This is a genomic window from Lysinibacillus sp. NPDC058147 (assembly GCF_042884205.1).
GTDB lineage: Bacteria > Bacillota > Bacilli > Bacillales_A > Planococcaceae > Lysinibacillus.
The window spans coordinates 1-57,671 of sequence record NZ_JBHVUJ010000014.1 but is presented as its reverse complement, the minus strand read 5'-3'; the positions used below and the strand labels follow the sequence as shown (position 1 = coordinate 57,671).

Genomic DNA, 57,671 nt, shown 5'->3' with positions numbered 1-57,671 from the left:
ATTCATTCATCATTTAAATACTCTACTTAATTCTTTCTAATTTATTTCATCGCAGAAGAAGCAAAACAGGAGTCTCAGTGCTTCTTCTGCACCTCGACTCCTGCTTATTCAAGATAACCTTTTAAAACTACTATTTAGTAGTATGGCGCATTGTTGGGAATAATAATACGTCGCGAATTGATGGTGAATTTGTAAGAAGCATGATTAAACGGTCGATACCAATACCTAATCCACCTGTTGGAGGCATACCGTATTCTAATGCTTCAATGAAATCGTTGTCCATTTCGTGTGCTTCATCATTACCAGCTGCTTTTTCAGCTAACTGAGCTTCAAAGCGCTCACGTTGGTCAATTGGATCATTTAGTTCTGTAAAGGCATTTGCATGCTCACGTCGAACGATAAATAGTTCGAAACGGTCAGTGAAACGCTCGTCCTCTGGGTTTTTCTTCGCTAGAGGTGAGATTTCTACTGGATGACCATAAACAAATGTAGGTTGAACAAGAGTCTCCTCAATCTTTTGCTCGAAGAACTCATTAATAATATGTCCTACTTCATGAGTTTCTTTAACTTCTACCCCATGTTCTTTAGCAAGTGCTTGAGCTTGCTCCTTAGTCATTGGTTGCCAGAAGTCTACACCTGTAGCTTCTTTTACTGCATCTACCATATGAACTCGTTTCCAGCCTACAGCAAGATTAATTTCATCTTCACCGTATTGAACTGTAGTAGTACCTAAAACTTCTTGAGCTACATGAGCAATAAGGTTTTCAGTTAGAGACATAATATCTTTGTAGTCTGCATAAGCTTCATACAGCTCTATCATTGTGAATTCAGGATTGTGGCGTGTTGAAATCCCTTCATTTCGGAAAACACGACCAATTTCATATACTTTCTCTAGTCCACCAACAATTAGACGTTTCAAATGAAGTTCGATTGCAATACGCATATATAATTCCATATCAAGTGCATTATGGTGTGTAATAAACGGACGAGCCGCTGCACCACCAGCAATTGTATGAAGCATTGGTGTTTCTACTTCTAAATATCCTGCATTATCTAAATAATTGCGAATAGCACGGATAATTTTTGAACGTGTAATGAATGTTGTTTTACTATCCTCGTTCGTCATTAAATCTAAATAACGTTGACGGTAACGTTGTTCAACATCTTGTAAGCCATGGAATTTTTCTGGCATAGGGCGTAATGCTTTTGATAGGAATGTAAATCCTTCAGCTTTTACTGAAAGCTCTCCTACTTGTGTTCGGAATACATTACCACGAATACCTACGATATCGCCTAAGTCAGCTTGTTTAAATAATTCATATGCTTCTTCGCCAACATGATCTTGACGAACGTAAATTTGAATTTGGCCACCTAAATCTTGAATATGGGCAAAGCCAGCTTTTCCTTTACCGCGTTTCGTCATAATACGACCCGCAATAATTACTTCTTGAAGGTTTTCTTCTAGTTGCTCTTTTGTTTGATCTGCAAATTGATCACGTACTTCTGTTGATAAATGCGTACGTTCAAAACGACTACCAAATGGATCTTGACCATTTTCTCGAATAGCCGTCATTTTTTGGCGTCTCACCAAAAGCTGATCATTTAATTCTTCTATGTTTGACACTTGTTTCACTCCTTATTAAATTGTCCGCGTTGCGTTTACGTCCATAATATTTCTATTGTACACAATTTTATTGCTGTAATCATCTGTTTCGATTTAATTTCCATAAGAGAAAAAATGATTAATAATTCTAAAAATTAAAGTTGGTAAAAAAAGAGACGTCTCCGAACGAACGGTGAGACGTCTCTTTAATGTAATTAATTATGCCTCCAACGGATGTTTGGACACCCACTTAAATAATTAATTCTTTCGCTTCTGGTACTATTAATTTAGATTCAAGCTCTTCATAGTCTTGTACAATTCCATTTAATAGCGCACGAAGTTCTACCGCAGTTTCTGTTTGATTAATCGCTTTACGCGCTTTACCATTACCGCGAATACCTTTTAAATACCACGAAGCATGTTTACGCATTTCTCGTACCGCCACAGATTCGCCTTTTAATTGCATTAAGCGTTCAAAGTGAAGCAAACACACATCAATTTTTTCACGTACACTAGGCTCTTCTTTCAACTCACCAGTCTCAAGGTATTGAACTGTACGATAAATCATCCATGGGTTACCCAGAGCAGCGCGTCCAATCATTACTGCATCCACCCCAGTTGTATCAAGCATACGTTTTGCATCTTGAGGCGTTTCTACATCACCATTACCTAGAACAGGAATTTTTACATTTCCCTTCACTTGACGAATGATATCCCAATTTGCTTTTCCTTCGTACATTTGTACACGTGTACGGCCATGAACAGCTATTGCTGAAGCACCAGCACGTTCGGCAGCTTGTGCGTTCTCAACAGCAAAGATATGCTCGTCATCCCAACCAATACGCATTTTTACGCTGACAGGTTTTTTTACCGCATCTACAACAGCCGCTACCATTTCATATAATTTATTTGGATCTAAAAGTAAACGAGCGCCCGCTTCACATTTAATAATTTTATTAACTGGGCAGCCCATATTAATATCGATGATATCTGCAGTTGTGTTTTCATCTACATACTTGGCCGCTTCCACTAGTGTTGTCTTATCACCGCCAAAAATTTGCAATGAAAGTGGATTTTCACGCTCATCGATATAAAGCATGCCTAGTGTTTTTTCATTCTTTTGGACAATCCCTTTATCGCTAATCATTTCTGCATATACTAACCCTGCTCCGAACTCCTTAACAGTTAAACGGAAAGCAGAATTACAGATTCCTGCCATTGGCGCTAATACGACACGGTTGTCCATGACTATATCGCCAATTTGAAACGGATTCTTAGTTGTCTGACTCAACGATGTTTCCCCCTTCTATAGGCCTTCACCTATTTCTATATATATCTATCGTTAATGCAATACAATCAAATATGCCCCGGCATAATTACGTCCGGAGGCTTTAACTTATGGATTAAAACTTAATTAACGGACTGCATAATTTTCAGTTCAGCTGATGCTTGCCATAAAGTTACGCCTTCCGCTTCACAATCCATCTGTTGCATTATGCCATGTGCCCTTTGCAGCTGATTTCCTACTGGCGCAGGCGTAATTTCTATCAGTGGTACTAATACGAAAGCTCGCTCGTACATTCTTGGATGTGGAACAATTAAGCTCTCTGTTTCAATATTTTCGTGATTGTAGAGCAAAATGTCAAGGTCAATGATTCGCGGGCCCCATCGAAATTCACGAACCCTCCCTAGTTCATTTTCAACCCATTGGCAAATTTTTAGCATTTCGGAAGATGAATAACTCGTTTTAATATGCACAGCTATATTAAAAAAATCTGCTTGGTCAGTGTAGCCGACAGCAGCTGTTTCAAAAACTGAAGAAATTTGTACAACTTCAATTTCCTCTTTACCTTTTAGAAGCTTAATAGCATGCTGTAGGTTTTCTAACCGATCTCCCATATTTGTACCAATCGATAAATACACATCATTCATTAGTATTCACCTCTCGTTACCTCTACCGATACTTCTTTATAATAGCCATGGATTGGCGGGTCTGGTTTAATAAGCTCCACGCGAACACCCTTAACCTTTTCTGAGTATGTCTCTAAAATACTATTGGCTATTTTTGAGACAAGTGCTTCAATAAGCTTGAACGGCTCACCTTCTACGATATCACGGCATAACGCATAAACCTCTGCATAGTTCACCGTATAATTTAAGTCATCAGTCTCCCCAGCCTTTGTCATATCTACAGCAAGTGAAACATTTGCACGGAAGCGTTGGCCGAGTGTTGTTTCCGCTGCTAAAACACCGTGATAGCCGTAAAACTGCATATCTTTTAAATGAATAAAGTCCATTACGCTTCCTCCTTATACGAACGCTTACCAACTAAAATATCAGCCATATGTGTAGCTCGCGCCATTTCCTTTACATCATGTACACGAATCATATGGCAGCCTTTTTCAATACCGTAAACAACAGTTGCTCCTGTACCTTCTACACGCTCCTCGACAGGTAGCTTTAAGACGTTACCAATCATTGATTTACGCGAAGTCGCTAGCAAAACCGGATAACCCATTGCTACTAAATCTTCTAAATGCTGCATCATTTCTATATTTTGAGCGGTAGTTTTCGCAAAGCCTATGCCAGGATCTAAAATAATATGATTGTCTGGTATACCTGCATTCCGTGCAATAACAATACTCTTCTCTAAGTCAGCCTTTGCAGTCATCCAGAAATCAGTACCATAATCAGTGTTGTCTCGATTATGCATTAAAATAATCGGTACATTTAAGTCTGCAGCTACCTGAGCAATCTCAGGTTCAGCTTGCGCTCCCCAAATGTCATTAATAATATGAGCACCCGCTTCAATGGCTGCACGCGCTACGTTCGCTTTATACGTATCCACTGAAATAATTGCTGGTACTTCAGCTGCTAACGCTTGGATAACCGGTACAATTCGTGCAATTTCATCCTCATCAGAAATACGTTCGTAACCTGGCCGTGTTGATTCCCCACCAACATCAATAATTTTAGCGCCTTCAGCTACCATTTTTTTCGCTTGTGTAACAGCAGCTTCAACGTTATTGAACTTTCCTCCATCTGAAAATGAATCCGGAGTGACATTTAAAATACCCATCACAAAAGTTTCTGCTGTATAGTCTAACGTGATCCCATTAATAGTTAATGGTGTTGTATATTTTTCTAGCATATTAACTCTCCTTCTATTCTTGTCCCACTTCATTGACAAATGCTTCATGTAAACGCGAATAAACAGGCCCTTTATTGCCTAATAACTGCTTGCTCTCTAAGTTAAGAATTGGAACAAGCTCTTGTATAGAGTTCGTAATAAAGCACTCTGAACTTTGCTCTACATCCTCTTTAGTATAGAAACCTTCTTTTACCTTAAACCCTAGAGATTGCGCTCGCTTAACTACCCACGCTCGGATAATACCGGGTAAAATACCTGTCTCTAAGGAAGGCGTATATAGTATATCATCTTTCACCCAAAATATATTTGATGTTACACCTTCAGCAACAAAGCCATCTTCCGTTAAAAAGAAGCCCTCTTGTTGCGCCAGAGATGGCATCTCAAAACGTCCAAGAACGTTATTGCCATAATGGTGCGATTTCACTCGAAGCCCTTTTTCAGGAGTATTACGGGGCGTTACAAGCCATTGTGCGTTTTTTTCCATACCTCGAGGTGTATCATGTAATTCTTTGCGAAAAACAATAACATTCGGTTGTCTATATTCTGTAGGCTGTAAACCGATACTATGCTCTCCAGCTGAGACATTTACTCGGAAATACCCATCTTGTCTATCGGCCTGTTCATTTAATAGCTGAACAACCTTCAGTAAATCCCCGTCAGTATACGGCATATGAATACGATATTGAGAAAGTGCGGTTTGTAGCCTTTCCATATGCCCTTCCCAGCAAAACACCTTGCCCTTATACGTTCTGAACGTTTCAAAAAAGCCTAATCCATATAAAAATCCATGATCAAATGGTGAAATGCGCAAATCCTGCGCAGCTATGTAGTCTCCATTCATCCAGCACAGCATTTACTTCGCTCCCTCAACATACAAATCTATAAACTGGCGTAAAAGCTTTTTACCTTGCTCCGTCATAATCGATTCAGGATGGTATTGCACTCCCTCAATTGGAAAGTCCTTATGACGAATGCCCATAATTTCTCCTTCTTCTGTCCATGCCGTCACTTCAAAACATGCTGGTAATGTTTCCTTTTCTACAATTAGAGAATGGTAACGGGTAGCTGCAAATGGATTTGGCATCCCCTTATGCAAACCTATTTCAGCATGCAGCACGGGTGATGTTTTACCATGCATCAAACGCTCCGCTCGTATAACATTCCCTCCGAATACTTGGGCAATGGCTTGATGACCAAGGCAAACGCCTAAAATCGGAATATTTCCCGCGAAATACTTAATAATGTTCAGACTTTCACCCGCTTCATTTGGGCTACATGGCCCTGGAGAAATGACAATCATGTCTGGTGCAAGCTGCTCAATATCTTTCACCGTTAATATATCATTTCTTTTTACCACTAATTCATGACCAAATTCGCCAAAATACTGTACTAAGTTATACGTAAAAGAATCGTAGTTATCAATCATTAAAATCATTTTGCTCGCTCCTCTGCCATTGCCTTTGCCTGCCACATCGCCTTCGCTTTATTTAAAGATTCTTGGTATTCTCTTTCCGGAACAGAATCAATAACAATACCTGCTCCTGCCTGAATATGTGCTACTCCATCTTTAACAAATGCTGTACGAATAACAATATTAAATTCCATATCCCCCGTGAAACCTAACCAGCCAATTGAACCCGTGTATAACCCTCGTCTTACTGGTTCTAATTCTTCAATAATCTCCATCGTACGAATTTTCGGCGCACCTGTTATTGTTCCACCTGGGAACATGGCACGGATAACGTCTGCATTGGTTTTCCCTTCAGCTATTTCCCCTCGCACATTGGAAACAATGTGCATTACGTGTGAATAGCGTTCAATCACCATGAACTCATCTACTTCAACCGTCCCATATGTAGATACTCTTCCTAAATCATTACGCTCTAGATCAACAAGCATTACATGTTCAGCACGTTCCTTATCGTTATCAATCAATTCCTGCGCTAATGCTAAATCCTCTGTCTCCGATTTCCCTCTTGGTCGTGTACCAGCAATCGGTCGAGTAGATAACTCTTTACCATGACGCTTCACCAATAGCTCTGGTGAACCAGAAACGACTGCAAAATCGGGTGCTTCTATATATGCCATATAAGGCGAAGGATTAAATGCACGTAACGCTTCATATACATCCATTGCAGTTGCGTTTAACTTTTTGGATTGACGTACCGACAAATTCACTTGAAATACATCACCCTGCGCTATGTATGTTTGGATTTTACTTACTGCTTCCTCAAAAGCAGTCCCAGCAAACGATACTAACAATTCACTTTCGTCATTTACTATTTCTACAGCGTTTGTTTTTTCAAATTTACGTGTAAGCATTCCTTCTTGCGCTGCCCCTTGCCACACATTAGCCCATTCCTCCAAATCTACATGACAATCAGCTAACTTCATAAGCGTTACTTTATTTGTTTTCACATCGTGTACTGCCCAGCAATCAAATAGATAAAAATAGATATCTGGTATATGTAAATCATCTACAGCAGTATTAGGTAACGCTTCAATTTTACGAGCATAATCGTATGCAACAAACCCGATAGCTCCACCTTGAAAAACAGGAAGCTCCGCATTATATGAAATGTGATAGTTCTCCACTAACTTCTCTAACAAAGCAAGAGGTTCACCGATTAAATTTTCAGTCTCACCATTTCTCCAATTTACAAGCAAACCATTTTCGACCGATTGTGCTGTAGCTAGTGGATTCCAAGCAGCTATTGTAAAATGTCCTCCGCGTCCACTTTCTAAAAATACATGTGCTTGTTCTGCTTCTGTTTGCTTCTTATAACTATAAAAAAACGAGTCTGTATCCATCGATATTGTTTTCGTCAGTATTGTCTTCAAGTTGCTATTCCCCTTTATGTCATATGATGTGATTCCATCTTAACTTGAATATTGCTTTGAAGCGAATATTTTTCAATAGTCTCGCCCAATTTAATTGCTGAATATTTCTACATCAGAATCGTTAAGAACCAACGCGTTACATCCTACAAGCGAACTCGAGGATGTAGCACTTTAGCCCAGACACCTTCGTTTCTTTATCAAATAAAAAAAGACTCCTCGTTAAAGGAGCCTTGACCGTACAAATAATTAGATTAGTCTTCGAATTGATATAAAGGTGTTGATAAATAACGTTCCCCATTAGAAGGAACGATTGCAAGAACATTTGAGCCCTTACCTAAACGTTTTGCTGCTTCAATAGCAACGTGAATTGCTGCACCTGATGAAATACCGCATAAGATCCCTTCTTCGCGTGCTACTTTACGAGCTACCTCGAAAGCAATCTCATTCTCGACTGGGGATACAGAAGAATACACATCTGTATCTAACACTTCAGGTACGAAGCCAGCCCCGATACCTTGAATTTTATGTGGCCCTGGTTGACCGCCAGAAAGCACTGGTGAATCTTTTGGCTCAACAGCAATAATTTCAATATTTGGGTACTTCTCTTTTAGCACAGCACCTGCACCCGTAATTGTGCCGCCTGTACCAACACCAGCAACAAATGCATCTAATGTTAAACCTTCAAATGCTTCTACAATTTCTGGACCAGTTGTTAAACGGTGAACAACAGCATTAGCTGGGTTCGTGAATTGTTGAGGTAAAAAGTAGCCATGCTCAGCAGACAATTCTTCCGCCTTAGATATTGCACCTTTCATACCTGCTGGTCCAGGTGTTAATACAAGCTCTGCACCATACGCACGTAATAAGTTGCGACGCTCTAAACTCATTGTTTCTGGCATTACTAAAATAGCTTTATAGCCTTTAGCTGCAGCAATCATCGCAAGACCAATACCTGTATTGCCAGAAGTAGGCTCAATAATTGTACCGCCTGGCTTTAATGTACCGTCTTTCTCAGCTGCTTCAATCATCGCTAAAGCTAAACGGTCTTTCACTGAGCTACCCGGGTTAAAATATTCTAATTTTACATAAACAGTACCTTCATTTTCACCTGTTGCATGATTTAATTTAACAATTGGTGTTTTACCAACTAATTCAGCCACTGAGTTCGCTAATCTACTCATTTATATCCACTCCTAATCCCTACTAATTTTATAGGTTTTACTTATTTTTGATTTTATCAATTTTTCCATTCGATTGTCAATAAATATAACTTATATTTTCAGAATATTTATTGCAACTACTAGGCTAAACAAAAAATCTGCTCAATATCCTAGGGTAGCCTTTACTCTGTTGACGCTAAACGTCCGCAGGGGTTTCCCTGGCTCACTTTTCCCGCAGATATCTTGCAGATTCTTTAACTTATTTCAGCAAATTTTTTGTAGCGAAAGCGAAGTGAAAGATACAGAAGTCTCCCACCTCTATAGATGGTGAGCTGAAAGAAGTTAATGCCTCCGGCGGATGTCACAGAATCGGAAAGGAGTTCTTTGTGCAAGCACAAAGCCGATTCCGGACGCAATTATGCCGAGGCATAATTGATACTCATTTCAGAGCATCTATTATTTACTTTTTTTTGCTTCTCCGTAATACCAAGTTGCATTGAATTCAGACCAAAATGATTCCGGCGTAACATGTTGTGGCAATTGCTCTAACGCAAGCTCACGTTCAATATGTTCTTTCACATCGTCATATGTAAAGGATTGTCCTTCTGTTATCTCTTGAACTTGTACAATTCCGTAATGACCGTTAGCAAGCTTAAATGCTTTACTAACTTCACCTGCTTTTAAATCCTTTACTGCTTTTAAGATGGCAGGGTCGACATTTTCCTGTTTTTCAGTGAGGAAGCCAATATCTCCGCCTAAACTAGCTGACGCACTGTCCACTGATACTTCCCGTGCAAGCACCGAAAATTCAGAAGCATCTTTCATTTCACTTAATGCTTCCTCAGCAGCTTTTTTTGAATTCACTTCTATAAAATTCGTTCTATAGCTTGTTTTCGTATTGTACAGTGCCTGATTTTCCTCGTAATATTTTTCAATACTACCTTCTTTTATAACCACGTCTTTCGTCAGTACTTTATCCAAAATAAGCTGTGAGCGAATTTTTTGTCGCAGTTGCTCTGATGAAAGGTTTTGCATTGCAGTATCAAATTTATCTTGAGCAGAACGCATTAAGGCTAATTCTAAATCAATCTCCTTATCAGATACTTGTATTTTAAACTTTTTAGCTGCCTTTTCCATCACAGATTCATTCACTAAATTTTGTAGCGTCTCTTTACCATAGCGTTCTTCCATGGCAACCATCCACTCTTGACGTGTAATAATATCCCCATCAACGGCAGCGACTTGCTCGTCGCTACCAATTTCCTGGTCTTTATTCGGGATTAACCAAGTAATAAACCATAAAATATTTCCTAATAATAAAATTGCAATAACTGTTAAAGCAGGTTTTGTCTTAAGACGGCGTTGCAATAAGGGCGTTTGGTTGGGTGTTGCAGTGGATAAAGGTCGTCGATTACGCGTTGAGCTCATCGATAAATCCTTCTAACTCTTCTTTTGAGAAATGATATGTTTCTAAACAGAAATGACATTGTGCCTCTGCTTCGCCATCCTCTTCAATCATTTCTCGGATTTCCTGTGTTCCTAACCCTAAAATAGCTGCACCAAATCGCTCTTTTGAACATTGACATTTAAATTCTACAGGCATGGAATCTAAAATTTGTAGATGACCGTTTCCTAATACAGCTTCTAAAATTTTCTCCGGTGTAAAACCTTTTTCAATCATTTTTGAAACAGGCTCTATAGTAGCAAGATGCTGCTCAATTTCATTGATTGTTTCTTCCTCACAACCTGGCATTAATTGCAGGATAAAGCCACCGGCTGCAAGAATTGTATTATCAGGATTTACTAAAACCCCTAATCCAACCGATGAAGGCACTTGCTCTGATGTAGCGAAATAGTAAGTAAAGTCCTCAGCAATTTCACCTGATACAATTGGCGTTTGACCAGAGAACATGTCTCTTAAGCCAAGATCTTTTACGATTGTTAATGCACCCTCTGTTCCGACACCTGCTCGAACATCAAGTTTACCGTGCTCGTTTAAATCGAAATGAACGTGAGGATTTGTTACAAAGCCACGTACTTCACCATGCGCGTTACTGTCAATTACCATTGGACCGATTGGACCGTTCCCCTCAATTTTAACAGTGATTTTTTCCTCACCTTTTAACATAGCACCCATCATCACGGCAGCAGTCATAGAACGACCAAGGGCTGCCGACACAACAGGCCATGTATTATGACGACGTTGCGCTTCTCCTACAGTTGCTGTTGTACAAGCTGCAAAAACGCGAACCTGTCCGTTGAACCCTAATCCTCGTACTAAATAGTCTTTCATAAATGAAATGTCCCTCATTTCTTATTGATTACGTTTATATAGCTTATATAAACCTTTTAATGTTAAAAACGGGTCAACTACATCAATAGCTTGCGTCTCCCCAGCAATTAAATTTGCCAATCCTCCAGTAGCAATTACTAAAGGCTCTTCCTTACTTTGTGCTTTCATGCGATTAACAATTCCCTCAACTTGTCCAACGAAGCCGTAAAAAATTCCGGCCTGCATCGCAGATACGGTTGTCTTTCCAACAATATGTGTAGAGCGCATTATTTCAATACGTGGCAATCTAGCTGCCTGTGTATAGAGCGCCTCTGTTGAAATCGAAATACCCGGAGCGATAGCACCGCCCATATAATCGCCCTTTTCGTTTAAGTAACAATATGTTGTGGCAGTACCAAAATCAACAATAATCAAGGGTGCTTTATAAACGTCAAGAGCTGCAATAGCGTTTACTATGCGGTCTGAGCCAACTTCACGCGGGTTTTCATATTTAATATTCAATCCTGTTTTCACACCCGGTCCTACAACGAGCGGTTTTTTACGAAAATACTTTTGACACATCGCTTCTAACGAAAACATTATTGGTGGTACAACAGAGGATATAATAATACCTGTAATCTGTTCAAATGAAATGCCTGCATGATTAAAGAAAGACAATACTTGCATTGCGTATTCATCTTCTGTTTTATGAAGGTCTGTCACCATACGCCAATGGAAGGCCAATTGATCGTTGTCATCATAGACACCTAATACGATATTCGAATTTCCTGCATCTAAAACTAAAATCATGGTTGAAGCCTCCTATTTATTGCCCCTCATCGTAATTGTACCTGTCACTATGCGATTGATACAACTAAAACAATGCATACTCATGCACAAAAAATCGAATTAAACACTTTAGAAAATGATACCACACTTTTATTCCTACGAAATAGCATTCATTCTTACTCCCAAAAGGAGCCACCCTCATATTAGGCAGCTCCTTACATTTTATTTAAAATTAAATTTTCCTGGGTCTGGTCCGCAACGTAGTCCATCATTTAGTGCGTCTAACTGAGCCATTTCTTCCTCTGCTAATGCAAAGTCAAAGACCGTTAGATTTTCTGTCATACGTGCAGGTGTCATTGTTTTTGGAATAGTGACTACATCATGCTGAACATCATAGCGTAACACAATTTGTGCTGGTGTTTTGCCATATTTAGAAGCCAGCTTCTGAATCAATGATTCTTCCAATAAAGTACCATTCATTAGTGGTGACCACGCTTCTACTTGTATTCCTTTTTCCTTACAATATGCACGAATTTCCTCTTGAGTTAAGTGCGGATGAAATTCAATTTGATTAATAACAGGAACAACTGATGTTTCCTTTAATAAATTTTCTAGATGTTGAACATGGAAGTTACTAACGCCAATTGAGCGTACACGTCCATCCTGATAGATTTTTTCAAGCGCTTTATAAACATGAATATAATTTGTATCTATACCCGGCCAGTGAACTAAATATAAATCTAAATAATCTAGTCCTAATTTTTCTAAACTACTATCATAAGCTGCAAGTGTTTCTTCATAGGAGAGTCCATCATTCCAAACCTTTGATGTTACGAATAGTTCTTCACGTGTTACTAAGCCCTCGTCAATCGCTGCACGAATTCCTCGCCCAACACTTTCTTCATTGCGATATACTTGAGCTGTATCAATGCTACGGTAACCTTTTGCAATAGCTGTTTTTACTGCCTCAGCCAAGTCATCCCCTTCAGGTACTCGAAAAACGCCATAGCCGATTAACGGCATCTCTAAACCATTATTCAATGTTACATTTCCCACGTTACAACACTCCTATCTATTTTGGTCCTGAAAAATTTAAGAACCTATATACGCAGTTGCGTAATATAGATTCTATCGTAATACCTATTACCGAAAAAAGGCAAAGAAAAAGACTGCTTACTAAAATCGTAAACAGTCTTTCCGTATTAATCACGCTTTTCATCGATACCTTTTAGTGTATCATTCGGCTCTCTGCCCTCTTTAGGTAAATCAGCTGTTGTTGGATCCGGCTCATTGCTAAGTAATTCTTTTTTAACAGCCTGTTCACCAACTACATCTAATATTGGTTGAGCTTCAGCTTTAGTAGCTTTTTCTACAACCGTTTCTACCTCAGGTTCCGGTAAGACACCGTGATCTCGTAAATGCTCGATTTCTTGCGCATTCAATGTTTCTTTTTGCATTAATGTATTAGCAATTAAATCAAGTAAATGACGTTTTTCAGTTAGGATTCGTTTAGTACGCTCATATTGCGAATCGATAATTTTTTGCATTTCCTTATCAATTTCATAAGCGATTGAATCAGAGTAGTTTTGATCTGAATTAAAGTCACGACCAAGGAATACATTCCCACCCTGACTTGAACCAAACTGCATTGCACCAAGATTTTCACTCATACCATATTCAGTGACCATTGCACGTGCAATACTTGTTACCTTTTGGAAGTCATTATGTGCCCCAGTAGATACTTCGCCAAGTACGATTTCCTCTGCCACACGACCACCAAGAAGTCCTGCAATACGGTCTAATAATTCTTGTTTTGTTGTGAAGAAACGTTCTTCCTTCGGTAACATAATCGCGTAACCTCCAGCTTGGCCACGAGGGACGATCGTTACTTTGTGTACTGTATCTGCTTCATCTAGCTCTAAACCAACAACTACGTGGCCGGCTTCATGGAAGGATACAAGTTTCTTCTCTTTTGCTGAGTAAACACGGCTAGCTTTTGCTGGACCTGCAATTACTCGGTCAGATGCCTCATCGATATCTGCCATATTAATTGTACGTTTACTTTTACGAGCAGCTACAAGTGCAGCTTCATTTAACAAGTTCTCTAAGTCGGCACCTGAGAAACCTGGTGTACGTTGTGCAACAGCAGCTAAATCTACTGTATCTGATAAAGGCTTGTTGCGCGCATGTACTTTTAGAATCGCTTCACGACCTTTTACATCAGGGTGTCCTACTGTAATTTGACGGTCAAATCGACCAGGACGTAATAACGCTTTATCTAAAATATCTGGACGGTTTGTTGCAGCGATAATAATAATACCTTCGTTTGCTCCGAAACCATCCATTTCAACTAACAATTGGTTCAGTGTTTGTTCACGCTCGTCATGGCCACCACCAAGACCTGCGCCACGTTGACGACCTACTGCATCAATCTCATCAATAAAGATGATACAAGGTGCATTTTTCTTTGCATTTTCGAATAAGTCACGAACACGTGATGCACCGACACCGACAAACATTTCTACGAAGTCAGAACCTGAAATCGAGAAGAATGGTACGCCTGCCTCACCTGCTACTGCTCGTGCAAGTAATGTTTTACCTGTACCAGGAGGACCTACAAGCAAGATACCCTTTGGAATTCGGGCACCAATTTCAGTAAATTTACGGTGATCTTTTAAGAAGTCAACAACCTCTACAAGCTCTGCTTTCTCTTCATCAGCACCCGCTACATCTGTAAAACGAACTTTTTTCTTCTGATCGTCATAAAGTTTGGCTTTACTTTTACCAAAGCTCATCACTTTATTACCGCCACCTTGAGATTGACTCATTAGGAAGAAGAATAAGAAAATGATAATGATGAAAGGGATAATCCCTGTAAAGAACTGAATCCATCCACTTGTTTCTGGCGCTGTTAAATATTTAATATTACTATTCTTATCCTTAGCAGCCTCATCGATGCGGTCCATTAAAGATTGGTTATTGGTAGGGATGTTTACAGTAAAGCTTTCCCCTTTTTCATACCCCTTCATTGTACCTTCAACGATGTATACTGATTTATCAGGTTGAATTGTAGCACTTGTTATTTCTTTCTTATCTAGAGCTTCTTGAAACTCAGGATAAGTTAACTCTTTCGTTGGCGCATGTCCACCGTTGAAAGTACCAAAAATACCAATAATCACTAAGAAAATCAGTAAATAGAATATGGTATATCGAAATATTCGATTCATCTCCAGCCTCCTCATTACAAACAGAAAAATTATAAGTAAAATCTTAACATATCATGATTTCATCATACAACGAAAAGCCCTACATAAAAAAAGTTTCGTCCGAATTTTGTCGAAATCGAAAAATATTTATGCATTTTTTTTACTATGTTCCAACGTTGTTCTTCGCTGGAGACTCACTTTTCATAACTGGTGTTCTTTCATCAATTAGAAAGAATAAACTTCCGGCTTTAAAATACCGATATACGGTAAATTACGATATTTTTCTGCGTAGTCTAAACCATATCCTACAACAAAACCGTCCGGTACTTTAAAACCAACATAATCAGCACCTAAGTCCACTTTTCGACCTGATGGTTTATCTAACAATGTAACGATTTTGATGGATTTTGCTTTGCGGTATTTAAATAAGTCAACTAAATAGCTTAACGTTAAGCCGCTATCAATGATATCCTCGATGATTAATACGTCACGTCCCTCAACGCTTGTATTTAAATCCTTTAGAATTTTAACTTCTCCTGATGAAACTGTAGCATTGCCATAGCTAGAAACATCCATAAAATCTAGCTCAATGAAAGAATCGAAACGTTTCATCAAGTCTGTCATAAAAGGCATTGCCCCTTTTAAAACACCCACAGCTAACGGAAATGAATCTTTGTATTCCTCTGTCAATTGTGCCCCTAACTCAGCGATTCTTTCTTGTAATTGTTCTTCTGTAATCATTACTTTTTCGATGTCATTTTGTAACATTGCGATTCCTCCTCGTGTTTTTAAAAAAATGTTCAACCATTTGCGGTGAAATTTTACAAAGACCTTAGTCTACGATGAGCACTGTATCATCGTTTGGTTGCGGAGAGATTGAAAAAAACATTCCCATACGCACACCAATTACCGCTACGACCTCATCAGATTGAGAAATCAGTAACGGCCAGCTATTTCGCTCATTTAAAGGAATCTTTTCATCTATAAAAAGGCGAGATAAGCGTTTTGGCTGACCCATTCCTTTTAACAGTATTCTGTCCCCTTCCTTACGCGCCCTAACATAGAGTGGAAGCTTGAGTTTGCTAGCGTTAAAATAAAAAAGTTGTGCAGTATCCGTCAGCATTTCAGACGATAAATCCGGCAACTCGACTACGCATAAACGTTCACCATTCGTCAGTGTTGTCCACCCATTAGCAGTCGAAATAATCTTTTTCTCAGGAGAAGCTTGACCTTCTAACGGCTCTTTCTTCTGAATCATTAATTTTCCGTAACGTCGAACTGCTATAAAATCTTCAGGCAAGTGAACTTCAGCATACCCTGCTGTCGTATCACAAAGCTTTGAAATTGAAGTCAATAAAGCATAACTTTGTATCGTATTTGAATCTTTGTAAAGATAGTTTAATAGTATTAAAATGAGCCTCCTTTGTAAAGCAAGTGGTACCAATTGAAGAGCCTTAATTTCCATGCTATATGTATTTCCGTCTATTCTTTTTACTGTTTTAGAAAATACATCCTTCGCCAATGTCATTAAATAGGCATCGTCTTCTTGCAATTGTTTAGTAAAGTGGGTTACCTGCTCTGTTACTCGTGGGTTTTCTGCCTCCAACAATGGCACCACATGATGCCTAAAACGATTGCGTACATAGGTGTCCTTAGCATTGCTAGCGTCTTCCCGATAATCTAAACCTTGCTTAAGTAAATATTCCCTTATTTCGGACTTTGTAACCGTTAAAAACGGACGAATTAATGTTTTTCCTTCAAAAATACGTTGTGAACGTATACCTTGCATACCATTTATCGTTGCATTTTTTGTCAGGGCCATTAATACTGACTCCAGTTGGTCGTCCGCATGATGTGCAGTTACAAGCTTGCTAGCATTTGTTTTTCCCATGACCTCTTTAAAATATCGATACCGTTCTCTACGACAAATAAGCTGTGTATTCCCATTTTCTAAAGCCATAATCTCTGGTATTGGAATTGCCTTTGCATATAAGTATACACCATACTCATCACAATATTTTTGGACAAAAGCTCTATCCTCAGCAGATGCTTCACCTCTAAGCATATGATCCACATGTACGGCTTCTACCGTAATTCCCCATTGCTCTTTTGTTTTGACAAAATAATGGAGTAGAGCCATCGAATCCACTCCACCCGAAACGGCGATGAGAAGATGGTCGTCTTGCTGTAATAATTGCTCTTCTTCAATAAATTTTTTGACCTTTAATTCAAGTGACAAACGCTTCTCCTCCCCTTTTCGTTCTTTTTATGATGAATTACTCATAGAGTGTTGAACTGGCCTAAATACAGCCCATGTAGGTACAACGTGTGTAACCTCCAGCATCAGTACAGTGCAATCGTCTTCAATAGCATAGTAAGATTGGAAAGATTGCATAATCATCGTTAGTTTTTCCTGGATAGTTTTAGTAGTGCCTGCTACCTGCTGCGCATACGCTAAAAAAGCCTCTTCTTGCTCGTCCCAATCATCAATACTTGAAAATAATCCATCAGAGTGCATCAAAATCACATCGCCCGCTTTAAGCTTTCTTTTTTCAGCCTCGACTGCTGAAATGGATAAAAAGCCTACTGGCGCTGCATTACTTTCAACCTTCAGTACCTCTTTCCCACGTAAAATATACGTAGACATTCCCCCAGCCTTCCACGACCATAAATCACCGTGTTGTAAATCGACAAGTGCGAAATCAAGTGTTGCATACATATCATTTTGTTGCTTTAGGGACATGACGTAATGCAACGTATGCATTGCAGTCTCTGGGTTCATATTGTAATTTAAACATTCTCGCATTAAATGTATTAACTTTCTACTCTCATGCTGTGCTTCTTTACTCTGACCCATACCATCTGATAATAAAATCGCAAATAGTCCTGGATGTAATTGAAATAATGCATGAGAATCACCCGAATATAATGTCGCATCTTTAGACATGCTATATATATCATACTCTACTTCAAAGCTAATAGCTGATCTAAAGCTTACTTGAATGTGACGAAATGGCATATCACTTGCTACTACTTTTTCAATTTCAAATGGTTCTTCAAAAATGTCATATAAAATTGGCAATATCATCCGTTCAGCTAATGTTGTGTCTTCCTCCCAATTGACTCGTGCTGGTGCTAAAGCACAGACAATTTTTCGCGCTCCCGGCTTATTACTTAGCACATCTAGTTGAAAACATTCAATATGTGCATCCTTTAATCGTTGGGTTATGTCCTTTTCCACACTAACGAATGAAATAGTCTCTTCTTTCATCTCCGCTATTAATTGATTTAGATGATTACTCATATCACGTAGCTGAAGTGCAATCATTTTCTTGCCATGGAAATACTGGCCATTAATACGCTCTCTATACAGCTCCGTTTCCAATTCTTCGAAGATTTTCGTTGATTTCACGCATTTATAGCGGATTTGTTCTTCGACACGATGAATACCAGAATCCTTTCCAACGCCTTTCATATGAAACCAATCTGTCATAAGCTTGTCCATTCCGTTATTTTGCGCTCCCCAACAGCGATCATAGCGGAAACAGCTTAAGCATGTATTCATTGGTGACACTTCCTTCGCCTCTTCTATTGGGGCTGTCATAAAGCGCTCAAACACAAGCTCCTTCATAAATTGTACAAAATGCTGAAAATGCTCTAATTTAAACGTAACATGCTCTGTTAACCAATTTTGACGGGCAAGTAAGACCTCCTCACGCTGCGGAAACAGCTTGTCTCGCACCTTATCAGAATATTTTTTCGGGATGGTTAAAAAAACAATACTCCCAACAGCAATCGATGTAAAATGAACGCTATCTAACGGCAATGTTGCATCGTAAAATAAAAAAAACACACTTGGCAAAATACTACCAATTGCTACACCAAATCTTCCAACGCGAGCTCCCATCCCTGCACATAATCCTGTTAAGGTGGCTACAGACAACATACCCGTAAATGAAAGTTTTGCAACACCTATGAGAGTCCCGAGCACAGCTCCGATAACCGTCGCTAATGGTACACTTCCTACTGATGCACCGAAGCAAATTAATAGTTGTAATAAAAAAAGGGGCAGTGAAAAGTAGCTAATGACAACTGCTTGCATCCCTGTAAGCATAGCAGCAAATACAACTAATCCAGAGCCTAGCTTCTCATAAGTCCAATGACTCGTAAACCATTCATAGGAATTGATAAACAACACTTGCATAAACAGCGTCATAATAAGAGCTAAAGCCGCTTCACAACCTACATAAAATTGAACAAGCACAGGTGGTAAACCTTGATACATAACTCCCTGCCACATTATCTGCACAAGTAGTACCGATAAGGAGACTGCTATACTTTGTGGTAGCTGCCAATAACGGAAGCGCATGACACATTCATACATGACGATTTGCAATGCTAAAATGAAGACTTGTCCAAGACCAAGGAAAAAACACCCTATCAGACTACCGAACAAAACATATTTGGCATATTCCTTATACTTCGTTCGAATAATTGCCCAAAAAGGAACCGAGAAAGGTACTGCCGCTTCAAATACAACAGACTGAGCTAAAAAGAAGGATGTTAAAAAAAATAAAGAGCCGATTAGCAATTGCCTTTTTCTCACTCCTAATTTTTGTTCGTCTACATTTGCCGTGTTATACCATTCAATACTCGTCATTTCACTATCCCCTTTCAGCACTTTTGGAGCTATTATAAGAAATTATGTATGGAAAGATTGTCTGACGGTGACAGAAAAAAATATAAACATTTCGACGAATACATATGCATAAATACGAGAAATGGCAACAATTTCTACAAAAACTATTAGCTACCCAAGATTAGAAGCATCTCTTTCTATGTGATAGGTTTTAAAAATTAAGAAAATTCCAATAACCGAGTTCTACCTTCTTTACATGAGATACGTTACAATATCTATGCCCCAAAAGGTCTAGTGTGTATTCAGCATTACTTTTTCATCGGACGTGCTCCCTATTTCGTCAAAATACTGTAGTCAGCAATTACGCTGATACTTTTCTACTTAAGAACAAAAAGTTTGATAAATTTCCCATTTTAAGAAAGTCCCTCTCTTTTCGTTAGCAAATCTTTAAATAATTTATAAAATCATATATTTTTATTAATTTTTTTAAAAAAACTACTTGACGTTAGTAACAAAGGCTTGTATTATTTAACTTGTTGTTAAAAAGAACGCGGAAGTAGTTCAGTGGTAGAACACCACCTTGCCAAGGTGGGGGTCGCGAGTTCGAACCTCGTCTTCCGCTCCATAAACTCAATGGCGGCCTAGCTCAGCTGGCTAGAGCGTACGGTTCATACCCGTAAGGTCGGGGGTTCGATCCCCTCGGCCGCCACCATAGTAGGCCCCTTGGTCAAGTGGTTAAGACACCGCCCTTTCACGGCGGTAACACGGGTTCGAATCCCGTAGGGGTCATCTCAAATAGGCGTCTCAGAATAATTTCTGAGGCGCCTATTTTTTTGCAGGTTGGCAGTACCTTTTAAGCTTTAAAGTTGAATACTAGAAATATCACATTTATTTAGGAAATGCCCGATAACGGTTTCATGACCAACTTCCCGTTGTTGTTATTGTTGCTGTCGCTTCGCTTTCGCACAAACAAAAACCCTTTGTTGCTGTCGCTTCGCTTTCGCACATAAAATAACGGTTGCTCCTAGCGTCTCATCGGAAAGCGGCCTGCCGAAAAGAAAGTCACCCCCACATTATGGTGATGCACTAAAAAATATGGCATACTAATAATGAAAAGAGCGTGTTGACTAGGAGGTTTATTCCCTTTGAGTTCATTAACTAAAGCTGCTTTAATTTGCGGAAGTGGCTCTATGATTATACTCGTATCCATTCTTATTAATTTACCTTTTGCCGTACAAATATTTTTACTCCTCACCGGTTTAGCGGTTAGTGTATATGGTGTGTTTTTACTCGTCAAAATGGTTGTTAATCCAACCGAAAAGACTTCAGAAACACTCACTGAACAAGCACCCGCGCCAGCTTCTAAAAAGAAGAACAGACCGACATCCACGTTATAAGAAAATCCGTATAACCTTACTGGTTATGACTGATAGCTAGACAATATATAAGGGGTGCCAATTTTCTTTGAAGTTTTTGGGGATTATATTATCCAAGCATTAAAAAAGGGATTAGCTTTATTAAAAAGCTAATCCCAACTCTATTTAATACACTTTTTCTACGATTAAAACAGTCAGCAAACTACCCTCTTCTAGCTCCGCGACCACCGCGTTTTGACTCTGTAGCACGTTTAAGTGTCGCTAGACGTTCATCACTATCTTTTAAGAATCGTGCCATTTTTTGCTCAAAATTCTCTTTTGGCTGATGACGATCGTTGCGATCATTAGAACGATTATCACGACGTGGACGTGCTGGACGCTCTGGTCTCTCTGGTCTCTCTGCTTGAGGCTTTGCTTTACGGATTGAAAGACCGATCTTTCCGTCCGCTTCAACATTCATCACTTTTACTTCAACTTCATCTCCAACTTTTAGATGCTCATTGATATCTTTTACATAATTGTCAGCAACTTCACTGATGTGTACTAAGCCTGTTTTGCCATCTGGCAGCTCAACGAATGCTCCAAAATTTGTGATTCCTGTTACTTTACCTTGTACCTTGCTGCCTACTTCAATTGACATAAAAAAAATGCTCCTCCTTAAAAATTAAGCGACCCTTTTGAGTCATGTAATCAATTTAATCAAACTTTTTACTACAATAAGTTTCTCTTTTCATTATATATAACTAAAAAAGAGTGTCAACAATACATAGCTTTTCAGTCATCTTTTTTACCTTTCTTTTCTGATAGGTCGTCTTTTTTATCCTTTTTTTCTGGTACATCGCCTTTTTTATCTTTTTCGTCCGGTATGATGAAAATTATTTCACCTTTTTCGGATAGAAAATAATCTTTGCGTAATAGCTTTGCGATATACTCATCATCCTCTAACTGCTTAATTTTAAGATTTAACGAATCATGCACCTCTTTCAAATCAGAAAGATGCTCCTTCGCTTCAATCTTTTTCTGTTCTTTTGCAGCTAGCGTCTCACTTTGATTAAAAAGTATATTTACGAGAAAGGCAATAATAACTACTGGTATAATCGCAAAAAAGCCAATACGGCGCATTTTCCGTTTCCGCGCTTGAATTTTACGATTTATAGCTTTATCCGTGTTACGGACATAGTCATTATCAAGCTTAGTGTAGTTTTGTTGGCCATCATTTGATGAACGACGTTTAGTCATGCCCGCACCTCCGAAAATTATTGTTGTCTTTTATTATACTTGATAAAACGAAATTTTTTAAAAAAAGTGTTGGACAAATACGAATAAATTTTGACAAAAGGTCTTAAAACAAATGCTCCAATACTTATTAATATTTTAAAAATTTGTCGAATGATAGCAATTATTAATCGTATGATGAACCACAAAGGCCTCCATGTTATATTCACCAAAACCCTTGCGACGAAACGTAAAAAAGTTTGAAAAAATGTTTGATACAAAAAAATTCCGGCTATTTGCGCTAGCGGGTCATAAGCCCGCCAAGCGCCATCTTTCAGCCAAAATAATAAATAGTATGTCAGGCCCCCGAGTAGAATCCAGGTAAGTAGTTCAAATACCATCATCCACCTTCGAAGGCTTGACCTTTTTGGAGTTGAAAAAACAATGAGCCTTACACTATCAATAATGAACCCGACTGCTATACCGCTCAAAACCATGACTAATAGTTGAACAAATTGTTCACTAACAATCATCCAAATAACTTATGAAGGAAACCTTTCGAGAAGCCACTTTCCTCCTCGTCGTACTGTAAAGTTTTTACAGTTCCTTCAAGCGTCAATAACCCTTTGTCAACATCTAAATGAACGATATGCAGCTCTTCTCCACGGATTAACAAATGCCCTTGGGACGTCTTGATGAAAAACTCTTCCTGATCAAAGCGTTCAATTGATTTTACAGAAGTCATGTCCATTCTTTTACGATTACGAATCGTTAAAATATGTTCTCCAGATGGAATTGTGTAACGGTTACTTTCTTGATGTAGCGTCATTTTCTTCCTCCTTTAGTCGTCCTAGCTTCTGTTCACTTTATGCGGACAACCTTAAAAGCATGACAACTTTATTAAAGTTGCTACACTTTTATCCCCACTAAGCAAGCAAAGCGACTACTTCAGAATACTCCTACACTATTATTAATTAGTCCTCGTCATCAATAAATTCAGGTTCAATTTTCTCAAGACGCTCTTCCTTCAAAATAGTAAACATTTTTGCAGCATCTTCTTTTTTCACAGTATCACGTAATTCTTCTACACGTGCTGTCACAACTTTTTGTCCAAAACGAATAGCTAGCTCATCGCCTGCTTTAACAGCACTACTAGCTTTTGCGACCTTACCATTTATCGTAATACGACCTTGGTCTGCTACTTCTTTCGCCAATGTACGACGCTTAATTAAACGTGATACCTTTAAAAATTTATCTAATCGCATATTTTCACTCCTTTTCTAGCTGCTTAGCTTCATCCCAAAAAGCATCTAATTGTTCTAATGTATAATCAGAAAACGGCTTTCCGCTTTCCTTCACTTTTGCTTCCACATAGCCAAAGCGTCTCGCAAACTTCTCATTGGCATGTAACATAGCCTCTTCTGGAGATAGCTTGTAGAAACGTGCTAAATTCACAAGTGTGAACAAGACATCTCCAAATTCATCAAGACGTGACGCATTTGTACCTTTCGTCACCTCATTACGAAATTCCTGCCATTCCTCCGCAAATTTATCCCATGCACCATTTACATCAGGCCAATCGAACCCTACCTTTGCAGCTCTTTTTTGATAATTATATGCTGTTTGGAGAGCCGAGGACGCCCGGTATTCCTCTTTCAATAGCGGCTTATCACTTATACCCTTTTCTTCTGCTTTTATAACTTCCCAATTTGCTACCACACCCTCAGCATCTTCCACTGATACATCTCCAAATACATGAGGGTGTCGACGAATCATTTTTTCACTTATTGAAGCCAATACATCTTCCAATGTAAAGTAACCTTGATCTTCTCCGATTTGTGCGTGAAGGAATACTTGCAGTAATACATCTCCAAGCTCCTCGATCATCGCAAAGTCATCTTCTGCATCTACTGCTGCCAAATATTCGTGTGCTTCTTCTAGTAAATATTTTTTCAGCGATTCATGTGTTTGCTTTTGATCCCACGGACAGCCATTCGGACCTCGTAAAACCGCAATAATTTGACGGAAGGTTGTCCAATCTCGTAAAGCGTCCTCTTGTGACTTCACAGGTGGCACATATACCGTTGTTAAATTATCCACCTCAACGCTTTGGTCAAGCTCATAAAGTGGTACCGTCACTAATTTTTCCTGTGATGAGCCCGCTGCCGTAACTACTGTAACAGGGTATTCGTCATCGTATTTCTCCATTAACGTTAGCTTTACTTCCGATGCACTGAAAGTATCGTATACTTGGGCTATTAAAATATGTTGACGCATGTTAATGTCATGCATAGAAAAGCTAGTGCCATCCAGCAGTTGAAAACCCTCAATTGGGTCAATTTTTAACGCGCCAAATATCGGATCTAAGAAGCTTTGTCCACCTTCAATGACTAATTCCACTTTTCCCTCGTCCGCAGCGGCAATAAGCAATTGTACAGTCTGCTCGGCAACAAGTGGATGTCCTGGTACAGCGTACATTACATCTTCAATTTCTGCAGTAGCCACAAGCTTTTCTGCAATTTCCTCATACACAGGCTGAAACGAATTATGTTTTTCATAGACAGCGTCAAAGCTTTCAAATTGCAAGCCCTCAGCTGATAATTCTTCTAATACAGGATGATCCACTGTACGAACATATAATTTTTTAGCTGATTTTAGTTTTTTATAGACACCCATTTGCAGCTGATTAAAATCACCTGCACCTAGACCAATAACTGTTAAAGTATTCAATTAATCCACCTACTTCTTCCGATTTAACCATAATTGATAAACTGCCATTCTGCGCCCAAACGGTAGTAAGTACCATTCTTTTTCGACCAGCACTCGTAACTTAGCAATTATGGTGATCATTACAAACGCACCTAAACACACGGCTGTAAAACCTGCTACCACTGCGACAAATCGAGGTGATAAAAATTGGTTTAACAACGGTGGTATAAACTGTAGCCAAACTAGCACTACTGCTGACATGCCAAGCGATGCAATCCCAACTTTTTTGTAAAAATTGGCTGACGCTAATTGAATGGCAGTCATTTTTTTCAAATATAAAATAAGCATTAGGGCAGTAAACGAAAGACCCACATTGTTAGCAATAGCCGCACCTAATACACCAAATACACTAATTGTCAGCACATTCAATATTATTTTTAATATAAAACCTATTATCAAAAATAAAGCTGGCTTTTTTAATTTTCCATAGCCTTGCAGAATAGCTGTAAATGTCAAAATAATCGACAAAGGCACAATTTGTAATACATATACCATCAGTACTTCCGACAGTGCATCTGTTTTAAAGAGCATGGCATTAATATAAGGCATAACGAGGATTAAACCTAGAGATGCTGCCCACCCAAATAATACAGACGCTTTATACGTTAGTTGAATAAACGGAATCGCACTACGACCTTCCTGTTTTTTGGACATATGCGCGACAAGTGGCACAATAGCAAGCGAAAGTGAAGAAGCAATAACAACTCCGAGCTGTACTAACGGCTGCCCGCGATCATAAACGCCTTTCGTTGCCTTAGCTACAGTTTGATCCATTCCACCTTCAATTAATAGTGAATAAATCGTAAAAGAATCAACTAGCTGATAACCAAGTAACAATAGGCCACTCATACTTACACTTAAACTCAACAATGTAACCTCTTTAATAATCGGAAAACTTTCAATAAGTCGCTGTTGTTTTTTATCTTTAAATAGACCGAAACGTTTTTTAAAGATCAGCGCAAGTAATACAAACCCTACAATTTCACCAATAACTGTACCTATAATGGCCATTTGTCCAGCACTATAAAGTGATTTTGTCGTCCTCATAATGATAAATGTCCCTGCTATAATGACAAATACTCTCACAGCTTGTTCAAGGACTTGTGCATAAGCAATCGGCTCCATAATGCCCCTTGATTGGAATCCACCTTTTAAAATAGCATGAGCTGGCATGACAAGTACTATAAATGAACCCGTCCGTATTAAAGGTGCAAGCTGAGTATCGCCCATAAGTTGCGAAATTATTTCAGCACCACTAAACAAAACAACAAAAAACAACAAGGATAGTACCGTTAAATAACGAAAAACAATACGCATAATACTGCTTCGTTTCTGATTTCGCTCTAGCGGGTCTAAAATACAATCGTTATCTGCAAGCATTTTAGAAATAGCTACTGCAAATCCACTAGCTGTCCATACGACAAAAATAGATATGACTGGATACACTTGCTGATAAATATAAAATCCTTCATCACCAACAAGATTTTGAAAAGGCACACGATAAATTGCACTAAGAACCTTCACAATAAGAGCAGCAATTGTAAGTAAGGCCGCGCCCTTCATGTAGCTTTTCATGCCAAAACGTTCCGACATAAATTGCCCTCTTTCCTTCTTTAACAATGCCAATAGTATAGCATATCTCAAAAGTTTGACGCGCGCGGGTAGCACTACCATAAAACTATGTACGAAAAAAAAGTTATTGTTCAGCCTAAAAGGTCAGCGCAATAACTTTCAATTCTCATCAACTATTCATTTGTTTAGCTAAGAAGTTAGCAGCTGTTTCCACAACTTTCACTTCAACTTCACCGACAAAATGTACCTTCGACAACACGATGATACAACCGATTGGATCACCATTTACCGTAATAGGCGTTGCACAATAAGACTTCACTTGCTCATATTGTCCAGGAACAATCTCGATAGTTGTTTCCATTTTTTCTATTTTTGTTGAACGCTCGTCCATAAACGTTTCCGCAAAGGATGTAATACGACGATTGATATACTCTTTCTTACCGATTCCTGAGACAGCAATTACTTCATCTCGGTCAGTTACAAATGCTGGAGTACCTAACGTTTCATATAATGTTTCTACATATTCTCTTGCAAATTCTCCTAAATCATTAATTGGAGAATATTTCTTTAAAATGACTTCGCCTTCACGGTCAGTATAAATTTCTAGTGGGTCACCCTCACGAATACGCAGCGTTCTACGAATTTCTTTTGGGATAACCACACGCCCTAAATCATCAATACGACGAACAATTCCTGTTGCCTTCATTCTTAATCCTCGCTTTCGCTACAATGAAATTTTTTTCAATTTTAGTATGGTTTTTTATGAAGCAATCTATGCAAAAACTGAAGAAAAAGGATTTCACATCCAATAATATTTTTCAAAAAAGACTAAAAGCCTAAACAATTGTGCTTCAAATACTTTTACATGTAGAATTTTTAACTTCAATCAACTTATCTTAGATTAACCACAAAAATAAATTTTTATAAATAATTTATAAAATATTTTTAACAAGAAATAATAATAATTCAATCTTTACCATTACGTCAATAAGACAAAAGGATGTTTTACTACAAAGGAACTATCATAAAAAGTGATACTTTTACCCTTATTTTCCCTACTATATAGCTCCTGAGTCTCAATTGGTGATGTTGGTCTCTAAAGAGTCACACAGTCTACAGTCCAATCAAACACGAAGATAAAGCCCACAACATTCACAAAGATTTCCTTGTAATTATTTGTTTTTCAACAATAAAAAGCTGATCTTTACCCGTGAGAGATAAGATCAGCTTTTCTTCTATAATCATTTTTTTGCGTTAGCAATAATATGCATCATTTCTTCTAAAATATCAAAGGGTTGATATTTCCCACATTTTCGTTCATCAATCGTTAATTTTAACTGCATACCATCCATACCAAAACCGACAGCACGCTCAAATTTCATGGATTCCCCCACAATTTTACTACCATCAACTTGTCCTGTACCTTCTTCAGACAACAATATTGTGATAATTTTTTGCTTTTCTTTTACAGACAATACACCTGTACTTAAGCCCCATGCCTTCATACGTGCAATTCGCAGTAAGCGCTCAGTTTCAATTGGAAGATCACCGAAACGATCCTCTAATTCCTCCATGATTTCGCTGTACTCCTCCACTTGATCCATTGCTTTAATACGTTTATACATTTGAATTTTTTGATAGCCGTCAGGAATGTATACATCTGGGATATACGCATCAACACTCAATAAAATTTCAATTTCAGGCTTCTCTTCTTTTTTCACACCTGTTTGGCGCTCAGCAATCGCCTCTTCGAGCATTTGTGAATACAAGTCAAAACCAACAGAATCAATAAAGCCATGCTGCTGCGCTCCAAGAAGGTTACCAGCACCACGAATAGATAAGTCACGCATAGCAATTTTAAATCCTGAACCTAACTCTGTAAATTCTTTAATCGCCTGTAATCTTTGCTCAGCTACATCCGTAAGAACTTTATCACGTTGATACATAAAGTAAGCATACGCCACCCTATTAGAACGCCCAACGCGCCCACGCAATTGATAAAGCTGCGCTAAGCCCATTCGATCAGCATCGTGAACGATCAATGTGTTAACGTTTGGTATATCAACGCCTGTCTCAATAATCGTTGTCGTTACAAGCACATCGTAGTCACCCTCTAAAAAGGCTAATATGACAGATTCTAATTCTGATTCTGTCATTTTGCCATGTGCATGCCCAATACGCGCTTCTGGGACAAGCATTTGAATTTCATCAACTTTACGAGCCATATCTTCTACACGATTGTATAGGTAGAATACTTGCCCACCACGCGCCATTTCTCTCTCAATAGCTTCCCGCACTAATGCACCGCTATGCTCCATTACGTAGGTTTGTACAGGGAAACGGTTTGCTGGCGGTGTTTCAATTACAGATAAATCGCGAACACCTACCATCGACATATGAAGTGTTCTTGGAATCGGAGTTGCCGTTAGCGTTAATACATCAACATTCGTCTTTAGTTGTTTAATTTTTTCCTTATGTGTTACACCAAAACGTTGTTCCTCGTCAACAATCAGCAGTCCAAGGTCTTGGAATAATAAATCTTTAGATAAAATTCGATGCGTTCCAACGACAATATCAACTTGCCCTTCTTTTAGGCCCTTTAACGTCGCTGTTTGCTCCTTTTTTGTGCGGAAACGAGACAGGAGGCCTACATTAATAGCAAAGTCTTGGAATCTCTCACGAATCGTTTCATAATGCTGCTGCGCTAAAATCGTTGTCGGCACAAGGAAAGCTACTTGCTTGCCATCTTGAATTGCTTTAAAGGCCGCACGAATCGCTACCTCTGTTTTACCATACCCTACGTCTCCACACACTAGACGATCCATTGGACGCTCACGCTCCATATCACGTTTTACTTCGATAATTGAACGTAGCTGATCCTCTGTTTCTTCATAAGGGAAAGAAGCTTCAAAATTGCGCTGATCGTCATTGTCAATGGCAAATGCATGGCCTTTCTCAGCTTCACGTTTCGCATACAGCTTAATTAAATCATCAGCAATATCTTGCACGGCAGAGGATACTTTTGCTTTAGCTTTTTTCCACTCTGCTCCGCCTAATTTATGTAGCTTTGGTTCTCGGTCTTCAGATGCTACATATTTTTGGATTAAGTCTATTTGCTCTACTGGAACATATAACTTATCATCTGCGCGGTATCGAATGTGTAAGTAATCCTTATGTGTACCATTTACCTCTAATGTTTCTAAACCTATATATTTACCAATACCATGATGGACATGTACAACATAGTCGCCAGGTTTAATTTCCGTATAGCTTTTAATACGTTCTGCGTTCGTCATCTTTTGAGGACGTGCTTTTTTCTTCACCTGTTGTTTAAAGAGCTCATCCTCTGTGACAATCACCAAACGTTGTAGCGGTAATTCAAAGCCACTAGATAGTGATCCATCCACGATATAAATACCCGCTTCAGTCGGATTACCAATTGTCGTATGAATATCATATTCTTCAAGCATTTGCTGCACACGTTTAACACGATCTTTATCTCTCGCAACAATTAGTACTGTAAATTTACCAAGCAGCCAGCGTTCAATCTCACTTTGTAATAATGACATTTGGCCATGAAATTGTTGCATCGGCTTGCAAGAAAAGTTCGTCGTCTTATTAAAGGATACACCTGCAAATGTTCGTGAAAATAATGAGAAATATAGTTTTTGCTGAGACAGCATTGCTAGAATTTCTTTCAAAGAGAAAGCTGGCTTTACATCATGCACCATCTTCCCTTCTTCAATTAGTGATAAGAACCATTCGTCCTCCTCACGCTCCCAGGCATCCATAACCTCCTGAATTCGTCCAAGCTCATCAAACAGCACAATGCCATCATGTGCAAAATAATCTCCTAAATATGCTGTTTTCTCATACAATAATGAACCATACTTATTTACGTAGTCTGGTAAATTCCCTTGCTGTAACAATTCAATATCATATTGAATATGCTGATACAGTAATTCCTTTGTCTCCTGCTTTTTGACCTTCTTTAAGCTTGTTGCTAACGCAGCTTCTAAACGACCTGCTAGCGCCATTCTTTCTTCCTTTGTCAAAATAACTTCTGAAGCAGGTAGAATACGAACCTTCTGCAATTTATCAATAGAACGTTGATCGTCCGCAGAAAATGTCCTAATCGAGTCCACTTCCGTATCAAATAATTCTATACGAATCGGTGACTCTAAATATGGCGGATAAATATCTAATATGCCACCACGTAGCGCAAACTCTCCAGGAGTTGTCACCATCGAATTGCGTACGTACCCCATCTCTACTAATGTTTGTAGCCATTCATCAGTCTGAATATCTTCTCCTACTGCTATTTGTAAAAAATACTGGAGCCAATGCTCTTTTGGCTGCATTATTTTGCGTAAGCCCGCAACTGGTATCACATAAACAGCTTTTTCACCTCTAGCTAGGCAATCAAGTGTTGCAATACGCTCAGCACGTAACTCTGGAGAGGCAACAGATAAATCAGCAGCAATAAACTCATCGGCAGGATAATAATGAACATGCTCCTCACCTAAAAGTCCCGCCAGCTCGTCAACCATTTTTTGTGCCTGCAATAGATTAGGAGATATAATATAAATAGGTTTTTTTACATATTCAAATAACGCATCGACCATTACCGGGCGCGCGCTTCCAGTTAATCCTGTAATAAGCTGTGTTGCAGAATGACCGCTCTGAATCTCCTGTAAAAATGATGTGATATGTTTGTCCTGCATCACAAGCTGTCGTAAAACTTCCAATGTCAAAAGCTCCTTTCAACGCATAATTCTATTCGCCATTACTAGTAATCTAGTACTTAAATACGCATTTTTATTGTTATTTTATCAATTATGCCTCGGCATAATTGCGTCCGGAATCGGCTTTGTGCTTAGGTCTGCAGATGTTTTTTGTGCGAAAGCGTAGTGCTAACGCAGCGACAGATGTTTTTGTGCGAAAGCGTAGCATCAGCGGTACTGACGCAGGTCAGTTAGCCGTTATCGCATGGATGTGATGATTTTAGGCTAACATCCTCTGTGAACTCCTTTCCGATTCCGTGACATCGCGGAGGCTTAACTTCTTTCAGCAGATGTTTTTTGTAGCGAAAGTGAAACGTCAGCTAAAGATGACACCCGCTGAATAGTAGCTTAAATCTGCATTCATCTCACCACCTAGAGGTGGGAGGCTGAAAGAAGTTAAATGGAAAAAGCTTTGAACGCACGTGATGTGCGCCAAAGCATCCTTCCAATTATTGAATCCATTTATTGAGTGCATGATAATCTGGATATTGTTTTAGCGAATCCTCACATTGCTCACAAATGCAGTGCACAGTCGTTTGTCCGTGTTGATCTTGCTCAACATAATCATCCGCTTCACCCAATTCGAAAATATGTAGTTTTCGAATTGTATCATCTGCATCAAATGGTAGTGTTCCTATTTCTACTTCACAATGACGACATCGATAGCGAACTGACATCTCCAAATCATCCTCCTTTAAGCAACTTACTACTTAAAGTATAGACATTTCTAAAAAAGATTATGCACCTTCAATTCTGCCTTAGTTCCTTATAGAGAATAGTTTTTGCATTGTGTTTAAGACTATAGACTATACTATACATTTAGTTAGCAGTGTCGCAGGAAAAACATTTTAAATCGCTATCCTAAACAATCGTAATATCCACACTACACTTTAACTTATTGTTAGCCGTTAAAGTGATTCATTACATCAAGAAATGGCTTTGAAAGGGATCCTTCTACAGCATTTACACACTTTTCAATAGCTTCACCAACAATAGCTTGATCTTCTTTTGAAAATTTCGACAACACGTAATCTGCTACCTTCATGCCAGCTGGTGGGCGATTAACTCCAACGCGTATGCGATTAAATTCTTGTGTGCCTAGATGCTGAATTAATGATTTAATACCATTATGTCCACCTGCACTACCTTTTTGACGCAGACGTAACTTCCCTGTCTCTAAATCCAAATCGTCATAAATAACAACTAAATCTTCCACATCAATATCAAAATAGTTCATAAGGGGCCCAACACATTCCCCCGATAAATTCATATATGTTAAAGGCTTAACAAGTAGAACCTTTCCTTCAGGACGATGTACCGTTGCATACATACCATTAAACTTTGAATTAGTTAAAGGTGCACCCCATTTTTCAGCTAATGCATCGATAACATCAAAGCCGATATTATGTCTTGTATGCTCATAAGGTTTACCTGGATTTCCTAAACCAACGATAATTTTCATAAGTACCCCTCTTCTTTCAAATCTAGTAGTCATTATTTTACCATATCATGCGCTAAGATAGCAGTTTGTACAATTTTTGAAAGTAAAAGTTCAATAAGGGTTTGTTATTATTTAATATCCTCAATTCATTCGAAAGGAGCAAAAGCTTACGTACATCTCCTATAAATATCGATTTATTAAGATACAAAAGGCTACTAAAGAAGTTTTTAGCCTTCCTTAGTAGCCTTTCCTTAACATATATTTTTACGCTTGTTCCTGTTCACTATCTGTCGTTTCTTCAACAACTGCGACTGGAGCCATAATTGTTACAAGTGTATGATCATTTTCACTGATAATCTCAAAATCAACCATATGTCGAATATCTGCTACTGTAATTGTTTCACCAATTTTAAGTTCGGTAATATCAACTTCGATAGCTTCTGGTATATCTGCTGGCTTTACTTTAATTTTTACATCTAGGTTAGGCTGCATTAATATACCACCTACACTAATACCAACTGACTCTCCAACTAGTTTAATAGGAACTTCAGCCTCTATCGCTTCAGACATATTGATTGCTAAAAAGTCGATATGATTTACTTCATCTTTCATAGAGCATTGTTGGATTTCTGACACAACAACATTCACTTTTTTCCCATCTAACTCCATTGAAAACAAACCGTTTTGCCCATTCTTTTGAATGGATTTTCTGAATTCCTTCGCTGAGATAGAAATTGGGGTTGAATCTAAATTATAGCCGTAAATAACTGCCGGAATGGCTCCCCCTTTTCTAAGTTGGGTTAATGTCGAACGATGCCCAGCTTGGCGCTTTTTAACACTTAATACTGTACTCATACTATACTTCCCCTTCCAAGAAAAATTTATTTACGCCTTATTATAAATGTCACTATTTTCGATAAAGTTGACATTTGTTAAGGCTATAATAATATTTACCTCTATTTTTTATAAAGTAGTGTAAATATTATTAAGTCACAATTTCTATTATACCCTGTTATACGAAAGTTCAAACAAAAGAAACCTATAAAAAAGGACAAATCTACTTTCAAAGGTAGATTTGTCCTTAATAAGCCACATCTTACTGCATGTGGAGCTTATTTATTTATATTAATCAAATAGAGTACTTACAGATTTATTTTCATAGACACGAGAGATTGCATCTGCCATCAATTTAGCTACTGAAAGCTCTGTAATTTTTGGAGATTTTTTCTCTTCAGGAAGTTGGATTGTATTAGTTACAACTAATTCTTTAATCGAAGAGTTTTCGATACGCTCGATTGCTGGTCCAGATAATACTGGGTGAGAGCAACAAGCATAAACTTCTTTCGCACCAGCTGCACGTAATGCATCTGCGCCGATTGTAATCGTACCTGCAGTGTCAATAATATCATCAATCAAGATTGCCACTTTACCATCAACATTACCAACAATGTTCATTACTTCTGCAACATTTGGTTTTGGACGGCGCTTGTCAATAATTGCAATAGGTGCTTTTAAACGTTCTGCCATTTTACGAGCACGTGTTACACCACCATGGTCTGGGGAAACAACAACGATTTCTTCTTCAGGGATACCTTTTGATTTGAAGTAATCAGATAATAAAGGCACTGCCATCAAGTGATCGATTAAAATATCGAAGAAACCTTGGATTTGTGGTGCATGTAAATCTAATACGATAACACGTGTTGCACCAGCTGTTTCAAGTAAGTTTGCTACTAATTTAGCTGTAATCGGCTCGCGCGCTTTTGCTTTGCGGTCCTGACGAGCATAGCCATAATAAGGCATTACAACGTTTACTGTACGAGCAGATGCGCGTTTTACAGCATCTACCATAATTAAAAGCTCCATTAAGTGTTCGTTTACAGGTGCAGAAGTAGACTGCACGATAAACACATCACAACCACGAATACTTTCTTCAATGCTAATTTGAACTTCTCCATCGCTGAAGTGCTTAACAGAAGATTTACCTAATTCAACACCCATTTCTTGCGCAATTTCTTGAGCAAGTGGATTATTAGAATTAAGTGAAAATATTTTTAATTGTGAGTTTGCATAATGATACGGCATGATGGCCTCCTGTTTAGTTGATAATTATTTTGAGTTTAATTTGCTTACATAATTCGGTTTGTTTTCTTGTCTTGCACGAGCAATTGCAAGTGCATCCTCAGGAACTTCTTTTGTAATTGTAGATCCTGCAGCAATAAATGAACCTTTTCCAACTTTCACTGGCGCTACTAAGTTAGTATTACATCCTACAAATACATCATCTTCAATAATTGTTTGGAACTTGTTTTTTCCATCATAGTTTACTGTAATGGAACCACAGCCAATATTGACATTACTTCCTATTTCGGCATCACCAATATAGCTTAAGTGCGATACTTTCGTGTCATTACCTAGTGTACTCTTCTTCACTTCTACAAAGTTACCAATTTTCACATGGCTACCAATATCAGAAAGTGGTCGAATATGCGCAAATGGCCCAATAGCAGTGTCTTCCGCTACAGCGCTTTCGCGCACAACAGAAGAATGCACAGTTGTTCTGTCACCGATACGGCTATCTATGATTTGTGTGTTAGGCCCGATGATACAATCTTCACCAATAACAGTTGTACCTTCAATCATAGAACCTGGTTGGATGACAGTATCACGACCAATCATTGCGTCCGCGCTAATATATGTTGCTTCTGGATTAATAATTGAGACACCATTACGCATATGCTTTTCATTAATTCTTGTACGCATTAGCGCCTCTGCTTGAGACAAAGCAACACGATCATTGACACCCAGTGTTTCTTCAAAATCTTCCGTTACATATGCTTCAACAACATCGCCTTGTTTTTGTAAAATTTCAATCACATCAGGTAAATAATACTCACCCTGTGCATTGTCGTTTTTCACAAGTTTTAATGTCTCAAATAACGCTTTATTATCGAAGCAGTATGTGCCCGTATTAATCTCTTTAACTAATTGCTGCTCTGCTGAAGCATCTTTTTGCTCAACAATTTGCTCCACTTGTCCATTGTCGCCACGTAAAATACGACCATAACCTGTTGGATTTTCAGCAATTGCTGTTAAAATAGTCGCCTTAGCATTCTTTGCTTGATGATGTTCGAACAAAGCTTGCATCGTTTCAGGGCGAATAAGTGGTGTATCGCCACAAACAACTAATGTTGTCCCTTCTTCGCTACCTAAAATTGCCTCAGCTTGCTGAACGGCATGAGCTGTCCCTAACTGTTCAGCCTGTAAAACATACTCGCTTTTATCGCCAAGCTGTTGTTTCACCTTTTCTGCACCATGTCCTACAACCGTTACGATACGATTCACATCTAACGTTTGAATGTGATCCACCACATGTTGTACCATTGGCTTCCCACATACTGGATGGAGCACTTTATATAATTTGGACTTCATACGTGTACCTTGACCTGCAGCCAAAATGACAGCAAAAATGTTGCTCATCTGTAAGTCCTCCAATACGCTCATTTTCTCTTATGACTATATAGCAAAATCCATCTATTTTCAAGGCATGTTGACTTGACAAAAACATGAATTTCTAAATCAAATGCACCTTATGCTCGAATGTTAATATGTATGTCGTAAAATTGCTCATTTTCTCTTATTCTCAAAATAAAAAGAACTCTCCAATTAAGAAGAGCTCTTATTATTTACGTTCATCATAACTATAAATTAATAGATCAATAATGCCCCGGAAAGAAGTTAAATTAACATTTATTCCCTACTTACTATACGCCAATTCCTTCTAATTCTTCTGCATTGTCCGTTGCTTCTGACTCGCTTGAATTATGGTACTCGTTTAAAATAATCTCCTGAATTTTATTACGAGTAGTAGAGTTAATAGGATGCGCAATATCTCTAAACTCACCGTCTGGCGTTCGTTTACTAGGCATAGCAACAAATAAACCTGTATTGCCATCGATCACACGAATATCGTGAACTACGAACTCATTATCGAGTGTAATGGAAGCAATCGCACGCATGCGACCATCCGTCTGTACACGACGTAACCTTACATCAGTAACTTCCATTTTCTCACCACCTCTCTTCTTAGATGCCTAAATAAAATATAATATTCTTTATTACCGAATATTTTCCTTTTTATAGTCTATCAAATTATCTAAAAAATTTGAATACTTATTAGTATAATATTTCCTTTTTTATACGTAAATTTTGTCAATTGTTTGTCTGTCACCCTCTATGGTGTTACTTTTTAGTTTGGTAATACTTTTAGGAGTTTATCAGCGGTTTGCTCCTTATCGGCGGTTTTTGGGGTTTTATCAGCGATTATTGGAACTCTATCAGCGGTTATTCTATTTTTATCAGCGGTTTCACTACTTTATCAGCGATACTACTTGTAGTTTAGAATATTCACTTCCCCTTGGCGTAATTGTCGCTTTCGCGCAGAAAACATTGCTATAAAAAAAGCCCACTAAAAGATTCTCTTTTAGTGAGCTTAAAAAAATTTCTTATTTAACGATGGCAATAACTTCAATTTCTACTTTCACATCTTTTGGTAGACGTGCAACCTCTACTGCCGAACGAGCTGGCTTATGATCGCCAAAGAGGCTAGCATATACTTCATTCATTGCAACAAAGTCGTTCATATCCTTCATAAAAACGGTTGTTTTAACAACATTGTCTAAAGATGTTCCAGCAGCTTCTAAAACTGCTTTTAAATTAGCAAATACTTGATTTGTTTGAACAGTAATATCGCCTTCCACTAATTCGCCTGTTGCTGTTAGTGGAATCTGACCTGAGCTATAAAACATGCCATTTACAATAATTCCTTGTGAATATGGTCCAATTGCTGCTGGTGCATTTGTTGTTGCTACTACTTTCATTTGTCATTTCCCCTTTTAGAAAAATAGTTACCTTCACTTAATGCAATTGTTCGGTCTTTTTCATTGACCTCATGAAGCTTCACTAATGAATAATAATCATCTACCAAAGTTTCGTCTGCATGCTCAGCCTCTACAAGCACTGCAATACCAGCTAGCTGACAATCAAACTCCTCTAATAGATTTTTCATGCCATTCATTGTACCACCGACCTTCATAAAGTCGTCAGTAATCAGCACTCGTTGTCCACTCTTCATGCTTCTTTTTGATAATACCATTGTCTGAATTCTTCTGGAAGAACCAGATACATAGTTGATGCTGACGGTAGAGCCTTCAGTTACCTTACTATCTCTTCTGACAACAACAACTGGTACATTTAAATGTCTTGCTATTGCATGGGCAATAGAAATTCCTTTTGTTGCGACAGTCATTATGACATCAATTTGTTGATCAGCAAACGCGGATGCAAATACCTTTCCAACTCGATTAACTAAATCTGGATTGCCGAGTAAGTCCGTCATAAATAAATAACCGCCTGGTAACAAACGATCTGAATGCTCAAGCTCCGTCTTTAAATCCTGAATAACTAAACGGACCTCAGCCTCGGACATTTTAGGAATATACTTAACTCCTCCTGCAGCGCCCGGCACTGTCATCAATAACCCGATTCCTTTTTCTTCGAAAGTTTCTTTTACAATCGTCAAATCTTCACTAATGGAAGACTTTGCAGATTGATATAGTTCAGAAAAATAAGTTAGCGGGATCAGCTGATGTGGATGTTCTAGTAAATAGTACGTCATATCAACTAGTCGTTCACTACGCTTCCATTTCATGCGACCCTCTCCTAAACACGAATATTTATAGGTAAAATTAACATAAATTTGCGGTTTTAAGCAAGCGTATTTCGCTCGCCTAAAATCCGAACAGCATATACTTCTTCGCAAAAACCACGTAAACCATTATAAATGCGGCTTACTCGAGCCTCACTATCCACTAAACCAAACACCGTTGGACCGCTTCCACTCATTAATGTTGCATCTGCTCCGAAGCGTTTCATCTGTTCCTTTAGCATAACTACTTCTGGATGTAGCTTAAATGTTACAGTTTCTAAAACATTCCCTAATGATGCACATAGTAGCTCATAGTCTTCCTTTTCAATAGCACGAATCATTTGCTTCGTATTTGGATGCTCTAACCCTTCAACCTTTAATCCTCCATACACCTCTGCAGTAGAGACACCTATTTTAGGCTTAGCTAAGACTACCCAACAGTTTGGTGGTGCTGGCAATTCCTGAATTTTTTCTCCACGCCCCGTTGCTAATGCTGTTCCACCGTAGACACAAAACGAAACATCTGAACCAATTTTAGCACCTAATTCAGCTAACTCATCTATAGATAATCCTAAATTCCACAGCTCATTTAAACCCTTCAGTGTCGCAGCAGCATCGCTACTTCCGCCTGCTAACCCTGCTGCAATTGGTATTTCTTTTTCTATAGTTATGGATACACCTTGTCCAATGCCGTATGTATCTTTAACTAGACGCGCTGCCTGATAAGCAAAATTGCGGTGATCATTTGGTACAAAATTATCAGTCGAAATTATTTCAATTACGCCATCTTCTCGAGATTCTAGACTAATACGATCAGCTAAATCCACAGTTGTCATGACCATCTCTACTTCATGATAATTATCTGGTCTTTTATAAAGCACATCTAATGTTAAATTTATTTTTGCAGGCGCCTTTACATAAAGCATCTTTCTTCCTCCTTATAGCTACACTTATCAATTACGCATTAGCGCAATTGGCTGACGATTCGCCTTCACACAGATTAACAATACGTCCGGATTTTGGTCGACACTATGTCGATCATTTCGGTAAAACTACAAGACGTTTATGCTTTTATCGATGCAGGTCAGTAAGCCATTATCGTATCCATGCATTGGAGTTAGGCAAACATCCTATCTTGTCCTTTTAAAATCCATGACATTTGAAATTGCACTCTCACTACCTTTAGTTGTAGGAGTCTTCTGTAACTGTCGCAAAACATCAGTAGCTGGCGTTCACTTCGCTATATAAAACATTTTCTGAATGAAGATAAACCTGTCGTTCATCTTTCATAAGATTATTCATTTTATTTTACCATAATGGGAAAGCGAAAATGGAAAAAAAGAACCGTATACCCCTATTTGGTGTAACGGTTCTCTTTCGTCAGTTGTATTGTTGTGTTTACAGGGGGTTTTCAACCCTGCGAAATGAAGTTCTAAAAAATAAGTGGTCTAAAATAGGCTACTTATTATGCTCTTGCTCATTACTTGCTCTTTCAGCCATTTCGATGGCACGTTTGACCATATTACCGGCGTCTCGAGCTTTAATGCCGCCCCAGCCTTCTCGTTGCACAACATCATAAAATCCAAGTTCTTTTGCGATCTCTTCTTTTAAACGAGGTGACATGATACCTTTTCTAGGCATATAAACTCCTCCTTTAACAACTGACGATTTTAGTATGCCCGAGAAAACGCAAAACACTCATGTATTAAATACATGAGTGTTCCGAAATATAGAAATAAGTACTAGAAACTATTTTGCGATAGCAGCTTTTGCTTCGTCTAAAAATGTAATCTCTACTGCTTCAGTTAAAATATCTGTGTAGCTATACGATACGCGTTTACACGTATTGTCTTCTTGATCAAGCTCAACCACAAAGATAGCGCGATATGTCTCACGCAATACCCCTGCACACTCGACCGTTTTCTTGCGACCTCCGTTTGCTCTTAACTGCAAACGTTTACCCAAATGACAATCCAACGACTTTTTAATGTCCGCTAAAGTTTTTGGCATTTTCGCTTACACCTCACTATTACTTAGTATAAGCGATTCGCCCAAAAATGTCAACAAAATATAATATTTTATCAGCCCACAATAAATATTGTCAACTTATTTTTCATAAAAAACCATGTTTTTTTTCGCAAACTCAAAAAAGTTAACAAAAATTTTTACTTTGCAAATGTAGGGTAAAGTGTATCAGCTAATTTTCCAAACTCTTGAATGGTAAGAGTTTCTCCTCGTCGTGTTGGTTCAATATTTACTGCTTTTAAAGCATCCATAATTTTTTCTTTGTGTACCTTACCATTCGGTAAACCTGCTTGTAAATTATTGAAAATCGTTTTTCGTCGTTGTACAAACGACGCGCGAGTAACTACAAATAAAAAATCCTCATCAATCACTTTTACTGGAGGTTCATCATGTTTAATAAGGCGGATCACTGCAGAATCCACATTTGGCTGAGGCATAAACACAGTTTTCGGTACAGTCATTGCAATATCAGCCTTTACATAATATTGAATCGCTATTGATAAAGAACCGTATTCCTTCGTTCCAGGTTTAGCCGTAATACGATCTGCTACTTCCTTTTGCATCATGACAACAAAACCGCGAATTGGCAAACGATCATTGAGTAATTTCAATAAAATCGGAGTCGTCACATAATAAGGTAAATTCGCTACAACCATAATATCCTCAATACCTGGCATCTCTTCCTGAATTACCTTAGCAACATCCGCCTTTAAAATATCTGAATGTACAATAGTCACATTATTATATGGGCTAAGCGTGTCTTCTAATACAGGTAATAATCGCTGATCAATTTCAAAAGATACAACCTTTTTTGCACTTCTCGCTAAATGCTCTGTTAACGCTCCAATACCAGGGCCAACTTCGATTGCACCACTATTTTCAGTTAAATTTGCATGACTAACAATATTTCGTAAAATGTTCGGATCTATTAAAAAATTTTGACCTAAGCTTTTTTTGAATGAAAATCCATATTTTTTTAAAATTTCTTGTGTTCTAATTGGTGTTGCAATATCCTTATGCATCCTCTTCCTCCTGATCTAACTGTGCGACTGCCGCACCAAATTGCTTTTCTGTGATTTGAAACATTTTTAATCTTTTATGAAGTTGTTTACCGTTTGTTGCACCAATATTCAAAATTTCCCCAAGACGATCACGACGAATTTTCGACTGTGGATGGCCAATTAAACGTGCTGTCATTAAATCTTCGAGCGTAATGTCATCAGTGGTTGGCTCAACATCATTAGGGGTATAAACATGTCGTAGTGCTTCACGTATATCTTCATCTGCTGCATGCTCAATACCTAGTCCTTTACCGTTTTTCGCAATTGTTTTAGCTTTCGGTAAAAAAGCATGTTTTACACCTTTTACATGCTCCTCGATAATGGCACGAATTCGACGACCTGGATAATCTGGATCAGTAAAAACAATAACGCCTCTTTTATCCTGAGCATGTTGAATTCTCTTCAGTGTTTCCTCTGAAATAGCCGATCCATTTGTTTCTATAGTATCTGCTTGTACAGCTCGCTTAATAGCTGTTGTATCATCTTTTCCTTCAACAACAATGATTTCTTTTATTTGCAAAAAGGCTCCTCTTTTCTACCTTATCTTCAGACCATTTTACAACTGCACTGTACTATTGTACAGAAATACACGGCTATTCACCTTCTTATAATTGTTGACATTTCACTTTCGAGAAGAACCGTTACAGCTTAATTTATGTATATATAGCTATATTTTATCTTCCAGAACAACTTACTGAAAAAGATAAAAGCTTTCCCGCCAGTCAAAACAGGAAAGCTACTAATAGTGAAAAACATATTTGATTAATTTTACAATTTTTTTAATTTAATACTTTCACACGCACTTTCCTTACTCCCCAATTACTAGCTTGGGATTCAGATTGTACAAGTATGTCGATCCGATTACCCTTAATTGCACCACCAGTATCCCCTGCTATAGCTGTTCCATAACCTTCAACCCAAACTTTTGAGCCAAGTTTAATAACAGAAGGGTCTACTGCAATTACTTTCAATCCAGAGCCCGATTTTAAATTTATGCCAGTGGCAGAAATCCCCGAGCAGCCGCTACAATTAGGTGTATAAGCGGTTGCCGTTACGTAAAATTCTTTACCGCTAGCTGGCTCTGATGAACCACGTGATACAGTGGGTGCACTAGCTACTACCATTTTAGTACCTACTGCAACTACTTGCTTTTTCGGTTCTTTTACAACTTTTTCAGATTGTAGATTTTTAGCTACAACTTGGCCATTCTCTTTTACGATTTCATACGTTTTAGTCGTTAAACCTTGTTGGCCTGCTGTTACAACTTTTTGTTTTCCCTTTTGCAATGAAGCATCTTGCTTCTTTTCAATTGCGAAATCTAAAGAGTCTTCCACTACATCGATAACCTTTTCTACGCGAACTACTGTGATTTTACTCTGCGGAGTGATTACGTCCTTCAGGTTATTCTCGACACGATCGAATTCATTTAGTTGAATTCCTTGTTGTTTTAAAAAGTTAGCGACCGTAGTCGAAGTGGACCATACTTGTCTTTCATTTACGCCATCGACAAGCGATACTTGAAACGCTTTTTGAATATCGATCTTGTTGTCTGCTCCTATTTCTGTATCTAGACCTTGCACTAAAGAGTCATGTTCTGATACGTCAATATTTGCTTCTTTCAAAATGTCTTTCACTTGTGTTTCAGTTGTCCAAACTTTTGACTGATTTCCATCAACTGAAATTGTTACTTCTTTTGCCTGTTCCCATGAAATTGCTAATCCATTAGCAATTTTGGTGTTCAGAGAGGGTGATATTTTGTCATGCTCTGCTACGTCTATATTTTGATCTTGTAATAATTGTTCTACGGTTTTGGCATGTGTTGTTACTTCGATTGTTTCCCCGTTCGCATCAAGCGTTACGGTTTTTTTAGTACCTTGATAAAGTACAAATGAAATTACAGATACAAACAGGACAAGTGAAATAATTCTTATCACTGTTTGCTTACTCCTCAATGATCCTAAGAACAAGTTTTTCATGGAATTATTTGACATGAAAAAACGCCTCCTTAATACAAAGTTGGATTATACGTACTAGATTTGGCACTGTCAACCCGAATGTATTTCTAAGAAAATTGACATCACCTTTTTAGCCAACCACAAACTCAGTATTGGAGGCATCTCAGCTAGTTAATTTTCAATCCTAAAAAATTTTTTCGCATTGGCTGTCGTTGCCTGTCCAATTTCCTCAATCGTTAATCCTTTTAAACGAGCAATTTCTTCTGCAACTAATGGCACTAAAGCTGGTTCATTACGCTTTCCTCGATATGGATGGGGCGCTAAATACGGTGCATCTGTTTCGATCATCAAATGCTCTAAAGGTATTTCTGTCGCCACTTCCTTCGGCATTCGTGCATTTTTAAATGTCACCGGCCCACCAAGACTAATCATAAAATTCATGGCAATACATTGACGTGCGGTTTCCACACTGCCACTATAACAGTGCATAACGCCTCCCACGGAAGCAGCATTTTCTTCACGTAAAATTTGCACAACATCTCCAGTTGCATCCCTGTTATGAATAATGATTGGTAAATTCAACTTTTGCGCTAAATGAATTTGCTTGCGGAAAAGTGCTTGTTGAACATCTTTTGGGGATTTATCCCAGTAGTAGTCCAGCCCGGTTTCACCAATACCCACTATTTTTGGATGTGCTGCCAATCCCTCAATCCAATTTAAATCCTCTTCTGTACAATCAATGGCGTCAACCGGGTGCCAGCCAATGACACCATAAACAAAATCATATTGTTCAACCAGCTGCATTGTTTTTTCAATAGTTTTGCGGTCAAAACCAACAACAACCATCGTTTCTACTTTAGCTTCAAGAGCTCTATCAATAACCTCTTGTAAGTCTTCTTCATACTGATCTGCATTTAAGTGTACATGTGTATCAATAAACATCGTCATTCTCCTAACATAGATTTTATTAAAAATTATTATTTCATATTTTGCGTTAGTGTTACAAATTTGTTACAAACAATTTAGTATTATAACATTTCACACATTCCCAGACACTGCGCTCGGTACTATATACCTAAAAAAACCTATTAATTACTATGCATAAATTATTTCAAGATAATAAACTACTCATTTTCAAAGTGGATTTTAAAAGCCTGCTGAATTTTTTGCATTCAGCAGGCCTTCCTAAAAATTTTTTACTTTACTTTTGCACCATTCTCTAGTTTCGGATCAACCGATGCTAATTTTAAAATTCCATCTTTTTCACCAGCTAGAATCATTCCTTGCGATAATTCACCACGTAATTTAACTGGTTTTAAGTTAGTGACTACAATCACTTTTTGACCAATTAATTCGTCAGGGGAATAGAACTTTGCTATACCTGAAACTACTTGTCGTTGCTCATATCCAAGATCCACTTGAAGCTTTAATAATTTATCTGCTTTCGGAATAGTTTCACAAGCTGTTACAGTAGCTACACGTAAATCAACTTTCATAAAATCATCGATAGTAATTTCAGGAATTTCTGGAATCTCAGCATCTTTTTGCTCAACTTTTGCTTCTTCCTCTTGTGGAGTTTTCACTGAACCACGCATTTCCTCGCGAATATACGTAATTTCAACTTCACTCTCTAAACGAGGGAAAATCGGAATCCCTTTTTCTACCACTTTAATGTTTGCTGGAATAGTATTGCCGAATGTTTCAATTGTTTCCCATGCTAAGAATTTGTCATTCAAGCCTAATTGTTCAATAATTCGGTTGGGAGTAGATGTCATAAATGGTTGTAACATGACAGCAATTTGGTGTAGACTTTCCGCCAAATTTCGCATAACAGCTCCTAATTTTGGCTTATCTGATTCCTCTTTTGCTAGTACCCATGGTTGAGTTTCATCTATATATTTATTTGTTCTTGAAACAAGCGTCCATATGTCGGCCAATACGACACTAAATTGCATTTTTTCCATACTTTCTTCATATTTAATACGTACTGACTCAGCCTGCTCTTTTAAAGCTGCATCAAACTCTGTCGATTGAAGATTTTCAGTTGGAATAATGCCGTCGAAATATTTATTAATCATTGAAATGGTACGATTCAATAAATTACCTAAATCGTTTGCTAAGTCGAAGTTTGTGCGCTCAACAAAAGATTCTGGTGAAAATACGCCATCAGAGCCGAATGGTAACTCGCGCAATAGGAAGTATCGTGTCGCATCTAAGCCATAACGCTCTATTAACATTTCAGGATAAATAACATTGCCCTTTGATTTAGACATTTTACCGTCTTTCATCATTATAAAACCGTGGGCAAACACTTTTTTAGGAAGTGGCAACTCTAGTGCCATTAAGAAAATTGGCCAATAAATAGTATGGAATCGAACGATATCTTTACCAACTACATGTACATCTGCCGGCCAATATTTATTGAATAATGTTTCATCTTCTGAAAGATAACCTAATGATGTTATATAGTTAGTTAAGGCATCCACCCATACATAAATTACATGTTTAGGATCTCCTGGAACTTTAATGCCCCAATCAAATGAAGTTCTTGAAACAGATAAATCTTCTAGCCCTGGTTTAATAAAGTTATTAATCATTTCATTTTTTCGAGATTCAGGCTCTATGAATTCAAGGTTTTCTTCATAGTAAGCTAAAAGACGATCTGCGTATTTCTTCATATTAAAGAAGTAAGATTCCTCTTTAACTTTATGAACTGGACGACCACAGTCTGGACAGTTACCATCTACTAATTGTGTCTCAGTAAAGAATGATTCACATGGTGTACAGTACCAACCTTCATACTCACCTTTATAAATATCACCATTATCTAAAAACTTTTGGAAAATCTTTTCGACAGTTTTCGTATGACGCTCTTGTGTTGTCTGAATAAAGTCATCATATGAAATGTCCATTAATGCCCAAAGTTTTTTCGCAGCATCTGCAATTTCATTCACGTATTTTTGTGGATGTTTGCCCGCTTCTGCCGCTTTTTCTTGAATTTTTTGCCCATGCTCATCCATTCCAGTTAAAAAACGTACATCATAACCACGTAAACGTTTATAACGTGCAATTGTATCTGATGCTACAGTTGTATACGCTGTACCAATATGGAATTTCCCACTTGGGTAATAAATAGGGGTTGTTATATAGAATGTTTTATTTTGTTCGCTCACGAGAACTGCCTCCATTGTTTCACAGTATACTATCTATTCTAACTAAGTACGAAATCCGTTTCAACTTCTTTCAGCGAGTATCCAAACACCTGCTGAGATAGAAGAACTCAGGCTAAGACTTTCACATCTTGTGAAAATGCCTAAGTGACCAACATCATGTTGTTGCTCCCACTTCGTTGCGCTACGCTTTCGCACAAAAAACATCTGTCGCTGTCGCTGCGTTAGCACTACGCTTTCGCACAAAAAACATCTGTTGGCCTAAGCGAGGCATAATTGATTGATAGTTTATCAACCGTCGAAAAATGTCGAATGATATAATCTATCCATTTAATGTCTTAAATAAGAAGCTTTTTTACTATAAATTAAAATATATGATAAAAACCTTTTAAAATATCCAAAATATCTGTTTTCTCCTCAAAAAATTTTTTCAAAACAATAATATTAGTGTATTAATTAATTGACGTTTATGGCATTACTTGGTATGATAACAATCAGACAAGGAAAATATGTCGAAATTTGACGAAATACCAATATAACTTTTAACATTAGGAGGAAAAATAATTATGAAATCAACAGGAATCGTTCGTAAAGTCGATGAATTAGGTCGTGTAGTAATTCCAATCGAACTACGCCGTACACTAGGTATTGCAGAAAAAGACGCTTTAGAAATCTATGTGGATGATGACAAAATTATCTTAAAGAAATATATGCCTAACATGACATGTGCTGTAACTGGTGAAGTTTCTGATGATAACTTCCGTCTAGTTGGAGGCAAATTAATTTTAAGCCCTGAAGGCGCAGAAATGTTAGTGAAAGAAATTCAATCTAACTTAAAAAAATAATTTGATATACACACCTAAATCAACACTCTGATTTGGGTGTTTTATTTTTTAGCAATTTCTCCTTGGCGTAATTGCATCTAGAGAGGTTATCTTCATTTAATAGAAGATAACTATAATATAACCAATTCTTAATACCCTTATAATGTCCATGTCAGACCTTTTATGATTAAGGATACTATTTTTTACAATTATTATCAATTCAAATGGTTTCTATGCTCATATAGATATACAAAAAAGAGGTCGCCCTATTAAGGCAACCTCTTTAATTCCATTAACTATGGTATTCATTATAAACGTCTCGTTTTGCAACTTGACGTAGTTTTGCTACTTCCTTTATAGCTTCTTTTGATGTAACACCTGTATGATCAATAATATAATCAACATGCTCAACGACAGACATTGTCATCCAATAGGCTTCTTCGATATTTTCTTCCTCAGCATTCTCGTTTCCTTCAAGGACAATACAAAATTCTCCTCGAATTTCTTCTGTTTGTGACCATTCTACTGCCTCAGCCAACGTACCACGTAAAAACTCCTCGAATTTTTTAGTTAACTCGCGAGCTAATACAATTCGACGATTACCAAGAATAGCTTCCATATCTTTTAAAGTGTCCTTTATACGATGGGGAGCCTCATAAAACAAAATAGTTTCCTGACGTTTTTTTAGTTTCTCCAACTGCTGTCGTCGTTCCTTTTTTCCTCGATTTAAAAATCCATAAAAGAAAAATGGCTGCGGTGTTAATCCAGAAGCGATTAATGCTGATATTGCTGCATTAGGACCTGGCACCGGCACAACTGGAAAATCTTGATCGATTGCTTTTTCGACTATATCTGCACCAGGGTCAGAAATACAAGGTAGACCAGCATCACTAACTAATGCAACTGTTTTCCCTTCACGTAAGAAGGCTAATAGCTTCTCTCCCCCCACCTCTAAATTATGTTCATGATAGCTTATCAGTGGTGTTTCTATATCAAAGTAGTTGCATAGCTTTTTTGTATTACGTGTATCCTCTGCAGCAATAATATCTGCTTCTTTTAAAATACGTAGCGCACGCACACTCATATCCTCTAGGTTACCAATAGGCGTTGCAACTAAATATAAACAACCTGTATGATCATGCATTGTACTTTTTTGAGATTTCATGACTCATCCCTCCCTATATATTTCATTTTTTGCGTTCGTGTTAGCTGTTTAAAAGCATATTCTGCACGCATCGCCTCTTGTTTCGTATCGAATTCCTCAACATAAATACATTCCACAGGTCCTCGAGCTCTTGTATATTTTGCTCCCTTACCAGCATTATGTACAGCGACACGCCTGTCTACATTATTCGTGTAGCCTGCGTAAAAGGATTGATCGGCACATTCTAACACATAAAAATAATGGCTATTATTCTTTTCCATAAAGGATTTCTCTCACTTCTGCTGTATATTCATTATTCTCATTATAAACATACAGGGGCGGTAATATTTTCAGATCAGGCTTACCGTCTTTAATTCCTTCTATTAATAATGTGTTAGCCTCCTTACCTTCCTTCGGATAAATTAGCTGCATACGTTTAGGTTCTAAACGATTAGCACGCATTGTCGTAACAATATCTAATAACCGACCTGGACGATGAACAAAAGCTGCCTTTCCGCCTTGTTTTAATAATTTGCTTGCCGATTGTATTGCTTCTTCTAACGTTAAATATAGTTCATGACGTGCAATAGCATAATGCTCACTTAAATTTTTATCACTAGCTTCATGTGCTAAAAAATATGGTGGATTACAGGTTACAACATCATATTTTTCAATACCAAGCTCCTTAGGAATTTCTTTCACATCACCAAGGACCATATGGATTTGCTCTTCTAACTTATTGTAACGGATACTTCGTTCAGCCATATCAAATAAACGTGGTTGAATTTCTACTCCTGTAATTTGTCCCTTCGTTCTGGCGCTTAAAAAAAGTGGGATAACACCATTACCTGAGCACAAATCAACAATTTTCCCTTTATGATATGGGACATTGACAAATTTCGAAAGTAGCACTGCATCCAATGAAAACGAAAAGACAGAGGGACTTTGAATAATACGTAACTTCTCAGCCAATAAATAGTCTAACCGTTCGTCATCTTTCAACCAATTCTCCATGTTTCTTCCTCCTACTATACAAAACAAAAGACTGACACCACCATAGTGGGAATCAGCCTTCTATTACACATTTTGTTTATTTAAAAATGATAGACAAAACAGACAGTCTTCACCTTTACGTGAACTTCCGAAATGAACATGACAAACATGGAAGCCTTCTTGGTATAAACGTGCTAGGTTATCATAACCCTCGCCAATATCTAACGGATTCTCTTTCTTCTCATCAGTAGCCTGTACGGAGTGTTCATTCGAAAGTAGTTCTTCCAGACGTGTACGAAGGTGATGATTTTCTGTTTCGAGTGCCTTATGCTCCTCCATCATTAACGCTACAAATTGTTTCAATGCACCAAATTGCTCCTGCATTGCTTCGAGCTGTTGTTCGAACTCCATAACGGTATCTAAGAAATTACGGTCCTTCACCCAAGCCACCTCGTCCAATTCTCTATCTTATATAAGATTTTTTTCACATGCTAGCAGTTCTTCTAGTGTATACTCGACTGTGCGCTCCTGCTCTTGTAAATATACTTGAATGAGTCTTTCCAGTACATTTAAACCTACAACTTTACCGCGGCCATCCGGTGTCATCGTCATTTCACCGATGTCTGGCATGCCCTCTTTTGCTTCCTCATATTCATCGTTTTCATATTTCAAGCAGCACATTAAACGGCCGCAAAGACCTGAAATTTTTGATGGATTTAAAGATAAGTTTTGATCTTTAGCCATTTTAATAGAAACCGGTTCAAAATCTCCTAAAAAAGTTGAACAACAAAGCATCCGGCCACATGGACCAATGCCACCTAATAACTTCGCCTCATCACGTACACCAATTTGACGAAGTTCGATACGTGTTCTAAAAACCGAAGCTAAATCTTTTACAAGATCTCTGAAATCGACGCGTCCTTCAGCGGTAAAATAAAAGATGATTTTATTACGATCAAATGTATATTCAACATCAACGAGCTTCATTTCTAAATTATGCTCTATGATTTTTGTACTTGCTAGTTCAAATGCGCGCTTTGATTCGGCAGCATTTTCCTCTACTTGGATACGATCACGTTCATCCGCTGGTCGTAGAACTTGTTTAAGTGGTAATACAACATCATTATCCCCAACAACCTTTTGAGGGACAACTACTTTACCATATTCTACACCACGAGCTGTTTCAACAATAACATATTGACTGTCCTCTAGTAGATATGATGCTGGATCAAAATAATATATTTTACCCGCTTTTTTAAAGCGGACTCCCACTACATTATACAAATGTATATCCCTCCTGCAGATTTAGCATTAACTGCTCCATCATTAACGTCCTATTCATGTTACGCTGTAAAGATGAACGTGCCTGTAAAATAGACTCCAGTTGACTAGATAGACGTTCATAAGTCGAATGTAATGCAGCTTCTTTAAATGTCTGTAACATGTCTGGATAAGTACAAGCTGCTTCGGGATTAGCTTTTATTGACACTATATCACGGTAAGCAAATAGTAATAAATCTAATGCCTGCTCCATCTCGCCTTTTTCTTTAAACAGTGGCAACCATTCTTCATGTACAACAAGCATTGCTTCATGTACATTCTGACGAATTGCCTCTACTAATTTTAACACTGTTTTTCGAGCATGTGCAAACTGCTCATCATTTGCTAAAATCATAGCTGTTTCGAGCTCGTTCGTCATCATGCTCACTGTAGAAGCCATCGAGTAAGAAATGTTGTTATCCTGCAAATGCTTTAACAATATGTGGCGAGGCATTTTTTGAAATTTAATATGCTGGCAGCGAGAGCGAATCGTTGGTAATATAGACTGCATTTGCTCTGTTAACAAAATCGCTGTTACCTCACCCTCAGGTTCCTCTAAAAATTTAAGTATCATGTTTGCAGATGCAATATTGAGACGGTCTGCATGATGAAGTACATAAATCTTACGTCCTTCTTCAACCCCCATCATCTTCATTTCTCCGATTAAATCACGTATTTGATCAATTTTTATAAATTGACCCTCTGGATAAATTTGATGAATATTTGGATGATTACCGGAATCAACACGTCTGCAATTTCGACATGTTTCACATGGAACATTTTGATTTGGTTGCTCGCATAGCATTAGTTTGACAAAAAACTGCATAATATCTACTTTGCCTGTCCCTTTTTCGCCATCAAAAATGTATGCGTGTGCTAATCTATTTTTGTCAAAAATCGTTTGAAGCTGCTTCATTACGACTGGTTGTAGTGTGAATAGCTCTTCAACATTCTTGGCCATATTTTTTAAATCCTTCCTATTTCAATTACACTGATAGCATAATTATTTCCTATTCCTCATTTTTAGTACAGAAATATCTGCGGTTTTAGAGTAAATAGATTAGTTACATCGTTTATTAGTTATACCATTCAGCAAATAATTTCTTAACCAAGTACTATAAATTTGGCTGCTGAATAGATTTGAAAAAAGCCCGCGCCTACAAGAGAACGAGACACGGGTTTTACATATACAAATTAATTAATAAGCCTTTAATCTCACCGATTTTATCAAGTAGGTCAATTGCTTCCTTTTCTTCATCTAAAATATCTTGTGCAAGTTCTACAAGACGCGTATCAATAGTTTCGATTATTTTTAAGCGTCTTCCTTCTCCAAAGCGATTCCATGTATGCGATTGCTTTAAATCCATACCATGCTCTACTGTTTCTTGTAGGAATCGTTTAACAAGCATTTTAAAACGAGCAAGTTCTCGTAAATTACGTGATCTTGCAACACGGTCACCTGCTGAAGAAATATCCCCTAGCAATCGTGTAAGCTGTTCAGTTTGCAATTTGGTTCCTTGCTTGACGACCATATCTCCAAATCGGTTATTTTGATTATTGTTATGCAGTGGCTCTTTACGATTAGTATTTAACCCGACACGTATATCTTGATTGATCTTCAAGCTGTTTCGCCCCCACTTGCTTTCTTTATCAAAAAAACAAAAGCTAAATTATTATGTTTTAAAGAGGTTAAAAATGATGAAATTGTTCAATTGGTAATACAAAAACTGTCGCTCCTCCAACCTCTACCTCCACAGGATAAGGTATATAGGAATCTGTATTCCCGCCTAATGGCGAAACAGGTGCAACCATTTGTTCTCGCGCTCGACAATTATCACGAATAATATCTAAAACTTTGGGTATGAGAGAGTCTTCCGTCCCAATAAGAAACGTCGTATTTCCAGACCGTAAAAATCCCCCTGTGCTCGCTAATTTAGTTGCGCGAAACTGATTTTTCGTTAAAGCATTCGATAAGCGACTACTATCCTGATCTTGCACTACAGCTACGACTAACTTCATTCGCACTCACCCCTTTGATAAAATTCATCTAAATAATTTAGTTACCTTTTATCAATTATGCCTCGGCATAATTGTGTCAGGATTCGGCTTTGTACTTGCAAAAAGCACTCTTTTCCGATTCCGTAACATACGCCAGTGTTCCTCTATTTCAGTAGGTGTTTGAATATCTACTGGAATAGGAAAAATATCCGCATTCAGCTGCTGTCGCTTCGCTTTCGAGCAGAAACATTACTGAACGAAAATAAAATTATAGGTGTTACCATTATATCACATTGTGGTAGACAACTTCATGCATTTACTGTATTGCTTCATATAATAATGACCATACATCTTCAACAACACGCTCAATATTTTGGTCTGCATTGACGACATGTATACGTTCTGGGTAACGCTCCACTAACTGTAAATATCCTTCCCGAACCTTCTTATGAAAAGCTAAGCTTTCAACATCTAGGCGATTTATTTCTCGCTCTCCATGAGCATGAATCCGTGCCAAGCCAACCTCTGGTGCAAGGTCAAATAGTATTGTCATATCGGGTAACTTCTTACCGATTGCGAACTCATTAATAGATAATACTTCATCAACCCCGATACCACGTGCATGTCCTTGGTATGCTAATGATGAATCGATAAATCGATCGCAAATAACCATCTTACCAGCTTCCAACGCTGGTCTTACCTTTTCAAAATAATGCTGACTTCTCGCCGCTGCGTATAATAATGCCTCTGTGCGCTCATCCATCGCTGTATGTTCAGGATTTAAAATAATGCTCCTAATTTTCTCAGCAATATCAATACCACCAGGTTCTCTCGTTGCTAAAACATCAATATTTTCTTCTGCAAGTCGCTCAGCTATTTTTTGAATGACTGTTGTTTTTCCAGCACCTTCTGGGCCTTCAAATGTAATAAATAAATTGCAATTCATGCTGTTATTGCCTCCAACTATTTAATGATCTCAATCATCTTTTCTTCTAAACGATGATTTCCTTGGAACGTTGCACCAGTAGCTAATAACTCCTCTAACTGGCTCAGCTTTGCTACTGTTATTTTTTCGCCCGGGACAAGCAATGGAATACCTGGCGGATACGGAATAATCATACTAGCAGAGATACATCCCATTGTTCGCATATATGGTAACCATTCTTTTTCCGCCTTTTCAATTTCATCAAATGTATAGGTTGGTTCCGAAATGGCCACAAAATTATAGGCTGTTTGTGAAGCAGTTATTATTTCCGCCTTTGGTGTACTTAACAATAAAGTTATAGCATCCTTAATACGGACACGTATTTCTGCAAATGGATAGCTATGCCCCTGTTTCAACAAAGGTAGCACAAGCAATACTTGATTTGCATCTGCTAATTCTGCATATACATGCTTTGCTTCTAATGCCTCTTGTAATTGAAAACCGCTATAACCATCAACACGTAACAATAATTTTATAGGGTCGTCTACCTCAATAACCTCCAAAGAACCAATAGCTCGTAATGCCTCTATCCATTGATTCCTCTTTTCTATTATATATGCACCATCACTCTCCATATATGTCTGTATATAATAGCGTGCATCATCTAATGAAGCCAATAAAAGATAGGATGGGCTGCTAGATTGTAGCATTCGTAAATAGTGATTTATTTTATCGACATCGATTAAGTTAGAATTAACGTGCATAAAGGATGCCATTGTCATAGCAGGCAATGTTTTATGTGCAGACTGAACTACTACATCTGCACCAAATGTCATTGCTGATGGTTGAAATAAGGTACATGCACTAAAATGAGCTCCATGTGCTTCATCCACTAAAACAGGAATACCATTCTCATGACAATAAGCAATTTGCTGCTGTATTTCTTTAGATGTCACACCATAGTAAGTAGGATACGTTAAAACTACTGCTCGGGCTTCTGGATAATCATCAACGGCATCTTTTAAATCTTTATAAGAAACATGTGTTGCAGTTAATGTACGTTCATCCCATTGCGGAGAAACAAATACAGGCTTTGCTCCAACAAGCTCAATTGCGTGAAATACAGACTTATGTGCATTACGTTGGACAATAATCGTATCCCCTTTTTTACATGTGGCATAAATCATCGCTAAATTTCCAACTGTAGATCCACCTACTAAAAAGAAACTTTTCATCGCCCCATAGGTATCTGCCAACAAGTTTTCTGCCTCTAATATCATTTCCTCTGGGTGATGTAAGTCATCCAGACCTGATAACTCAGTCACATCATACCGCATTACATCTTTAAAGGGCTGAGGAAGATGGGACAGTTCTCCATGTTTATGCCCCGGGACATGAAAGGAAATATTTTGTTGTTGTCGAAAGCGCTCTAACCCTTCTACAATCGGCTTTTTCTTTTGCAAAACAAAACACCCATTTCCGTAATATTCTTAGTTAATTATAACACTTAAGGTACAAAATCATTTGTTGAATATAAATAAAGTGAAATTCATATAACCTTTTTCCCAATCCAATGTGCTAGTAATGCCACAGGGATTAATACAAGACAAAATGGCAAACATACAAAAATAATGTTCCATGTTATGACTTTATTGACTAATAACGAATGATACAAAATTAAACTATATGGAATAACAATTATCAAAGATGTGAGTGCACCAGGTGTAATGGAACGAAGAAAAATAGACTGTGCCAGGTGAGTGAACGCATGTAGAAAATAGGTTAGCGTCACAACAGTGAAAAAGTAGATATCTCCAAATGGCCCTTGATTCACATACTGACTTGCTATAAAAGTTGAACTACTTACAAACATGAATATTACGATTACTGCTACCGCGAACTGTGCCGTCGACATCGAGAACTGTTGCATAACTCGATCAGCAATTTTTTGGGGCAATCTTTCGTACAAAATAATAGAATTCTTATTTAACCACTTTTCACACATAATAATTTCTTCAAAATCATGAAGAATAAACATAATAGGGAATAGCCAAATAAGTGTTTGAATGCCTACCCAGTGTTCCATAATGATTCCTCCTTTATATTGAGTAATTGCTCAAATGTTTCTCAAAAAAAATAGCTCCTCACTATAACGAGGGGTCGATAACCGTTCCTGGGGGCGTACGATCGGAACGGCTATTAAATTATATAAAGTCATCCACACTTTTGATGAAGGGCCAAAAACATTTACTTAATGTGAATTTTGCATTCCTTTTAAAACAAACATTGCTATCTCTTCAATATAATCATTATTTTCAATTGGCATTTTATCTGTCTTTCTTTCTTCAACTAAAACATGCGTTAATATTGTTGAAAGAAACATTGAAGCTGCTGTTTCTATTGTCTTTTTTTCAACAGTAAATGAAGAAGCTCTTATCAAAAATGAACTGACTTGTTCACCCATTGTATTTATAAAATCCACAATATCCTTACTAACATTTGTGTTCTGCACTATTTCTGGGGACCAAATAAAAGTTAAAAAGCTTTTATTATGTACTAAAAAATCGGCATATAATTGACCAAATTTAATTAATGCTGGATAGGGCTCTATTTTTGAAAGCTCTTTTATCTCAAATTGTAGTGAGCCAATAAATGAAAATTCACGAATAAGATAATTAAGAAGTCCATTTTTATCTTTAAAATAATAAAATATAAGCCCCTCTGCTACTCCGCTCTTTAATGCTATTTCTTTAGTAGTTGTTGCGGTGTAGCCCTTTTTAGTAAAAAGCTCTAATGACGCTTCCAAAATTTTATCCTTCTTTGATACCAAATTTTTTCACCACCGTTTTTTTTGAGTATTTACTCAAATTTAAACTTTAAAAAAGATCATGTCAAGTTATTCCAATTATTGAGTACGACTAACGTAAGGGTGATTTCAATTCCGATTTATTAACGTTTTAATAAAATATCAGCCTGAACTTTTGGTGATGCATACAAAAAGATCATTGCACCTAATAGGCAATGACCTTCTACTCTTCTTAGTATAAACTATTCTAAAATGTACTTAACGCCCATTTCTCTACTAACATACTAGATACTAGCTTTTAGCGCCATCTCTTGTACTAGCTTTTCTACTAATTGCGGTACAAACTTTTCTAAAACCGGATTCATCATTCCTGCTAAGAAACCGCTTGCCTTCATTGTTAAATTGCCTGCTAGCTGACATGTACCATCTTGATTTTGTGTAATTTCAAAATAACCATCACCATTTATCGGATCTGATAAGCCTACCAAATCAAACATAATTTGATTTGGATTTGACTCTTTGCCCTTAAGCTCAACCTTTACAGCTTTTTGGATAATGCCAAAATCACCTTGGAACACCCAAATCATATTTTGCTCATTTGGAAATTCATGATGTAAATAACCTGGTATTAGTACAGCCCATTCATCTTTATTTTGAATAAACTCTTGTAGCTTTGCCTTTTCAATTTGAATATTTTCTCTATATAACCCTGTTGCCATTTTAATACACCCCTTTTTGTTAATTTATATCAATTAAATTCTAACATTTTTTAGGGGGTTATTAGCGGGTTTTAAACAATAAAAAACCACTGATTTCTCAGTGGCTACTTTGTGCCTAGCGACGTCCTACTCTCACAGGGGGAAGCCCCCAACTACCATCGGCGCTAAAGAGCTTAACTTCCGTGTTCGGTATGGGAACGGGTGTG

The 57,671-nt window shown here is 37.8% G+C and carries 57 protein-coding genes, 3 tRNA genes and 1 rRNA gene; 5 read left to right on the top strand and 56 right to left on the bottom strand.

Annotated elements, in window-relative coordinates:
• Positions 1 to 130: 130 nt before the first annotated feature.
• The 17 genes from lysS to ACFVT8_RS23290 all read right to left on the bottom strand — a co-directional run bounded on the left by lysS (position 131) and on the right by ACFVT8_RS23290 (position 19,682).
• Positions 131 to 1,633, bottom strand: a complete 1,503-nt coding sequence (gene lysS / locus ACFVT8_RS23370) for a lysine--tRNA ligase (RefSeq protein ID WP_387086101.1) — start codon at positions 1,631 to 1,633, stop codon at positions 131 to 133.
• Between the two features lie 220 nt (positions 1,634 to 1,853).
• Positions 1,854 to 2,894, bottom strand: coding sequence for a tRNA dihydrouridine synthase DusB (dusB, locus tag ACFVT8_RS23365; protein ID WP_387086098.1), 1,041 nt, complete (start codon positions 2,892 to 2,894; stop codon positions 1,854 to 1,856).
• A 119-nt stretch (positions 2,895 to 3,013) separates the two neighbouring features.
• Positions 3,014 to 3,535: a 2-amino-4-hydroxy-6-hydroxymethyldihydropteridine diphosphokinase gene (gene folK / locus ACFVT8_RS23360; RefSeq protein WP_387086095.1), complete on the bottom strand. Its 522-nt coding sequence runs from the start codon at positions 3,533 to 3,535 to the stop codon at positions 3,014 to 3,016.
• Positions 3,535 to 3,900, bottom strand: a complete 366-nt coding sequence (folB, locus tag ACFVT8_RS23355; RefSeq protein ID WP_387086092.1) for a dihydroneopterin aldolase — start codon at positions 3,898 to 3,900, stop codon at positions 3,535 to 3,537. Before folB ends, folK begins: the two co-directional genes overlap by 1 nt.
• Positions 3,900 to 4,754 carry a dihydropteroate synthase gene (gene folP, locus ACFVT8_RS23350; protein ID WP_387086089.1) on the bottom strand — a complete coding sequence of 285 codons (855 nt, stop codon included), beginning with the start codon at positions 4,752 to 4,754 and terminating at the stop codon, positions 3,900 to 3,902. The genes folB and folP overlap by 1 nt, the downstream gene beginning before the upstream one ends.
• A 13-nt stretch (positions 4,755 to 4,767) precedes the next feature.
• On the bottom strand, positions 4,768 to 5,607 hold the full coding sequence (gene pabC / locus ACFVT8_RS23345; protein WP_387086086.1) for an aminodeoxychorismate lyase: 840 nt from the start codon (positions 5,605 to 5,607) through the stop codon (positions 4,768 to 4,770).
• Positions 5,608 to 6,189 (bottom strand): aminodeoxychorismate/anthranilate synthase component II, encoded by a 582-nt coding sequence (gene pabA / locus ACFVT8_RS23340; protein WP_387086083.1) that lies wholly within the window; start codon positions 6,187 to 6,189, stop codon positions 5,608 to 5,610.
• Positions 6,186 to 7,565 (bottom strand): aminodeoxychorismate synthase, component I, encoded by a 1,380-nt coding sequence (pabB, locus tag ACFVT8_RS23335; protein WP_387086106.1) that lies wholly within the window; start codon positions 7,563 to 7,565, stop codon positions 6,186 to 6,188. Before pabB ends, pabA begins: the two co-directional genes overlap by 4 nt.
• A gap of 281 nt (positions 7,566 to 7,846) precedes the next feature.
• Entirely contained in the window at positions 7,847 to 8,776 is a 930-nt protein-coding gene (gene cysK, locus ACFVT8_RS23330) for a cysteine synthase A (protein WP_387086080.1), read from the bottom strand.
• A gap of 435 nt (positions 8,777 to 9,211) precedes the next feature.
• Positions 9,212 to 10,183 carry a peptidyl-prolyl cis-trans isomerase gene (locus tag ACFVT8_RS23325; protein ID WP_387086077.1) on the bottom strand — a complete coding sequence of 324 codons (972 nt, stop codon included), beginning with the start codon at positions 10,181 to 10,183 and terminating at the stop codon, positions 9,212 to 9,214.
• Positions 10,167 to 11,048: an Hsp33 family molecular chaperone HslO gene (gene hslO / locus ACFVT8_RS23320; protein ID WP_387086074.1), complete on the bottom strand. Its 882-nt coding sequence runs from the start codon at positions 11,046 to 11,048 to the stop codon at positions 10,167 to 10,169. Before hslO ends, ACFVT8_RS23325 begins: the two co-directional genes overlap by 17 nt.
• A 21-nt stretch (positions 11,049 to 11,069) precedes the next feature.
• Positions 11,070 to 11,837, bottom strand: coding sequence for a type III pantothenate kinase (locus ACFVT8_RS23315; protein ID WP_387086071.1), 768 nt, complete (start codon positions 11,835 to 11,837; stop codon positions 11,070 to 11,072).
• A gap of 201 nt (positions 11,838 to 12,038) precedes the next feature.
• Positions 12,039 to 12,872 (bottom strand): aldo/keto reductase, encoded by an 834-nt coding sequence (locus tag ACFVT8_RS23310; RefSeq protein WP_387086068.1) that lies wholly within the window; start codon positions 12,870 to 12,872, stop codon positions 12,039 to 12,041.
• A 146-nt stretch (positions 12,873 to 13,018) separates the two neighbouring features.
• Positions 13,019 to 15,043 (bottom strand): ATP-dependent zinc metalloprotease FtsH, encoded by a 2,025-nt coding sequence (gene ftsH, locus ACFVT8_RS23305; protein ID WP_387086064.1) that lies wholly within the window; start codon positions 15,041 to 15,043, stop codon positions 13,019 to 13,021.
• A 204-nt stretch (positions 15,044 to 15,247) separates the two neighbouring features.
• Positions 15,248 to 15,790 carry a hypoxanthine phosphoribosyltransferase gene (gene hpt, locus ACFVT8_RS23300; RefSeq protein WP_053485337.1) on the bottom strand — a complete coding sequence of 181 codons (543 nt, stop codon included), beginning with the start codon at positions 15,788 to 15,790 and terminating at the stop codon, positions 15,248 to 15,250.
• A 64-nt stretch (positions 15,791 to 15,854) separates the two neighbouring features.
• A complete protein-coding gene (tilS, locus tag ACFVT8_RS23295; RefSeq protein WP_387086061.1) occupies positions 15,855 to 17,261 on the bottom strand; it encodes a tRNA lysidine(34) synthetase TilS in 1,407 nt (468 codons plus the stop codon).
• A 27-nt stretch (positions 17,262 to 17,288) separates the two neighbouring features.
• On the bottom strand, positions 17,289 to 19,682 hold the full coding sequence (locus ACFVT8_RS23290; protein WP_387086058.1) for a SpoIIE family protein phosphatase: 2,394 nt from the start codon (positions 19,680 to 19,682) through the stop codon (positions 17,289 to 17,291).
• Positions 19,683 to 20,211: 529 nt separating this feature from the next.
• Here ACFVT8_RS23290 and ACFVT8_RS23285 point away from each other — a divergent pair.
• The 4 genes from ACFVT8_RS23285 (at position 20,212) to ACFVT8_RS23270 (ending at position 21,058) form a co-directional block, all read left to right on the top strand.
• Positions 20,212 to 20,286, top strand: a tRNA-Gly gene (locus ACFVT8_RS23285).
• 10 nt (positions 20,287 to 20,296) lie between these two features.
• A tRNA-Met gene (locus tag ACFVT8_RS23280) sits at positions 20,297 to 20,373 on the top strand.
• A gap of 5 nt (positions 20,374 to 20,378) precedes the next feature.
• Positions 20,379 to 20,450: transfer RNA gene (locus tag ACFVT8_RS23275), tRNA-Glu, on the top strand.
• A 356-nt stretch (positions 20,451 to 20,806) separates the two neighbouring features.
• On the top strand, positions 20,807 to 21,058 hold the full coding sequence (locus ACFVT8_RS23270; protein ID WP_387086055.1) for a hypothetical protein: 252 nt from the start codon (positions 20,807 to 20,809) through the stop codon (positions 21,056 to 21,058).
• Between the two features lie 181 nt (positions 21,059 to 21,239).
• On the opposite strand, the gene ACFVT8_RS23265 is transcribed toward ACFVT8_RS23270, so the two are convergent.
• From ACFVT8_RS23265 to metG, 25 genes are all read right to left on the bottom strand, one after another.
• The gene (locus ACFVT8_RS23265) at positions 21,240 to 21,677 is read right to left on the bottom strand and encodes a S1 domain-containing RNA-binding protein (protein ID WP_008180281.1); all 438 of its coding nucleotides are present in this window, start codon (positions 21,675 to 21,677) and stop codon (positions 21,240 to 21,242) included.
• Between the two features lie 134 nt (positions 21,678 to 21,811).
• Entirely contained in the window at positions 21,812 to 22,276 is a 465-nt protein-coding gene (locus ACFVT8_RS23260; protein ID WP_387086051.1) for an FtsB family cell division protein, read from the bottom strand.
• A 17-nt stretch (positions 22,277 to 22,293) separates the two neighbouring features.
• Positions 22,294 to 22,785 (bottom strand): spore cortex biosynthesis protein YabQ, encoded by a 492-nt coding sequence (yabQ, locus tag ACFVT8_RS23255; protein ID WP_387086048.1) that lies wholly within the window; start codon positions 22,783 to 22,785, stop codon positions 22,294 to 22,296.
• Positions 22,782 to 23,081 (bottom strand): sporulation protein YabP, encoded by a 300-nt coding sequence (gene yabP, locus ACFVT8_RS23250; RefSeq protein WP_004229167.1) that lies wholly within the window; start codon positions 23,079 to 23,081, stop codon positions 22,782 to 22,784. The genes yabQ and yabP overlap by 4 nt, the downstream gene beginning before the upstream one ends.
• 145 nt (positions 23,082 to 23,226) lie before the next feature.
• A complete protein-coding gene (locus ACFVT8_RS23245) occupies positions 23,227 to 23,517 on the bottom strand; it encodes an RNA-binding S4 domain-containing protein (RefSeq protein WP_387086045.1) in 291 nt (96 codons plus the stop codon).
• A gap of 4 nt (positions 23,518 to 23,521) precedes the next feature.
• Positions 23,522 to 24,982 carry a bifunctional methyltransferase/pyrophosphohydrolase YabN gene (yabN, locus tag ACFVT8_RS23240; protein WP_387086042.1) on the bottom strand — a complete coding sequence of 487 codons (1,461 nt, stop codon included), beginning with the start codon at positions 24,980 to 24,982 and terminating at the stop codon, positions 23,522 to 23,524.
• Positions 24,983 to 24,991: 9 nt separating this feature from the next.
• The gene (locus ACFVT8_RS23235; RefSeq protein ID WP_387086039.1) at positions 24,992 to 26,614 is read right to left on the bottom strand and encodes a putative polysaccharide biosynthesis protein; all 1,623 of its coding nucleotides are present in this window, start codon (positions 26,612 to 26,614) and stop codon (positions 24,992 to 24,994) included.
• Between the two features lie 148 nt (positions 26,615 to 26,762).
• On the bottom strand, positions 26,763 to 27,299 hold the full coding sequence (gene spoVT, locus ACFVT8_RS23230; protein ID WP_387086036.1) for a stage V sporulation protein T: 537 nt from the start codon (positions 27,297 to 27,299) through the stop codon (positions 26,763 to 26,765).
• A 535-nt stretch (positions 27,300 to 27,834) separates the two neighbouring features.
• Positions 27,835 to 31,341, bottom strand: a complete 3,507-nt coding sequence (gene mfd / locus ACFVT8_RS23225; protein ID WP_387086033.1) for a transcription-repair coupling factor — start codon at positions 31,339 to 31,341, stop codon at positions 27,835 to 27,837.
• A gap of 485 nt (positions 31,342 to 31,826) precedes the next feature.
• On the bottom strand, positions 31,827 to 32,054 hold the full coding sequence (locus tag ACFVT8_RS23220; protein WP_053485326.1) for an anti-sigma-F factor Fin: 228 nt from the start codon (positions 32,052 to 32,054) through the stop codon (positions 31,827 to 31,829).
• Positions 32,055 to 32,278: 224 nt separating this feature from the next.
• Positions 32,279 to 32,839, bottom strand: coding sequence for an aminoacyl-tRNA hydrolase (pth, locus tag ACFVT8_RS23215; protein ID WP_387086030.1), 561 nt, complete (start codon positions 32,837 to 32,839; stop codon positions 32,279 to 32,281).
• 243 nt (positions 32,840 to 33,082) lie between these two features.
• Complete coding sequence (locus ACFVT8_RS23210; RefSeq protein ID WP_387086027.1) at positions 33,083 to 33,673, bottom strand: 50S ribosomal protein L25/general stress protein Ctc; 591 nt, start codon at positions 33,671 to 33,673, stop codon at positions 33,083 to 33,085.
• Positions 33,674 to 33,943: 270 nt separating this feature from the next.
• Positions 33,944 to 34,903 carry a ribose-phosphate diphosphokinase gene (locus ACFVT8_RS23205; protein ID WP_049667363.1) on the bottom strand — a complete coding sequence of 320 codons (960 nt, stop codon included), beginning with the start codon at positions 34,901 to 34,903 and terminating at the stop codon, positions 33,944 to 33,946.
• A gap of 24 nt (positions 34,904 to 34,927) precedes the next feature.
• Entirely contained in the window at positions 34,928 to 36,298 is a 1,371-nt protein-coding gene (gene glmU / locus ACFVT8_RS23200; RefSeq protein ID WP_387086024.1) for a bifunctional UDP-N-acetylglucosamine diphosphorylase/glucosamine-1-phosphate N-acetyltransferase GlmU, read from the bottom strand.
• Positions 36,299 to 36,582: 284 nt separating this feature from the next.
• Positions 36,583 to 36,885 carry a septation regulator SpoVG gene (gene spoVG / locus ACFVT8_RS23195; protein ID WP_387086022.1) on the bottom strand — a complete coding sequence of 101 codons (303 nt, stop codon included), beginning with the start codon at positions 36,883 to 36,885 and terminating at the stop codon, positions 36,583 to 36,585.
• 438 nt (positions 36,886 to 37,323) lie between these two features.
• Positions 37,324 to 37,698 (bottom strand): RidA family protein, encoded by a 375-nt coding sequence (locus ACFVT8_RS23190; RefSeq protein ID WP_387086019.1) that lies wholly within the window; start codon positions 37,696 to 37,698, stop codon positions 37,324 to 37,326.
• Positions 37,695 to 38,528, bottom strand: a complete 834-nt coding sequence (purR, locus tag ACFVT8_RS23185; protein WP_387086016.1) for a pur operon repressor — start codon at positions 38,526 to 38,528, stop codon at positions 37,695 to 37,697. The genes ACFVT8_RS23190 and purR overlap by 4 nt, the downstream gene beginning before the upstream one ends.
• 56 nt (positions 38,529 to 38,584) lie before the next feature.
• The gene (gene ispE / locus ACFVT8_RS23180; RefSeq protein WP_387086013.1) at positions 38,585 to 39,451 is read right to left on the bottom strand and encodes a 4-(cytidine 5'-diphospho)-2-C-methyl-D-erythritol kinase; all 867 of its coding nucleotides are present in this window, start codon (positions 39,449 to 39,451) and stop codon (positions 38,585 to 38,587) included.
• 532 nt (positions 39,452 to 39,983) lie between these two features.
• Complete coding sequence (locus tag ACFVT8_RS23175; RefSeq protein WP_053485317.1) at positions 39,984 to 40,166, bottom strand: small, acid-soluble spore protein, alpha/beta type; 183 nt, start codon at positions 40,164 to 40,166, stop codon at positions 39,984 to 39,986.
• A gap of 108 nt (positions 40,167 to 40,274) precedes the next feature.
• Complete coding sequence (veg, locus tag ACFVT8_RS23170; protein ID WP_049667356.1) at positions 40,275 to 40,535, bottom strand: biofilm formation stimulator Veg; 261 nt, start codon at positions 40,533 to 40,535, stop codon at positions 40,275 to 40,277.
• Between the two features lie 155 nt (positions 40,536 to 40,690).
• Complete coding sequence (gene rsmA / locus ACFVT8_RS23165) at positions 40,691 to 41,572, bottom strand: 16S rRNA (adenine(1518)-N(6)/adenine(1519)-N(6))-dimethyltransferase RsmA (protein ID WP_387086009.1); 882 nt, start codon at positions 41,570 to 41,572, stop codon at positions 40,691 to 40,693.
• Entirely contained in the window at positions 41,565 to 42,131 is a 567-nt protein-coding gene (gene rnmV / locus ACFVT8_RS23160; RefSeq protein ID WP_387086006.1) for a ribonuclease M5, read from the bottom strand. The genes rsmA and rnmV overlap by 8 nt, the downstream gene beginning before the upstream one ends.
• Before the next feature lie 259 nt (positions 42,132 to 42,390).
• Positions 42,391 to 43,602 carry a resuscitation-promoting factor gene (locus ACFVT8_RS23155; protein WP_387086002.1) on the bottom strand — a complete coding sequence of 404 codons (1,212 nt, stop codon included), beginning with the start codon at positions 43,600 to 43,602 and terminating at the stop codon, positions 42,391 to 42,393.
• Positions 43,603 to 43,737: 135 nt separating this feature from the next.
• A complete protein-coding gene (locus tag ACFVT8_RS23150) occupies positions 43,738 to 44,508 on the bottom strand; it encodes a TatD family hydrolase (protein ID WP_387085999.1) in 771 nt (256 codons plus the stop codon).
• 254 nt (positions 44,509 to 44,762) lie between these two features.
• Positions 44,763 to 46,739 carry a methionine--tRNA ligase gene (gene metG, locus ACFVT8_RS23145; RefSeq protein ID WP_387085996.1) on the bottom strand — a complete coding sequence of 659 codons (1,977 nt, stop codon included), beginning with the start codon at positions 46,737 to 46,739 and terminating at the stop codon, positions 44,763 to 44,765.
• A 563-nt stretch (positions 46,740 to 47,302) separates the two neighbouring features.
• On the opposite strand from metG, the gene ACFVT8_RS23140 reads away from it, so the two are divergent.
• Complete coding sequence (locus ACFVT8_RS23140; protein ID WP_004229214.1) at positions 47,303 to 47,581, top strand: transition state genes transcriptional regulator AbrB; 279 nt, start codon at positions 47,303 to 47,305, stop codon at positions 47,579 to 47,581.
• A gap of 271 nt (positions 47,582 to 47,852) precedes the next feature.
• Here ACFVT8_RS23140 and rsmI read toward each other — a convergent pair whose 3' ends face one another.
• The 14 genes from rsmI to rrf form a co-directional block, all read right to left on the bottom strand.
• Positions 47,853 to 48,725: a 16S rRNA (cytidine(1402)-2'-O)-methyltransferase gene (gene rsmI, locus ACFVT8_RS23135; RefSeq protein ID WP_387085994.1), complete on the bottom strand. Its 873-nt coding sequence runs from the start codon at positions 48,723 to 48,725 to the stop codon at positions 47,853 to 47,855.
• Complete coding sequence (locus ACFVT8_RS23130; protein WP_386848301.1) at positions 48,722 to 48,985, bottom strand: GIY-YIG nuclease family protein; 264 nt, start codon at positions 48,983 to 48,985, stop codon at positions 48,722 to 48,724. Before ACFVT8_RS23130 ends, rsmI begins: the two co-directional genes overlap by 4 nt.
• Positions 48,972 to 49,718, bottom strand: a complete 747-nt coding sequence (locus ACFVT8_RS23125) for a tRNA1(Val) (adenine(37)-N6)-methyltransferase (protein ID WP_387085991.1) — start codon at positions 49,716 to 49,718, stop codon at positions 48,972 to 48,974. The genes ACFVT8_RS23130 and ACFVT8_RS23125 overlap by 14 nt, the downstream gene beginning before the upstream one ends.
• 63 nt (positions 49,719 to 49,781) lie before the next feature.
• Positions 49,782 to 50,138: a DNA replication initiation control protein YabA gene (gene yabA / locus ACFVT8_RS23120; RefSeq protein ID WP_387085988.1), complete on the bottom strand. Its 357-nt coding sequence runs from the start codon at positions 50,136 to 50,138 to the stop codon at positions 49,782 to 49,784.
• A 27-nt stretch (positions 50,139 to 50,165) separates the two neighbouring features.
• A complete protein-coding gene (locus ACFVT8_RS23115; RefSeq protein ID WP_370047910.1) occupies positions 50,166 to 50,981 on the bottom strand; it encodes a PSP1 domain-containing protein in 816 nt (271 codons plus the stop codon).
• A complete protein-coding gene (holB, locus tag ACFVT8_RS23110; RefSeq protein ID WP_387085985.1) occupies positions 50,974 to 51,978 on the bottom strand; it encodes a DNA polymerase III subunit delta' in 1,005 nt (334 codons plus the stop codon). The genes ACFVT8_RS23115 and holB overlap by 8 nt, the downstream gene beginning before the upstream one ends.
• A 220-nt stretch (positions 51,979 to 52,198) precedes the next feature.
• Positions 52,199 to 52,639 carry a YaaR family protein gene (locus ACFVT8_RS23105; RefSeq protein ID WP_387085982.1) on the bottom strand — a complete coding sequence of 147 codons (441 nt, stop codon included), beginning with the start codon at positions 52,637 to 52,639 and terminating at the stop codon, positions 52,199 to 52,201.
• A 67-nt stretch (positions 52,640 to 52,706) separates the two neighbouring features.
• The gene (locus ACFVT8_RS23100) at positions 52,707 to 53,036 is read right to left on the bottom strand and encodes a cyclic-di-AMP receptor (RefSeq protein ID WP_049667342.1); all 330 of its coding nucleotides are present in this window, start codon (positions 53,034 to 53,036) and stop codon (positions 52,707 to 52,709) included.
• A gap of 295 nt (positions 53,037 to 53,331) precedes the next feature.
• Complete coding sequence (gene tmk, locus ACFVT8_RS23095) at positions 53,332 to 53,961, bottom strand: dTMP kinase (protein ID WP_387085978.1); 630 nt, start codon at positions 53,959 to 53,961, stop codon at positions 53,332 to 53,334.
• Between the two features lie 17 nt (positions 53,962 to 53,978).
• Positions 53,979 to 55,403 (bottom strand): aminotransferase class I/II-fold pyridoxal phosphate-dependent enzyme, encoded by a 1,425-nt coding sequence (locus ACFVT8_RS23090; RefSeq protein WP_387085975.1) that lies wholly within the window; start codon positions 55,401 to 55,403, stop codon positions 53,979 to 53,981.
• Between the two features lie 86 nt (positions 55,404 to 55,489).
• Positions 55,490 to 56,026 (bottom strand): HXXEE domain-containing protein, encoded by a 537-nt coding sequence (locus ACFVT8_RS23085; RefSeq protein ID WP_387085972.1) that lies wholly within the window; start codon positions 56,024 to 56,026, stop codon positions 55,490 to 55,492.
• Positions 56,027 to 56,191: 165 nt separating this feature from the next.
• Positions 56,192 to 56,746, bottom strand: a complete 555-nt coding sequence (locus ACFVT8_RS23080; RefSeq protein ID WP_387085970.1) for a TetR/AcrR family transcriptional regulator — start codon at positions 56,744 to 56,746, stop codon at positions 56,192 to 56,194.
• 284 nt (positions 56,747 to 57,030) lie between these two features.
• Positions 57,031 to 57,465: an SRPBCC domain-containing protein gene (locus ACFVT8_RS23075; RefSeq protein WP_387085967.1), complete on the bottom strand. Its 435-nt coding sequence runs from the start codon at positions 57,463 to 57,465 to the stop codon at positions 57,031 to 57,033.
• Between the two features lie 113 nt (positions 57,466 to 57,578).
• A 5S ribosomal RNA gene (gene rrf, locus ACFVT8_RS23070) occupies positions 57,579 to 57,671 on the bottom strand; the annotation flags it as partial.

What these genes read in the sequence shown, in the direction of transcription:
- spoVT (WP_387086036.1), bottom strand. Translation starts at nt 27,299, where the DNA reads ATGAAGGCAACAGGAATTGTTCGTCGTATTGATGATTTAGGGCGTGTG.
- ACFVT8_RS23220 (WP_053485326.1), bottom strand. Translation starts at nt 32,054, where the DNA reads ATGTCAGTTCGCTATCGATGTCGTCATTGTGAAGTAGAAATAGGAACA.
- ACFVT8_RS23325 (WP_387086077.1), bottom strand. Translation starts at nt 10,183, where the DNA reads ATGAGCTCAACGCGTAATCGACGACCTTTATCCACTGCAACACCCAAC.
- ACFVT8_RS23100 (WP_049667342.1), bottom strand. Translation starts at nt 53,036, where the DNA reads ATGAAGTTAGTCGTAGCTGTAGTGCAAGATCAGGATAGTAGTCGCTTA.
- ACFVT8_RS23245 (WP_387086045.1), bottom strand. Translation starts at nt 23,517, where the DNA reads ATGCGATTAGATAAATTTTTAAAGGTATCACGTTTAATTAAGCGTCGT.
- purR (WP_387086016.1), bottom strand. Translation starts at nt 38,528, where the DNA reads ATGAAATGGAAGCGTAGTGAACGACTAGTTGATATGACGTACTATTTA.
- ACFVT8_RS23190 (WP_387086019.1), bottom strand. Translation starts at nt 37,698, where the DNA reads ATGAAAGTAGTAGCAACAACAAATGCACCAGCAGCAATTGGACCATAT.
- rsmA (WP_387086009.1), bottom strand. Translation starts at nt 41,572, where the DNA reads ATGCATAAGGATATTGCAACACCAATTAGAACACAAGAAATTTTAAAA.
- ACFVT8_RS23175 (WP_053485317.1), bottom strand. Translation starts at nt 40,166, where the DNA reads ATGCCTAGAAAAGGTATCATGTCACCTCGTTTAAAAGAAGAGATCGCA.
- tmk (WP_387085978.1), bottom strand. Translation starts at nt 53,961, where the DNA reads ATGAATTGCAATTTATTTATTACATTTGAAGGCCCAGAAGGTGCTGGA.
- pabB (WP_387086106.1), bottom strand. Translation starts at nt 7,565, where the DNA reads ATGGATACAGACTCGTTTTTTTATAGTTATAAGAAGCAAACAGAAGCA.
- ACFVT8_RS23125 (WP_387085991.1), bottom strand. Translation starts at nt 49,718, where the DNA reads ATGGAGAATTGGTTGAAAGATGACGAACGGTTAGACTATTTATTGGCT.
- holB (WP_387085985.1), bottom strand. Translation starts at nt 51,978, where the DNA reads ATGGCCAAGAATGTTGAAGAGCTATTCACACTACAACCAGTCGTAATG.
- ACFVT8_RS23290 (WP_387086058.1), bottom strand. Translation starts at nt 19,682, where the DNA reads ATGACGAGTATTGAATGGTATAACACGGCAAATGTAGACGAACAAAAA.
- folP (WP_387086089.1), bottom strand. Translation starts at nt 4,754, where the DNA reads ATGCTAGAAAAATATACAACACCATTAACTATTAATGGGATCACGTTA.
- ACFVT8_RS23210 (WP_387086027.1), bottom strand. Translation starts at nt 33,673, where the DNA reads ATGAGTACAGTATTAAGTGTTAAAAAGCGCCAAGCTGGGCATCGTTCG.
- ispE (WP_387086013.1), bottom strand. Translation starts at nt 39,451, where the DNA reads ATGCTTTATGTAAAGGCGCCTGCAAAAATAAATTTAACATTAGATGTG.
- cysK (WP_387086080.1), bottom strand. Translation starts at nt 8,776, where the DNA reads ATGAGTAGATTAGCGAACTCAGTGGCTGAATTAGTTGGTAAAACACCA.
- ACFVT8_RS23085 (WP_387085972.1), bottom strand. Translation starts at nt 56,026, where the DNA reads ATGGAACACTGGGTAGGCATTCAAACACTTATTTGGCTATTCCCTATT.
- ACFVT8_RS23140 (WP_004229214.1), top strand. Translation starts at nt 47,303, where the DNA reads ATGAAATCAACAGGAATCGTTCGTAAAGTCGATGAATTAGGTCGTGTA.
- hslO (WP_387086074.1), bottom strand. Translation starts at nt 11,048, where the DNA reads ATGAAAGACTATTTAGTACGAGGATTAGGGTTCAACGGACAGGTTCGC.
- ACFVT8_RS23075 (WP_387085967.1), bottom strand. Translation starts at nt 57,465, where the DNA reads ATGGCAACAGGGTTATATAGAGAAAATATTCAAATTGAAAAGGCAAAG.
- ACFVT8_RS23150 (WP_387085999.1), bottom strand. Translation starts at nt 44,508, where the DNA reads ATGTTTATTGATACACATGTACACTTAAATGCAGATCAGTATGAAGAA.
- hpt (WP_053485337.1), bottom strand. Translation starts at nt 15,790, where the DNA reads ATGTTACAAAATGACATCGAAAAAGTAATGATTACAGAAGAACAATTA.
- pabA (WP_387086083.1), bottom strand. Translation starts at nt 6,189, where the DNA reads ATGATTTTAATGATTGATAACTACGATTCTTTTACGTATAACTTAGTA.
- veg (WP_049667356.1), bottom strand. Translation starts at nt 40,535, where the DNA reads ATGCCAAAAACTTTAGCGGACATTAAAAAGTCGTTGGATTGTCATTTG.
- ACFVT8_RS23265 (WP_008180281.1), bottom strand. Translation starts at nt 21,677, where the DNA reads ATGTCAATTGAAGTAGGCAGCAAGGTACAAGGTAAAGTAACAGGAATC.
- ACFVT8_RS23130 (WP_386848301.1), bottom strand. Translation starts at nt 48,985, where the DNA reads ATGGAAAAGAATAATAGCCATTATTTTTATGTGTTAGAATGTGCCGAT.
- ACFVT8_RS23260 (WP_387086051.1), bottom strand. Translation starts at nt 22,276, where the DNA reads ATGACTAAACGTCGTTCATCAAATGATGGCCAACAAAACTACACTAAG.
- yabQ (WP_387086048.1), bottom strand. Translation starts at nt 22,785, where the DNA reads ATGATTGTTAGTGAACAATTTGTTCAACTATTAGTCATGGTTTTGAGC.
- rsmI (WP_387085994.1), bottom strand. Translation starts at nt 48,725, where the DNA reads ATGAAATCTCAAAAAAGTACAATGCATGATCATACAGGTTGTTTATAT.
- ACFVT8_RS23155 (WP_387086002.1), bottom strand. Translation starts at nt 43,602, where the DNA reads ATGTCAAATAATTCCATGAAAAACTTGTTCTTAGGATCATTGAGGAGT.
- pth (WP_387086030.1), bottom strand. Translation starts at nt 32,839, where the DNA reads ATGAAAATTATCGTTGGTTTAGGAAATCCAGGTAAACCTTATGAGCAT.
- folK (WP_387086095.1), bottom strand. Translation starts at nt 3,535, where the DNA reads ATGAATGATGTGTATTTATCGATTGGTACAAATATGGGAGATCGGTTA.
- spoVG (WP_387086022.1), bottom strand. Translation starts at nt 36,885, where the DNA reads ATGGAAGTTACTGATGTAAGGTTACGTCGTGTACAGACGGATGGTCGC.
- ACFVT8_RS23205 (WP_049667363.1), bottom strand. Translation starts at nt 34,903, where the DNA reads ATGCCGTATCATTATGCAAACTCACAATTAAAAATATTTTCACTTAAT.
- glmU (WP_387086024.1), bottom strand. Translation starts at nt 36,298, where the DNA reads ATGAGCAACATTTTTGCTGTCATTTTGGCTGCAGGTCAAGGTACACGT.
- yabP (WP_004229167.1), bottom strand. Translation starts at nt 23,081, where the DNA reads ATGACGCTACATCAAGAAAGTAACCGTTACACAATTCCATCTGGAGAA.
- ACFVT8_RS23235 (WP_387086039.1), bottom strand. Translation starts at nt 26,614, where the DNA reads ATGTCGGAACGTTTTGGCATGAAAAGCTACATGAAGGGCGCGGCCTTA.
- pabC (WP_387086086.1), bottom strand. Translation starts at nt 5,607, where the DNA reads ATGCTGTGCTGGATGAATGGAGACTACATAGCTGCGCAGGATTTGCGC.
- ftsH (WP_387086064.1), bottom strand. Translation starts at nt 15,043, where the DNA reads ATGAATCGAATATTTCGATATACCATATTCTATTTACTGATTTTCTTA.
- folB (WP_387086092.1), bottom strand. Translation starts at nt 3,900, where the DNA reads ATGGACTTTATTCATTTAAAAGATATGCAGTTTTACGGCTATCACGGT.
- ACFVT8_RS23315 (WP_387086071.1), bottom strand. Translation starts at nt 11,837, where the DNA reads ATGATTTTAGTTTTAGATGCAGGAAATTCGAATATCGTATTAGGTGTC.